Origin of the sequence: Amycolatopsis bullii, from assembly GCF_014654205.1 — a bacterium.
Lineage (GTDB): Bacteria > Actinomycetota > Actinomycetes > Mycobacteriales > Pseudonocardiaceae > Amycolatopsis > Amycolatopsis plumensis.
This window is the reverse complement of sequence record NZ_BNAW01000051.1, coordinates 1-57,671: the sequence shown is the minus strand read 5'-3', so window position 1 is coordinate 57,671 and position 57,671 is coordinate 1. Positions and strand designations below refer to the sequence as shown.

The following is a 57,671-nucleotide window of genomic DNA, read 5'->3' as shown; positions in this document are numbered from 1 at the left end:
AAGGCGGTCACGCTGAGGACGAAGTGGTTGCTCAGCGATGCGACGGTAACGGCAACACTGAACAGCACTGCCCAGGCGGCTGCCAGCCAGCCGTTGGCGTTGCCGAAGCGGTGAGCCCGATCGAGCAGGGGTCCGGCCAGCATCGACCCGATCAATGAGGCGGCACCGACGACCATGCCGACCAGACCCAGTTGCCCGACGGAAAGGCCGAATCGTTGGGTCAGCAGGGCTCCGGCGTAGGTGTAGGTGCCCAGCCTGCCGCCTTGCAGGAGGGCGGTGGCCAGCAGTGCCGACCGGATCGGTCGGGACCGCCAGATGCGGAAGGACCCACCGAGGGAAGCGTGCCCTTCGGGGCGTGGCCCGCTCAGGCGCCACGCGATGATCGGCACGATGAGCACCAAGCCAGCCGCGACGGCGAAGAAGTTCCAGCGCCAGTTCGCTGCGTGAGCCACGGTGGCGCCTACGGGGACACCAAGGACCTGGCCCAGTGCGTAGGAGGCGGCGCCCAAGCCGATGGCCTTTCCCCGATGCGTGGGCCGTGCCGTCTCGGCGAAGTAGGCCCACATCGCCGGGGCGGCGATGGCACCGCCGAGGCCGGTCAGCGCCCGGGCCGCGATCAATAGGCCGATTCCGGGAGCGAGGCCGCACAGCAGGTTGCCGATCAGGAACAAGCCCAGCCCGGCCGTGACGAACACGCGGCGAGGCGCGCGGTCGGATCTCGCGCCGACGAAAGGCCCCACGATGGCATAGGTCAGGACGTAGGCGGTAACCACCGTCGCAGTCGTTTGGGTGCTGGCTCCCAGGTCGGAGGCGATAGTCGGGAGCAGAGGGGAAATGAGGAACGTTTCCACTCCCATCAGGCACAGCACCGCGTACAGCAACGCGAACCGGAGCCACGGCGTGGCGACCCGCACCGCGGGAGCGGCGGCTGCGCGCTCCCGCGGTGCGACATTGCCGGTGTTCATCGGGTCTCGAGCAGTGTGCGCTCAGCGACCGTGCTGTGCCGGGTGCGTGGCAACCCCAGCTGTGTCCACACCAGATCGACAGCGTCGGCGAAGCGGCCGACTTCGTCGGGGTGGTGTACCGGTGAGGGGTTGACCCGCAGCCGTTCAGTTCCCCTTGCGACGCTGGGGAAGTTGATGGGTTGCACGTACATGGCGTGCTCGATCAGCAACGTGTCCGCCAATTGCTTGCAGTGGTGGGGATCGCCCACCAGCACGGGCACGATGTGGCTCTGATCGCAGACCATCGGGATCCCGGCCTGGTGGAACCGCGCCCTGAGCTGCGCGGCACGTGCGTTCAGCTGCCGACGTTCCTCGTTGCAATGCCGCAGATGTCGCACGCTGGTCAAGGCCGCCGCCAGGGAAGGCGGCATGGCCAAGGTGAAGATGAACGCAGGAGCGAAGCTGCGGATGGCATCCAGGACGGCGTCGGCACCGACGATGTAGCCACCGGCGGTGCCGTACCCCTTGGCGAAGGTGCCCATGAGGATGTCGACCTGATCGGCCACGCCCAGCTGCGCCGCCAACCCGGCGCCCTCGGGTTCGTACATCGCCACGGTGTGCGCCTCGTCCACGTACACCAGCGCGTTGTGCTTCTTGACCACGGAGCACAGCTCTACCATGGGTGCCCGGTCGCCGTCCATGGATTTGATCGACTCGAACGCCACTACCTTCGGCCGGTCGCGGTTTACCGATCGAAGGAGGAAGTCGAGGTGGTCCACGTAGTTGTGGCCGAACACGTGCTTTTCCGCTCCGCTCTGCTGCATGCCGATGATCATCTATGCGTGGTTGAACTCATCGGAGAAGACCACGCATCCCGGCAGGCGCCGGCCAGGACGCCCAGCGCGGCCTCGTGGCGGCGTAGCCGGTGATGAAGGTCAGTCCACGCTCCTTCCGGTGCAGTTCGGCAATCTCTGCGCTCGGCGGCTTCTACGGCGCCAACCGGATCCTCGACCGCGACGCGTTCACGGTCAGCACCGTTCCCTGACAGGTCTGCGCCGTGATCCGGGGGTGGCGGCTGGAGCCGCTCTGGTCGCCACTCCCGGCCGCGCACAGTCCCCTCCTACCGTCTTATCACACTGCGTGATCAAGACAACGATGCGGCACTCGGCGCCGACGAAGCGATCGAACGAGCTCATCACTCGGTCGCTGCGTCCACGGACTATGAGCTGTACATCGAATGTGTCCAGGATATTGCGCCGGTCTCGGTGCTCGTTGAGCTTAGTGCCGAGGCTGTCACTGAAGCGGCTGAGGGATACACCTCAGCGGGCACCTACAAGTTGGAATGCCCCAGCGGCCAACTGGCGCTCGGTTCACCCACTGGTCAGGCAATAGCGCTCGAGATCGAGCCCGAAGTGTACGGCGCGATGGTGACCCATCAAGGGCGTACAGCCATGGCAGCACGTCATCGCGAGATATTGCACGGTGCTGACTCTGCGACAGAGTTGCGCGAGAGCGCCAACAGTGCCGCCGAGCTCGAGAAGTACCGCATATCCATCTGGCGTACAGGGCGAGTACTTGATGACGAGTAGGCGCCGTCGTCTTGTGAGACGGCACTGTTTTCATCCTGGGCGGGCAACTGCATCCGGTCCGACGTCGCGGGGATTCATCCGTCCCGGCCCAGTCCACGCACGCTGACCATCACCAGCACACGCCCTGTCCTGGACAGGGCGACCTGACACCGAGAAGATTCTCGTTGAGTACAACCGGACCCCCGCCGCCGCCCCGGAGCACCCCGACACTCCGCGCCGACGACGCGGCCGCCCACGATCGTGCAGGTGTTTCCCGTGATCGCGGTCTTTGGCTTCACCGGCTGGCTCCTGCGCACCGGCTACCCACCGGTGACCGCATTGCTGATCACCGCGGGCGCCGCCGCGATCGTCGGCATCACCGGTGGAGGGCTTCCCCGTCTGCACACCTTCACTGCCAAGATCGTCCGCGCACTCCTGCAGGCCTGACGACGACGACCACCCCGTATCTCCCCGATCTACTCGCCCGCCGACCTCGCCATACGCCCCGCCAGATTGCGCCGAGCACGGGCCTACGCCGCCACCGTGTATCGCGCACGGCGCTCCAGCACGGACTACGACGCGCATGCGAACCCGTGGCGCCCACCGGAAAGCCTGTCCACACTCCGCTCCGCTGATACCGCCCGCCAACCCGACGCTGAGCAGCACGCCCAACAGATCGTCGAGCTGCGCGAACACCTCCGCCAGCTCCCATCCCCCAGGACTCTGGCCCCTAGTGAACATCCCACAACCCAGCGCATCTATACCTATACCGACCCGCCCCGAGCAGAATCTGCGAGTTCGCACCCGTACTGCCGTAGGCGGACGGTTCGGACTTTCCGCCGTGGTGGTTCTGAACGCGGAGCCAGCAGGGCAAGCGCCTAGCGCTACCGTCCTAACGGCGACCAAGCTCCCCGGTTGACAGCTTCGTGACAACGCCAATCCGGCGGTTCCGCCCGCCCGCGACGGATGGTGAGCTCGATGTGTGAAACGTGGAAAACTCGACGAGATCGTGAACGCGACCGTGCCGACGCCCGGCTGGTGGCTGGTCGCCGCAACCGGGCTGGCCGCCGCCGCCGTGGCGCTGGCTTCGTTGTCCATGCTGGTGACCGGGCAGCGGCGCTTGCTGACGCGGCTCAACGTGCTGGGAACGTTCGTGCATGAAGGCGGCCACGCGCTGGTGAACGTCCTGACCGGCGGCGGTGTATACCAGGTCGCGATCTTCACCCCGGACTCCGGGATGACCTGGATCTGGTTCCGCTCACGGTTCTCTTCGATCGCCAGCTCCGCGGCCGGTTACGCGATGCCGCCCCTGGCCGGGCTGGGCGCGGCCGTGCAACTGCACCGCGGGCACGCCGCCGCCGTGCTCGCCCTCACCGTGGTCGCCGCCGCGTTGCTGCTGTTCCTGTCCGCCGACCTGCTCACCTTCGCCGTCGTCGCCGGCATCGGCGCGGTCGCCTTCGCCGCGCTCGCCTGGGCACCGGCGTGGCTGCAGACCACGATCGCCTACCTCGAAGCGTGGCTGCTGCTCACCAGCGAGCTCGCTGGGCTCGCCAACCTGGTCACCATCCGCCTGCACGGCGGCGGCTCCGAGGACAGCGACGACGCCACCAGCCTCGCGACGGAAACCCACATCCCCGGCTTCGTCTGGATCGCCGGCTGGCTCGCGCTGATCATCTGGGCGCTCTACGAGGCCTTTCCCCTGTTGTGGCCGTGACGCGGCGAACCGGACGGCGCGCGATCCGGGGATTTCTGTGGGCGCACACCGGCGAACCGGAACGTGCAAGGACAGCGCGACCGACACCGCCCCGGGCAGGACCCGGCCGAGGGCCGCAAGCCCGGGAGTGCCGAGCACGAGCATCGCCCCGTCCGCTTCAGCCGGCAACGCCTCGGCAAGCCGTTCGGACCGAACCGCGACCTCGACGCCGATGCCGGACGCCACCTTGGCCGCCGCAGTGCGGGCTTCGGTGAGCATGCGTTCGCAGCGCAGCTGGTGAGCCCAGCCAGGATCGGCAGGCTGCAGCTGACCGGTGAGGGCGGGGTGCTGGCGCAGCTAACCAAGCGGCTGGTCGATTCTGCGTTCGAGGGCGAGATCACCGACCACCTCGGCTAGGACAAGCACGACCGGCCAGCCGCGGGACCGGCAACTCCCGCAACGGCACCCGGCGCCAAGACCGTGCTCACCGACGTCGGCCCTCTCCAGGTCGACGTGCCGTGGGACCGGGACGCCAGCTTCGAGCCGAAGATCGTGACCAAGCGAGAGAAACGCTTGGGCGGTGTGGACGAAATGGTGATCTCGCTGGCTAGAATCTCCCCCGCTTCAAGATCGCGTTTCGCGATCCGTGGGGTAATACTGTGTCCGAGACTTGAACCCCCACACGTGGGATATCTCCCGTATTTGGGGAGATCATGCGCTCATGGTAGCGCAGGTCACCTTGTCCGCACCATTGAGCGTCGACACCGCGCCTTTCCACTGACATCGTCGCGATGACCGACGGTGCGCGGTAGGTGGTGACGGTCGGTCAAGTGGTTCGATCACCGGATTCTTCGCGGGCATCGTGCTGCGCTTCCTCGACTCGGTGCGACACCCGGAGCAGCCGGAGCGAGGTGACCAGGCCGATCCCGCCGACGATGTTGCCCAACGACGACCAGGCCAGTGCGAGGGCCCAGTCGCCCCATGAGTAGTGCGCCACGCCACCGAGCAGGCCGGCGAACATGATGATCGAGTCGAGCACCGAGTGGAACAGCTGCGCGCCGACGAGGAGGAAGGACATGGCTACCGCGGCGACAACTTGGACGCCCATGTCGTCGGTCGAGTGCTGCATCCGTGTCATGAGCGTGATCACCGCGCCGGCCAGGACGGCCAGCAGCAACGAGCGCCACGACGTGCCCAGGGTGGCGTAGTGCAGGCCGCTCGCGGCCGCGGTACTCCGGAGGTCGGGAAGTGCCACAACTATCATGCCGGCCATCGCGAATCCGCCGGCCAGGTTTGCGACCAAGGTGACCAGCCACAGCCGCAGCAGCCGTGGCCAGGTGCCCATGCCGGACGCCAGTGCGGTGACCGGCACCAGGAAGTTCTCGGTGAACAGCTCGCTGCGCGCGAGCAGCAGCGCGATGAACCCGATCGTGAACGCGGCGGAGGCCAGCAGCGGTTGCCCGGTCTCGTGCTCGACGACCAGGTAGGCCAAAACTCCCACCGCGACGTCGACACCGCCGAGCAAGCCGGTCGCCACCAGCGGCAGCAACGGACGGCCGAGCCGATCCCGGCCTTCGTCGAGGATCCGGTCGAACGCTTCCTCCAGCTCCGGTTCGTCCCGGCTCCCGGCCAGGGACCGCAGGTTCCCGCTTCGGTCCTCGTCAATCGATCCGCCTCGCATCGCCACTCCCCCGCCGCGTACCGCGTATCACCGCCATCAGCGATCGTGCATGTACCCGGGCGGGCCGGAACTACTCCCCCACCCGGGGATTCGCGGCTGATTTTCGTGCCTCCACGGTCACCGGGCGCGGAGGCAGGCGGTCCAGCAATCACCGTCGGTGTCCTGGGCAGACCGTCACCGAAGGCACCGACTCGATCGTCGCGCTCGCGCCCCTCGACGGCGACGGGCCGACCAGGATTTTCGTCGACCGCCTCGCCCCCGTTACCCTTCTTGGTAGTTCTTGATCAAGGAGCTGTGGTCGCCAGGCCTGGCATGACCCAGGCCCAGTCGAAGGCATGATCCGGGGGGTGTCACCGGTCTGGTGGCATCGAGGGACCGCTGATAGGGACACGGCATCGGCTGGTAAATCCCGTCGTAACGTGGGTGCCGGCCATCGATGCTCGACCGGTGACCACGTAGGACGAGCGAATGGCATGGTGGATGAGCAGCTTCGGGGTGTCCCTCGGCCTTACGTCGGCAAGGACGCTCACCACGCGATCGGGCTCGACCCGGACGGCAAGCGGCTGCATGACGCGCCGTTGCCCAACAGCGAACCGAAGCTGCGAGCGCTGTTCGACAAGCTCGCCGCGCACGGGCAGCTGCTGGTCGTGGTGGACCAGCCAGCCCACGATCGAGGCGTTGCCGGTCGCGGTCCCCGCGCCGCCGGGCACCAGGTGGCTACCTGGCCGGCCTGGCGATGCGTCCCTCCCCCGGAATGCCGCCGGTTCTCGACGGCACTCCGGGGGAGGGACGCCCGCAGCGGAGCGGACGACGACCTGGCCGACGCGGTCATCGCTGTCGCCCGGTCACGGTCGCCGCGGCTGCCCGCCGCCGTGGTGGTCGAGCTGACGGGCCTGTGCGCGGAAGCGATCACGGGCCGCTCGCCGACCGCAAGGGACCGGGTCTACACGGCCCAGGTCGAGAACGAGCAAGCCGAAGCGGTGGGGATCGACCACCTGCCGCCCCACCTCCGGGGTGCCGTACGCGCGGTGCTGGCCGCGCTCAACAACGATCCTTTCGACTCCGCCGTGCAGGCGGAACTCGCGACGTCAGGTGATCCGGCCGAAATCGCCGAAGTGATCTTCCACTGCCTCGGCTGGCTGCTCGAACTCGACGAAGAGCCGCGGTCTCTGCCGCCGTCGTTGCGCTGCTTCACCGACGGACCGGCATCGGGGCGATCCGATGTGGACACTCTGCCCTCGGGGACGGCCCGGTGCCCTGTACTGGCGGTGTTCAGACAGGATGGTGGCCTCAGCCGCCATCCCGCGGCTGCTCCTCGCCACCCGTGTCGCCATTGCGGCACGTTCCGTTCACCGCTTGCCCGCCGGGATACGGGGCAGGGGTCCCACGTCGGAATGCCGGCCCGGCAGCACCGCGGCGTGCCGCTGTCCCGGCCCGGGTCCGGACCGGGCGGCGAGAGCGTCGGCAACGACGCCGGTTACTGCGGCGTAGACGCCCTTGTGCAGCAGGTCGACGACGAGCTCGCCGCGTGGCCAGGTCGGCGGGGGTGCACCGACACCGGTGGCGTTCTCGAGGATCTGGTCGTTGGTCAGCCGGATCACGGCGAATTTCGCCGAAGACCACGGACCACGCAGACCCGCCTGCGCCATCACCGAGCGCAGGACGCCCAGCACCACGCCCTGGCCGAAGTGCATCACCCAGTTCGCCGGCAACGGCCGCCCGGGATCGTCCGGACGTCCCGTCAGCCGGCGCAGGACCCGGGCGGGGACGTGGGAGTCGGGCCGGCCGGTGAGGCGCTGCTCCAGTTTCTCGCCGATCGTCATGGCCGTGACCCCGGCCGCCCCGGCGACCAGGCCTTCCCACAGTGCGCGTCTCATCATTACGGCCGGGTACCCCGCACTTCCCGGGCTACGCCGTTGCCCGCAAGCCGGGCGAAGTGGTCCGTAACGGGGTAGTCGCCGGCTTGGCCACGGGCGACCGGGCAACCCGCACCATGCGACGACCCCGGGCTCTCCTGGACAACAGCCTGCTCGCCCTGGCCGAGGGCTATACCGAACTGTGGGGCGCCCCGCCCGGAGCGTTCCTGGGCCATGACATCGGCGCGTACGAGCTCGTCCCGCAGGGCGGTGGCGATCCCCACACCTGCCCGGGCGAACCGTTCTCGATCGGGATCGTCCGTACGCTGGCCGTGCGATTGGCCGCCCTCGACTACGACGTCCCCGAGCAGGACCTGAGCGTCTCCCTGCAGCGGGTCCCAGGGCGGTCGAAGAGCGGGTTCATCCTGGTGCCGCGGCCGTCGTGACCGGCCACGGCCGGACGGCTCGGCCAACCCCGAGTCCGGCGCCGGGCCGGCCACGACGGAGGCTGCACCGGCGAACTGGTCGATCCGCCGAGCCGTCATGGCAGGGATGGACGCAATCCTCGATCACCTCCGGCCGCGTTCGCCTCCGGGTGTCCTTGCTCGTCGGGGCGCGGTGATCCGGCCACGGCGAGTTTCGCCAGCAGATCCCGGCCCCGCTCGGCGTTGCGGGGCTCGCACAGCACGTCGTACCGCCGGGCGACGAGCTGCGTGGTCGTGGCGAAGTCCCGTCGGCCCCTCACCACGGCATAGCCGACCGCGGCGGACGCCAGGCCCACGAAAACACCGGTCACCAGCCCGGCCGACATCAGCGCCGCCGACAGCCCGTTACCGAACCAGCCGAGCAGCAGGCCCAGCAAAAGACCGAACCAGGCGCCGGAAGCCGCGCCGCCGGCCAGGACCCGTCCCCAGGTCAGGCGGGCGGTGACGCGCTCGACCACCATCGGCTCGACGCCGACGATCGTGACGTCCTGGACAGGGAAGTCGTGGCCGGCCAGATGCTCCACGGCGTGCTGGGCTTCGGCGTAGCTACCGTAAACGCCGATGGGCCACCCGGTGGGCGGCGTCGGCACCGCGGCCGGCTCACGCAAGGGCGAAAAAGTGGTCATCGGCTCTCACCTCCCAGCTGGATCAGGATCGGGTGCTGGTGACGGCGATGCGCCGCCGCCGGGCGAACTCCCGCTTCGGCGCCCGGACGGTCAGCACGCCCTTGGCCAAGACGGCCGAGACGGCGTCGGTGTCCACCTCGTCCGGCAGCGTCACGCGGCAGGCGAACTCCCCGACCCGGCGGGGCCGGCGCCGGAACAGCCCCCGCCGCCCCGCCTCGCCCTTGACGGCCACCTCGCTCCCGGTGACCTCGACCGTGACGTCCCGCCGCTTGAACCCGGGCAGCTGCACCTCGACCAGGTACGCGTCGTCCGTTTCCCGCACGTCGAACTCGCCGAACGGGTCCCAGCGGTCCAGCGCGGAAACCGATCGCACAGCCGTCAGTGTCATCAGTCCCACCTCCAGAAATCCGGACAGGCTACGAGTGGTGCTCTCACCCCTATGACGAACCAGCCTGCACGTATGTTCCCCAAACATGAGCGTGTTCGACTCAACCGACCACCAGCGGTTTTCCTCGGCCAACTAGCATGGCAATACTCCATCAGAGTGATTCTGGAAGTCCGCCTACCTTGGGCTACCCCGACGGTGGCTGGACCGGCCCGATCACGACGTCATGCTGGCGTGGAGCGAACGGCGGGGCTGGTCGCTCGCAGTGGAAACCGAACCGACCGAAGACCCGGTCGTCATCGCACGCCACGGCGGTGACGACCTCGTGCCGAGCCCGGACGCGGTCGCGCGGTTCGTCGCCGACGCCGCCGCCGGCCGCCACACCAGCAAGGAGGGGCCCGTCCCGGCAACCGTGGCGACCCGCAAGTCGCTGGCCGAGCGGTTGCGGCCCTACCTCCACCCTCGGTGACCGGAAACACCGAGGAATCGCGATCCCCAGCGGGCACCTCGGCGTGGGCGGTTCCTCGACCCGAGCAGCCGCCCTACCGGACAGCCGCGGCAGGATCTCGTCACGACCGGCGGATCACCAATCCCGCGGAGCTGACGCTCCGGCGATCCCCTGCTCCGAGCAGGCCGACCTCCGGCGACCCTGTCAAAGTTCCGGCCTCAGACGCCGAGCCGACTGTAGATCCGGCTGGCCATCGTCGCGGCGAGCTGGTGCAGCCTGTCCGCGGGGTCGAGCTGGGCGTACTGCCCCAGCAGTTCGGCCACGGCGTAGGCCTCGGTGGCCGACAACACGGTGATGCAGCGTTCCCGGCGCCCCCGCGCGATCAGCCGGGTGAGGGCGTCGGCGTAGTCCTCGCGGTTGCGCACCGCAGCGAGCTCGAACGGTTCCTGCCCGGCCACCTGGTCACTCATCGCACTGCCCTCTCCCCTGTCCGTGCACCGCGGGCATCGACCCCGGCGCTCACCTGCGCCTCCGCGGAGGTGAGGTACCCCGATCGGGTCGCGCAGTAAATCTATGTCGGTCGAAGTAGACATTCACCGCCGGGCGTGTGTAGAGTCTTTCTCGTACCGAGAGAGACAACGTCAAGCAGGCGCGGGAGAGGACGTAACTACCCGCGAGGTGAGACAAGGCGGTCAGGCAGCACGGGGCCAATCGGTGAACAGGTCTCGGCTGGTGGCCGGAGCAGTGCCCGGGACCGGGTTGTGAAGACGAAGGCAGAAGTAACGGTCCCGGAGAAGTGAAGCAGTGCGGAACGTGGGCGGTGTTCATGCGCCCGCGGAGCAAGGTAGTGAGCATTACTCGGTAGTTGGCAGTATCAGCAGTACCCGTAGTTGGCTAGATCGCAGTATGCAGTGCGAGCCAGGTGGCCGGGGCCGATCAAGGTAAGGGGTTCCGGGCAGTGGCTCGCGGCGTCACGCGTGCTGGGGCCGATCAGTGGAAGGGTTCCAGCCGGTGATGACCGCAGAAGCAGTACGCAGCAACAAGAAGGAAACACAGGAAAGAAGGGAAAGGGCACATCATTGGATCGCCCGCAGCGGCCGGGCAGTAAAGCCGCGCGGGTACCGTAGTCCCATCGGATTGGCAGGTGGTTCTCGGTTACGAGTAAGCGATCCTCGCCTCGTCCGCCTCTCGGCCGGGCGACGCGAGTACAGGAAGCCGGCGGTCGCGCCGGTTGACAATGGTGAAACCCAAACCCCTGGGACCCCGGGTGCCGTGCATGGCACCCGGGGTCCCTTGTGATGCGGAGGTGGAATGATCCCTGACCAACACGCCCCGGCCACGCCCGCGGCCGACAAGTTCGACGACGAGCACTACCCCGGCTACACCATGGGCCGGGCCGCGGAAATGCTGGGCACCTCGCAGAACTTCTTGCGCAGCCTCGACGAAGCCGGCTTGATCACCCCGCAGCGCTCCGCCGGCGGCCACCGGCGCTACTCCCGCCACCAGCTGCGCATCGCCGCACGAGTACGGCACCTCGTCGACGAGGGCACGGCCATCGACGCCGCCTGCCGCATCATCTCCCTGGAAGACCAGCTCCACGAAGCTCAACGACGCAACGCCAGTCCCCAACCCTCCGACTGAACCCGCGAGGTGTACCCCGGCGCCCGCGAGGGGTACACCTCGATCGGACCGCCGAGGTCCGTCCTGTACGTCGTGCCGGACGGGTGCTGACGGTCAATCCGGTTCCGGCGGAGCGGTCAAGCTCCGCACGCCCGAACTGAAGACCGCCACCAGCGGCACAGCGAGCAAGGCCCCGATGACGCCGGCGACGACGAGCCCGGCCGCGAGAGCGAGGACGACCGCCAGCGGATGCAGCCGGACCGCTCGCCCGAGCAGCAGTGGTTGCAAGACATGGCTTTCGACCTGCATCACGCCCACGACGACGGCGAGCACGATGACAGCGGACCAAGCGCCGTTGGTCACCAGGGCCACAAGGACGGCGACCGCGCCGGCGATCACCGAGCCGATGACCGGGACGAACGCGCCCAGGAAGACCAGCGTGCTCAACGGAGCCGCCAGCGGGACCCCGATGATCACCAGCCCGAGGCCGATGCCGGCGGCGTCGACGAACGCGACGGCCGCCGTGCCGCGGATGTAGTGCGCCAGCGTGGTGAACCCGCTTCGCCCGGCAAGGTCTACGCGATCGCGGAGCCGTGCCGGCACGGCCCGCAGCACGAACATCCAGATTGCCCGCCCCTGGGCGAGGAAGAAGATCGGGCAGAACACCACCAGCACGAACTCGGCAAGCAGCTCGCCCACGGTCACCGCCGTGGTGAGCGCCCCGGAGGCGATGACCGACTTGTTCCGGCCGAGCATGGCGGTCAGGTTGCCGAGCATCTCGTCGAGCTGGCCCTGGCTCAGGTGCAACGGCCCGGTACGCAGCCAGGTGTGCAGGTCCGTCACGCTCACGGTGACCTGATCGATAAGCCCGGGCATGCCCGCCGTGACGGCGATGACCACGAACGTGACAACGCCGCCGGCCAGTGCGATGCCGACGACGAGCACGATCGCGGTGGCGAGCCCGCGTGGGACCTTCTTGCGCGTCAACAAGGAAACCGCAGGCGAGAACAGACCGGCCAGCAACAGGGCCACGGCTACAGGGACCACCACGGAGGCCAGCTTGACGGCCAGGAACCCCACGACGGTCAGGGCACCCGCGACGACCAGCGCGCGCCAGGAGACGGCGGCCGCGACCCGGAGTCCGTAGGGAACCGCGGACACGACCTCCCCCGAGGATTCCTTCTCCCGGCTCACCCGCTGATCGGCTGTCATGTGCGTCGGCCTTCCCGTGATGTCGCTGCTCGTCCCCGCAAGGACGCCTGCTCCAGGCTGCCCGGGATGTCAGCCGCCTGGCGGGGATTCCCGGCAGGCGGCCCGGCTAACCGGTCCTCGGCCGGCGCCGGTCTCTTCGCTGTTCCGCGGGGCGTGGTGATCACGTAGTGTGCTATCGCCAAGCACGCCTCGTTGAACGGGAGACGCCATGCAGTTTGCCAGCGAAGAACGACAGGGGCCGCGGCAAGTCAAGGTCCTCGACCGTGACGATATCGGCTTGGTCGTCGACGAAGGCAAAAGCTTTGGCTCCGGCAACGCCCACGTTTATTGTGTCGGCATCCATTTCCCGGCCACCGGGGAAGTGAAGTTCTACGACAAGAGCAAGGTCACGACGGTCTGACGCCGCGACACAAAGCGCCGCGGCTACCCCACAAAACGGTGTACCGACCAGCGAGCCGGCTCGACAGACGGCTGAGCTCGCCGGTGTCGACCATGACGGCTTCGGCCGCGCGGATCTGGCGCCGGCCAGGAGCGTGTCGTCCGGCACCCCCGGTCCCGGACATGTAAGCTCACCGGCACAACGCCCGGTTGATCGACATCGCCCGCGCATCCTCGCCGACATACTTTCCCGTCGTCCTGGCCAGCGTAGTCACGCCCCGAACCGCTGAACTTCGGCGGTGAACCAGACCGGCCTTCGAAGGGAACACCGCGTGCAAATCCAGATCAGCACGGACAAAAACGTCCACGGCAGCAAGGAATTGATCCAGCGGCTCGAGGCCGAACTCCAGTCGACGCTGTCGCGGTTCAGCGACCACATCACCCGCCTGGAAGTCCACCTGAGTGACGAAGTATCGACGGGTGCGGCGAGCGTGGACCGGCGGTGCGTGATCGAGGCGCGCCCGGAAGGCAGGCCGACGGTCGCGGTCACCCACCACGCGGGCTCGGTGGACGAGGCGTGCCACGGCGCCATCCGCAAGCTCGAAAGCGTGCTCGACACCCAGTCCGGACGGGCGGACCACCGCAAGGGCGGGGAATCCATCCGGCACATGACGGAAGACGGCCCGAGATGAGGCGCACCGGTTCCGGCTGGCAGTGAGAAGTCAGGGGTCGATTCCTTTGAGCTCTGCATCGCCGCGCGCAGTACTCGGCGAGGCGTCGGACACGACGATGGCGCACCTGCTCACCATCCCATTGGTCTGACGTAAAGGTCGAGCCCTTGTAGGGCCTGCCCTCAAAGCCAGATGAGCAGGGAGGCCAGGTCGATCAGGCCTCGGTAGGAGGTGGCGGTCTTGCCGAAGCAGGTGGCGATGGCGCTCGGCTCTAGGCCGCATTCTCACGCAGCTGCTTAGCCGTCTTCTTGTCCACCAACGGGGTTTCGGCGAACTCCAGCTTCGTGTCAAGGAAACGTGCTTCGGCGTTGAGGCGCAGCAGCCCGATCTGCGACAAGGTAAACAACTTCTCGACCGTCCACGGTCGCCCAGCCACGACCAGGACCACTGACGACGGCGCCTAACTCGCGTTCCGGTGCCGCCGCACGCACCCTTGGCCCGCAGCTGTTCGAGGGATTCCAGCTCCGCGCGAAGCGACCAGGAGGCACTGACGGCCTGAACGAACAGGTGACTGGCCGCGGTGGCCTGGGAGAGCCATTTGACGTGGATCAGCTTGGTCGACCGGGGCCGAGCAAGTCGCCGAGTTCCAGCCTTCGATTGAATCGGGTTTTCGCCATGTCCCGGTCGAGGCACTCGAATCCGGCCTGTTCGGCGACCAGTTCGCAGTAGCGGTGCTCGTCGTCCTGCTTGCCGGTCAGCACCCAGGTCGGGAGGTCGAGGTCGGGGCGATGGGTCAAGAGCTCGGCGACCTGGGTGCGGATCTGCTCGACGAACTGCTCGCCGATGCGGAACCACTCGCCCTGGCGGCAGCAGTATGTGCTGTGGTCGACCTCGGTCTCGAACGAGATCCACTGATCCACTTGCCAAGCGATCTGGTTGCGGAGCTGGCGTATCAACGATACAGCGTTTCTGTTTCCGGTGATGCTATCTGTGATATCTTTGTGTGCGTATCACTGGAAACGGCAGCGTGGGAGTTCGCGACATGTCCGAGAAACTGCACATCATCGGCCTCGAGGAACACGTGGTCCTCCCGGTCCTGCTCGACGCGTGGGCTATGGCGGGAGTCCAGCCACACGGCTACGGCGACGACCACCCGGTCACACAACGGCTGCGTGACGTCGGCGATCGACGCCTCGCCGACATGGACGACCAGGGCATCGACGTCGCGGTGCTGTCACTGGCCACGCCTGGGGTGCAGAACCTCCCGGCGGCCGACGCCGTGCGCGTCGCGCGCGAGGCCAACGACGCGCTTGCCGACATCGTCGACGCCAACCCCTTGCGGTTCCAGGCATTCGCCGCCATCCCGACTTCCGCGCCCGAAGCCGCCGCGGCGGAGTTGGAGCGGGTAGTCACCCGACTCGGCTTCCGCGGCGCGATGCTGTACGGCCGCACCGGCGACACACTCGCCGACGCGCCGGAGTTCGACGACCTCTACGCCACCGCCGAACGGCTGCGCGTCCCGCTGCACTTCCACCCACAGGCCCCAGTGCAGGCCGTCCAGCAGGCTTACTACTCCGGCCTGCCGCACGGAGTGGGGCCGGCGCTGGCGACCGCCGGGCTCGGTTGGTACTACGACCTCGGCGTGCAGTACCTGCGGATGATCTTCTCCGGGGTGTTCGACCGTCATCCCGAACTGCAGGTGATCGCCGGGCACTGGGGTGAGGTCATCTTGTTCTACCTCGACCACATCGGCGTCCTGCAGGGCATGGCCGACTTGCGCCGGCCGCTCGCCGACTACTTCCGCCAGAACTTCTGGGTGGCCGGCAGCGGCACCGTCAGCGAGCGCTACCTGCGCTGGACGGCCGAGGTCGTCGGGACCGACCGGATGCTCTACTCGACCGACTACCCCTACACCTTCGGCACCCGGCCGGGCGGCTTCCCGTACCTGGACACCAGCGGTGGCACCGCCCGATCCTTCCTCGAACACGCACCGTTTACCGACGAAGAGAAAGCCGCGATCGGGTCCGGCAACTGGCAGCGCCTTACCGGCCACCTCACAGCCGCCCACGAGCGTCGCCAACCAGCCTGACGGTCAGCCGTGATGGCGCCGTGCCGCAGCAGGTTCCGGGTGGTCGGCTGTGCGCGGTGACGATCCGTAGAGCGCGTGGTCGACCAGGCGCGTGGCGATCGATTCGTCGAAGGGCACCTTGAGTACGAGTAGCCGGTGGTAGCAGGCGCCCCACAGCTGGTCCACGATGATGTCGAGGTCGGCGTCCTCGCGCAGCTGCCCCTGTCGCTGCGCGACGCGCAGGCGCTCACGCGCGAGCTCGCGGCGCGGCTGTGCGTAGGTCTCCGACCAGGCTCGAGCGAGTTCGGGGTCCATCTGGGCCGCGCCGACGAGCTCCGACATGGGCCGCTCGGCGCCTTCGTCCTTCAGCCAGCGGACGAACGCGCCGAGCTGGCTGATCAGATCGGCGCGGATGTCGCCGGTGTCGGGGAACTCCAGCACGCGCAGGCTCCTTGCGAAGTACGCCTCGGCCGCGAGCGCGCCCGGTGACGGCCACCACCGGTACAAGGTTGTCTTGCTCGCTCCCGCCTCTGTCGCCACCCGGTCGAACGTGACCGCTCGCATGCCGTCTCGCAGCAGGATGCGCCCCGCGGCCGCGAGCACGGCGGCACGCACCTCGGCGGCCGGTCGCCGGCCTCGGCCCGGCCGGCTGGGAATGTTCTCGGACATTGACCATCCCACATGTAGACGGATTGTTCATTTCGGGCGTAACTTGTATGTGAACGAGTTGTTCACATCCTAACTGGAGGTACGGTCATGAACAACAAGACATGGCTGATCACCGGCGCCTCGCGCGGCTTCGGCCGGGAGTTCGCCAAGGCCGCGCTCGATCGCGGTGACCGTGTCGCCGCGACCGCCCGCGACATCTCGTCCCTGCGGGATCTCCGTGACGAACACCCCGGGCTGCTCGCACTCTCACTCGACGTCACCGACGCCGACGCGGTCCGCGACCGGGTCGCGGAAGCGGAGGAACACTTCGGCCGGCTCGACGTCGTGGTCAACAACGCCGGCTACGGGCACATCGCCGCCGTGGAGGAGGTGACCGACGCCGAACTGCGCGACCAGCTGGAGACGAACGTCCTCGGCGCCCATCGCGTCGTCCGGGCCGTCCTTCCCGGGATGCGCGAACGTGGCAGCGGGCACATCGTCCAGGTTTCCTCGATCGGCGGCGTGCTGGCGTTCCCCAGCGTGGGCGCCTACCACGCCTCGAAGTGGGCGCTCGAGGCGCTCAGCGAGTCCCTTGCCGCGGAGGTCGCCAGGTTCGGCGTGCACGTCACCCTCGTGGAGCCGGGCGGGTATGCCACTGACTTCTCCGGATCCTCGGCGCGGCACAGCAACCCGTTGCCGGCCTACGACACGATGCGCGAGGAGCTGGCAGCCCGCCGCCGTGCGAGTGTGCCCGGGGACCCGGCCGCCGCCGCGCGAGCGTTGCTCGAGGTCGTCGACGCCGAGCAGCCACCACTGCGGGTGCTGTTCGGGGCGCTGTTCGGCGTGCCCACACCCGAGCTCGTACGCGGCAGCTACGACCGGCGCCTGAAGGAGTGGGCCGCGTGGGAGCACCTGACGACCCGCGCATACGGGGATCCCGGTGACAACGCCGGCCGTCCAGCCGGCGGGAGAAGCCGATGACAGACGACTCAGCACCCCAGGAAACCACGCATACACGACGTGCCGTCCTGAAGTCCGCGGCCGGCACCGTCGCGGCCGCCCAGCTCGCGTCCGTCGCCCAGGCCACGGCCGAACCCGCGCGCCCGGTCGCCGGCGGCGCGTCGAGCCGAGGGTCACGCTGCTCGACGCGCTGCGCGAGCGGCTCGGACTGACCGTCACGAAGAAGGGCTGCGACCGGGGCGAGTGCGGTGCGTGCACCGTCCTGGCCGACGGGCAGCGGATCAAGTCCTGCCTGACCCTGGCCGTGATGCGGCAGGACGACGAGATCACCACCGTGGAAGGGCTGGCGCGTGGTGAGCAGCTGCACCCGGTGCAGGAAGCGTTCATCCGGCATGACGCGTTCCAGTGCGGCGGCTGCACGCCCGGTCAGATCATGTCCGCGGTGGCGTGTATCGACGAGGGTCACGCGGGTTCCGCGGCGGAGATCCGGGAGTGGATGAGCGGAAACGGGTCAGCGTCACGGCAGTGGCTGCGGCCGTGTCGCGGGCCAAGGCGCGGCTGCGCTCGGACTTCCGCATGCTGCACCTGGCGCTGCGGGGGCGGGACTGCCCCGACCTGCCGCCCGAAGTTCGTGACTGGCAGTGCGACGCCCCGTTCCGGCCCAGGTGATGACCGCCATCGCCCAGCACCATGAAACCTGTCCGCGCTGCCAGAGGTTCCTGGAGACAGTGCCAGCACATCAGCCACTGGTGAACCTTCACGACGGGCGCCTGATCGGCTGCGAGTCGTGACTCGAACGGCGGCAGACCTGTGACGACCGCTTGCGTCGACTAAACCCGTTCTGCCTCCCGCAAGTGTTCTGTCGAGGCGTCGCCTTGGACCACTACGATGACGGGGAGAGAACCATGAGGAAGATGCTCTACATCAGCGCGACCGCTGCGATGGTGTTGGCTTTGTCGGCCACGGGGGCGAGCGCCTCGCCGGGCCGGCAGGCAGCCGACAGAGCGCTAGCCGCGGTGACGGCTACCGAATCCTCGTCAGCCACAGTGAATCATGTATGTCCATCCCGGGTGGCTCCACGACTGACGGCGTACAAGCGACGCAGTTCGACTGCGAACCGAACGGACCAGCGAAGCGCTTCTACCCAGAGCCGCAGGGGATGGACTCGTGGGGCAATCCCATAGTGACCCTCCGAAATGAAGCAAGTCGCCTGTGTGTGGGTGACTTTGAGCCCGGCAATCCAGCAGCAGGCGACCCGGTACGACAGTCCACTTGCTCGTCGTTGTGGTCCTGGGACAAGGCCGGTCGACTGGTCCTGTTTGCGAGTACCTATCCCGGTGGTCAACATCTATGTCTCGCTGTTCCGCATGCGTGGAAAGCCAACGGCATCGGCCTCATCGTGTGGCCCTGCAACTCGGGTCGCGAGCAGGTGTGGACGAAGTACTGACTCGGACATGCACCTGGTGGCCTGTCGGCCTCGTGCACTGGCCGCGTGTGCGCAAGCTGCGTGTCGTGTCGCCGTCGATCGACGTGCTGACCGTTCAGCTGCCTCTCGGTGTTTCCCACCGCAAGTTCCTCGCTTCCGTCGACGAGCTGGCCCCGGCGCTCAACGCCGAACAGCTCCAGGTCGCGAAGGTCAAGACCGAGCCGCGTCAGGTCCGCTTGGTGATCTTCCGGAACAACCCGTTCGAGGCGCCCTCGAGGACGCCTTCGGCATGCACGCGATGCTGGAGGAGCTGGATGAGACCGTGACGGCGGAGCTGGACGAGCTGCTCCAGACGGCCGCGACCGCCAGCTGCAGCAGCTTGGCCTTGTTGTTGTAGCCGCTGCGCGGGTTGTTCCAGACGCGCAGGCGCACGTAGTTCACGCCGGCACCCTTGAGGATGTCGAGCGGATCTCCCGCAATTCCGTTCGCGTCGGAGTACTTCGCACCGGAATCGAGCGCTCGTTGGGCGGTCGAGACGTCTGCGCCCAGTACGGTGAGCGTGTTCGCCGCCGAAGCGGCGGGTGCGGGGAGCACCACGGAAAGGATGACCGCCGCCAGGAACACGGCGGACTTCGCGGTGCGGCCGGTGCGGTACGCGGTCATTCGATCTCCCCTGATCGACGACGTGACAATGCGGGAACGATACGCGATGAATGCAAACAATCGGCTACATAGGGTCGGGGTGAATGATTGGAACCGCACCGGTGGGAAATTTTCAAGGCTGTTCGACAATTTCCCGTGAACGTCCACAGTCAGGCAAGATCCACGCCTAGTCCTGTGGAGACGGGCCGGCGGCCGACGGCCAGGCGGTGGCGCGCAACCCGCTCAGCCACGGCGCGGGCGTGGCACGCCTCGACGCGCCTGGCCGCGGACGGCCTCGAGGCCGTGCTGGACAAGGCAACGGCTCCCGGCTCACCACCCGATGTGGCGTCCCGTGTGTCCCTCCCAGCGCACCGAACGCCACATCGGGTGGGTTCACCGCCGGCGGAACGGCGGCGTGCGGCGACCCGGCTAGCCCTGCACCAGGCTGAAGTCGTCGACGTTCACCCAGTTGCCCGCGTTCGCGTCGGAGGACACGCCCACCTGGATCGACCCGTTGGTCACCGTGATGCCGGAGATCGTCACCTTCGTCCAACTACCGATCGACCGGTTGATCGACGAGCTCAGCTCACTGCCTCCGAAGTTCTTCGCGAAGATGGTCGCCTTCTTCTGCCCGCCACTGCTCTTCACCCACGCCGACAGCGTGTACGTCCCGTTCGGCAGCGAGATGTTCTGGTACCTGCTGGCGTTGTACGCCGACGACGAACTCTGCGCGAACGCCCAGCGCCCGGTGTGCCCGCCCTGCTTGTTACTGTTCACCGCACCGCCGGTGGTGGTCCAGCCGGCGAGGTCGTTCTGGGCCACCCGGTCGGCCTCCGCACTCGGGTTCAGCACGTAGTTGTTGCCGCTGCCGACCGACCACGTGCCCGCGGCCGCGTCGACGTTCCACTGGCTGAGCGAGTGGAACACCGGCGTCGAGCCGTTGAACGTCACCGGCACCCAGTCGTTGTAGCCGATGCCGTTGCCGGCGAAGTCGCTCCAGCGGTCCCCGCCGAACATCACGAACGACCCCTGCGAGCCGGTCACCGTGAACGCCAGGCCGGTCTGCGTCACGTGCGAGAAGTCGGCGTCCGTGCCCTGCATCACGAACTCCGGGCCGTATCCGCTCGACACCTTCTTCGACGTGTTGCAGTACGTGTGGGACGCGTTCCAGCCGTGCAGGTCCGAGGAACAGAAGTAGTAGGTGCCGTTGTACTTGAACATGATGTTGCCTTCACGCCCGCCCGCGGAGCTGTTGTAGATGTTCGCGGCGGGTTCGACCTGCAGGTAGTCCGACGGCCGCAGCGCCGCGACGTACAGGTGCGACCGGCCGCTCTTGTTGCTGAAGGCCAGGTAGGCCTTTCCGTCGTCGTCGACGAAGACCGACTGGTCACCGGACATGCCGGTGGTGACGTTGGCGATGTTCGACTGGGTGGCCGCCCGGGTGAAGTGGCCGTTCGGCGTGCTGCTCGTGGCGAACACCAGCTCGCTGTTGAGCTGGGAGATCAGCACGTACTTGCCCGTGTTGGGGTTGCGCGCGACCCCGATCCGGCCGACCCAGCCCGCTCCCCCGAGGTCCGAGGCGGTCATCGCGTTGCCTTCGAACTTCCAGTTGGCCAGATCGGTGGACGAATAGATCGTGATCGCGCTCAAGGAAGTGTTGCCGTTTTTCCCGGCGGAGGGGTTGTTGTAGTACGTGACCGCGCCGTTGTACTTCGCCCCGTACCAGTAGTACGTGTCGCCGACCTTCAGCACACCTCCGCCCTGGGAATAGATCGGGTTCCCGGCGGTGTCCTTCCAGAACACGTCGTTCTGGATCGTGGCCGCCGCGGCCACCTGCGGCGCCGGAGTCGCCGCGGTGGCACTGGCGGAGCCGCCGACCGGCGTCAGCGCCAGTACCAGCGGAACCAGCGCCGAGACGATCATTCGCTGGGAAATTTTGATCACCATTTCGTATCCTTCGTTTGGGACGGACAATCGGCGATTCATCCGGCCTTCCGCGCTCCCGGTGTACCGGTTCAGGATTCGAAGGCACCCAGGTCCGGCGCCTTCCCGTTGTACGGCAATCCGACGTCGGTGCCCTTGTCGATCAGGCTGCTGCTCGCGGCGAGCCGGAGGCCGGGCCGCACGGGCAGGCTGCCGTCGGCTTGGCGTGCCGACTCCCAGCCGGTCGTCGACACGCTCTGGAACTGCGCGTCCGACAGGGCGATGCCGAGGTTCCAGGAGTTGTTCGCGGCGTTCGTGCCGTTCATGTTGGACGTGAGGGTGCCCGTGTAGGCGATGTTGTTGCGCAGGTTGCCCCGTCCGACGGCCGCGCCGCTGGTGCTGACACCGAGCATGTTGAAGTCGGGATTGTTGCCGTAACCGGTGTTGTTGAAGTAGTCGTTGGCGAGAGGGTGGTGGTTGGCGTAGAAGCCCGCCGCCTTATTGAGGAACGCCACCGAGTTGCGGACGGTGTGCTTGACGGCTCCGGAGTCGTAGTTGCCGCCGTAGCCGCCCGCCTTGAAGCCGTTTCCGTTGCCCGCGGCCGTGGTGGTCCCCGGCACGTACCCGTTGCGCCACGCCCAGGAGTTCTCGATGGTCACCGGCGAGTAGGCGCTGATCAGGTCGAACCCGTCGTCGGAGTTCCACCACGCCCGGCATCCGCGGAACACGTTGCCGGGGTTGCCGGCGGAGATGTGCGCGCCGAATCCGTCACCGCTCTCCCCTGCGCCGTTGGAGGTGCGGAGGTCGTAGTTGTCGTGCGAGTCGGAGTTGAGGACGAGGTTGTGGCCGCCGTTCTGGATGAACAGACCGGCCCCCATGTGGTGGTGGCTTTCGATCAACTCGAAGGTGTTGTTGCTGCCCGAGATCCAGATGCCCCACGACTCGTGGTTGCGGTTGTTGTTCTGGGGCACGCCCTTGGCTTCCAGGCCCTTGAGGTGGATCCAGCTGCCGGTGACGTCGAAACCCTCGATCCGGCAGTCGTCCTTCATCCGGGAGAAGTCGAACACCGGCTTCTCCCCCGGATAGGCCCAGTACCGGATCGGGCTGCCCGAGCTGCCGCTCTTGTTCAGGGTGATCGCGTCCACCCGGTCGGTCTGACTGGCACAGCTCTTGTTCGCGCGCGAGTACACGTAGGTGCCACCCCGGAGGTAGACCGTGTCGCCCGGCTTCGCGACGGCCTGGGCGTGGGCCATCGATGCCCACGGGGCGGCCTGCGTCCCGGCGGCGCTGTCGCTGCCCGACGGCGCGACGTAGTAGGTGGTCGCGGCCGCGGGCCCAGCGGCGGCCACCGGAGTGCCGGCGATCGCGGCAGCGGCCACCACAGCCACCGAAAACACGAGGGTCCGGCCCAGGACAACGGGTTTCATTCGTTCACTCCAGAATTTTCGTTCAGCGGAGGTAGGCGACGAGAGAAAGGTTCTTTTCGCGGATGCCCTCCAAGACCAGGTTCGCCATCTGCGTCGCGCCGTACACCGAGAAGTGCGTGTTGTCCTTGACGCCGTCCGTGGCCTGGGTCAGGTAGAGTTTCTGCGACGCGGACGGGTCGAGCGACTCCACGAGGGCCTTGCTCTTGGCCGTCAGGTCGATCACCGGCACGTTCGCACTGCTGCCCAGCGCCCGGATCACCGCGGGCAGGTCCACACCCTTGCCGTTGACGTGCAACGCGGTCGGAGTCAGCTTGGTCCCGCTGAACTGCCGTCGCACCGGCGGCGTCACCAGCACCGGCACCCCACCACGTTCCCGCACCCCGTTGACCAGCTTGGTCAGGTTGTCCCGGAACGCCGTCGCCGTCGTCTGCTTGTCGTTGTGCCCGAACTGGATGAACACCAGATCCTTGCTCTTGATCAACGGTTTCATCCGCGGGAACAACGCACTGTTGGACAGGAAGCTCCCCGAGCTCTCGCCGGAGTCCGAGTAGTTCGCGACCACGGCACCGTTGCGGACATTCGCCGGCAACTCCTGCCCCCACCCCGTCCACGGCGCGAGCATCTGGTCACACACCGTCGAGTCGCCCGCGATGTACGCGACCAGCGGTGACGTGGCCGCGGTCACCGTCAACGAGGTGATCGCGGGCGCGCTGCCGGCGAAGGTGATGTCCAGGCCTGGCGTCCCGGTGCCGCCCTGGCCGGTGGGCTGTCCCTCGGGGTTGCGCACGTTGACCGTCACCGTGGTCGGGACCACCTCGCCCGCGCTCGTCGAGACGGCGTTCAGGATCTGCCGGCGTGCCTCGACCGACATCGACGTGTTCGCCGACTTCGCGGAGCTGCCGAGCCCGACGGTGACGTCGTAGTTGCCCGGCGAGACGTCGAAGTGGCACTTGATCGGCGCCGTCCCCGAACACTGCGCTGGCAACGCCGACGGCGCTGCCACCGCCGACGGAACCGGCGCCAGGGCGACTACCGCCATCCCGGCCAGAACGACGGCTTGGCGTTTGAGAGACATGGATTCTCCTGTCGGGTTTGCTGTATGTGGATAGCGGCTGCCCGCTCTACGACCGGCGAGCAGGCGACTTGCCGAGCACAGGTGCTTCACCGGACGGACTCCCGCTCGGCGGTGCGGCGGCAGACCGGCGAGGCTGCCTCATCGTTCCGGAGCCAACAGAAAGCGCTTTCTTAAGCCGACCGCCAATACCCGGTCTGATGCATTCGGTCATTCGATCTCCCTTGACCGACGGCGTGGCGAGCTGCAGAAAGGGAGGAGTCGATCGTGAACGTTCACCACCAACTACCGACTTCACTTGTGAAGATGGAACCTCATCACCAGGATTTTTTCAAGACTGTCAACGTCGTCATCCGGCAACTGCACAGGCAGCGACGAAATTTCGGTCACGAAATACGGGGAGCGAACCGGTCACACGATCATGCGATCATTCGATCGGCCTGGACACTGCCCCGGAACACTGATTCGAATCTTTTCGACGAAGGCCTTGAAGTAACACCATCGGCCGCCGAGTGAATGACTACTGCAGGCACGTGCAACCAGCCGAGCGGCATGGGTGATCTCCCCCGGCCGCCGGGCCTTCCGAGCACGTCGGCCTTCTCACAGAGTCAATGGGGGACACGACCGGCTTGATGCTGCCGCCGGCGTCGAAGAAGAAGAGGCGGTCGATTGCCGACTTTCCGGCGCTGCCCGTCTCCGCCCGGGTTTTTGAACCGGTGGCAGGCGATGGACCACTCGTCGGCCCCGGGCCGCCGGAAGGCACAGCTGCTGCCAGTGGCGAGGATGCCCGCCGACGGGTTCCGCTTGACCACGGGGTTCCCGGTGGCCTTGGCTGGCGTCCCCGGACCAAATCAGGGAGTAGACGCCGTTGCGGGTGGGCTGCCGCTCAAGAACAGCATCTCCGGCCCGAGCCGGACGACGAAGCAGGTTCCGTTGCCGAAGTACAGGTCCGGGCTGCCGTTCGCGTCGGCGAACACCGAGGGATCGATCGGAGAGGAATGGACCGACGTCCCCGCCAAGCCCGGGCGCCGTCCGTGGCCGGAGAGAGGGAGTACCGATCACCGAAGCGCGTCACCCACGGGTCGGCGTGGTGCCCGGCGATCACCCGATGTCGCGTTGCCGCGCCGGCGGTGCCGGACGACAGCGCCGCCGAACCGGCGGCGGCGATCACCGCACCCGCACCGACCGGCAGCGTCCGGCGTGGCCACCCCACCGCGGAACGGTCTCCCGGCACGCTCATCGGACCTCCTCGGCCACGGCGTCACCCCTCGTCGGTCCGGTTTTCGGCCGGTGGAAGGGTTTCGAGCGCGAACGTGGTGGCGTCCGGGCAGGTCGCGGACACGGCTGAGCGAGGTGACGGGCGCCGCTCACGGGGGCCCGGGCAGTGGCGGGCACGAACGTCCGGCGGGGCTGGGCCGGCGATCCCCGAAGCCTCATCGCTTCCTCCGTCGCAGTGATGCCTGTCACCTTCGGTCTGCGTCGCGGCGGGAGTCAACCACTTGCGTCCAAATCGATCACAAACGGTCACAAACGAAAGACGCCGCACAGCTTTGGCGGCACGCGGCCGCCGCGGCCGAGCCGGTGCCCGGCGATCGAATTCTTCGAATGGTCACCGGCAGGTGGAAGCCCCGCGGGCACTGGGCCGGTTGATCGAAAGTTCGACGACGGCCGTGCCGAATCGGAGCATCGACGAGACGACCTCTTGTGCTCGACGATTGAAAGCGCTTTCCTAGAAGCGCCACCGCGCCCACCCGGCACCATCTCCGGCGCCCGGCCCAGCCCCGTCCAGCGCTCCCGCGTGGCGTCGAGCCGGACGGCCGGGACCGCCGACCCGGCCAGCCGTGCTCCACCGGATCGTGGTGACCGGCCGGTACCGGCACCCCACATCGATCGGAGACCCGACTGTGCACCGCCGACCCGCTTCAGCTCCGCCGGACCGCGGATCCGCCCGAGTCCCGGCGGCTCTCGTCCGCCTTCCCCGCGCGGTGCTGTGTGCGTCGGCGCTCTTCGTGGCGGCCGTCATCGCCGGGCCGGTGATCGACACGCCGGTGAGCGCGGCCGAGGCAGGCACCGGGATCGTACTCGACGGGAACGACATCAAGGCCGGGAACGTCAACGGCCTCACCTTCAAGGGTTCGGCATGCTCAGCGCGAACAGCACGAGCGAGCTGCTGATGGACTACAAGGCCCAGCATCCGGGCAATTACGCAGAGCTCCTCCGGATCTTGTTCGGCGGACCGAGTCCGGTACTGACGAACGTGAAGATCGAGATGGGCAACGACCGGAACAATTCCACCGGGCCGGATCCGGCCACCATGCGGACGGAAGGCGAGAAGCCGAACGTCAAGCGGGATCAGGGGTTCCAGCTGGCGGCGGACGCGAAGAAGGTGAACCCCGCGCTCAAGGTGAGCCTGCTGCGCTGGAACGCACCCGCATGGGTGACCGACAACGACAAGGTCTACACCTGGTACAAGAAGACGATCCTCGAGGCGTACCGCACCTACGGATTCATGGTCGACTACGTCAACCCGGGGCTCAACGAACACCCACCCGACCTGACCTGGAGCGAGCGGTACGCCAGTCTGGTCAGGACGGACGCAGCCGGCTTCGCCAACGGCGCCGAACGGGCACAGTACAACCGCATTCAGGTGGTGATCTCGGACGAGGCCGGGCTGGGCAGCTTCGGCGGGGCGATGGTGGACGACGCCGCGCTGCGCAACGCCGTCGCGGTGGCCGGGTACCACTACAACCCGGACGACGACAGCGCGGGAAACTTCAAGCGACTGGCGCAGGTGTTCGACAAGGAGGTCTGGAACAGCGAAGCGCAGGCCACCTTCGGCAACTCGGCCTTCCGGCCGAACAACAACACGAAGGATCCGACCGTCGCGGGCACCGGCATCGGCGGGAAGAACAGCGCGCTGGAGATGGGCAACACCATCATCAAGGGGTTCACCAACTCCAACCGGACGAATTTCATCTACCAGCCGGCCGTCGGTTCCTTCTACGAAGGCGGGCAGTACGGCTTCAAGGAACTCGTCAGCGCGCGAGACCCGTGGTCGGGCTGGCTGCACTACGACGTGGGCATCGACATCTTGCGGCACTTCAGCTGGTTCGCGAAGACCGGCTGGGAGAACCCCGGCAACACCGCGGGAGTCTGGCGAGCCGTCCCTCAGGCGAGCCACACCGGGGCGGCGGGCACGAACCCCGTCAACGGGCGCAACGGCACCCCCAGCTACCTGACGCTGGCCGCTCCGGACAAGCGGAACTTCTCGACGGTCTTCATGAACGACAGCGAGTACCCGCAGGCCTACCGCATCAGCACCGTCAACATGGCCTGCGCCGGGACGCCGGCCCTGGAAACGTGGGAGACGCGGGCGGCGGATCCCGGTCAGGCCTTCAACGTCAACTACCTGAAGTACCTCGGCCACGTCACCCCCGGCTCCGACGGCGGGTACACCGTCACGGTCAAGCCGTACTCGGTGGTCACCGTGACGACATTGGCGCGGCACACGAACCCGGCGTACCGGGCACCGCTGCCGGTGGAGGGCGCGCGAACCGTGCTGGACACCGACACTTCCGGTTCGGGTGACCACCCCGGGGACGACACCTTGTACGCGGACGGCTTCGACTACACCGGCAAGCGAACTCCGGTGCTCGGGACCGGCGGCGCGATCGTGGGAAGCGAGGACTTCGTCGCGGCCCGCGGCGGATCCGAGAGCGCAATACCGCGGTACACCAGCGATCGCAACGGTGCCTTCGAGGCCTATCGGCCGGAGCGGTCGAGCAACTACGTCCTCCGCCAGCAGCTCGACAAGTCGGTCGACGGGCTCGGCGACGCTTGGAACGGCGGCGATCCGGTCACCCGGATCGGTGACGGCCGGTGGCTGAACTACGAGGCCGCCATCGACGTCTCGTTCGAAAAGGATGCTCTCCAGGACGGCGCGAACTACGCGGTCCTCGGGGTCCGGCAGCAGCACGGCGACGTCGGCGCGCCCTACAAGCTGAAGTTCACGTTCGACGGCGGCTGGCAGCTGATCGTCGACAACAAGCCGGCAGCCGGCGGCAACGTGGTCAGTGGCTCCGGCGGCGTCGGGATTGCCGGCTTCGACACCACCTACAACGCCTGGCACAAGCTCGCCCTCAAAGCCGCCGGCAGTGAGGTGACCGCATCCCTGGACGGTGTCACCCTCGCCAGGTACACCGATCCGGCTCCCCGGCTCCCCGGCCGCGTCGAGCTCGGCAGCGGCTACTACCACACCAGGTTCGACAACCTCCGAGTCCGCACCCTCGCCGGCTTCACGCCGTACTACAGCGAACTGCTCGACAACCTGGAGACGACCGACCTGAACTCCCCGCCCGCCACCAAGCTCGTCTACAGCGGGCAGTGGGCTCACGAAAGCGGCAAGAGCATGTACACCTACCAGCGGACGCTGTCCACCAGCCAGGGATCCGGCTCGACGCTGAGCTACACCTTCACGGGAACCGGACTCGACATCACCGGCCCCAACGACGGCTCGGCCGTGCTCGAGACGACCGTCGACGGGCGCATCGCCGACAGCTCGGCCCGCACGACGGCGTCGGCCGAGTTCTCCCAGACCTTCAGCCTTCGCGGGCTCACGTATGGCAGACACACCATTCAAATCAAGGTACGCAGCGGCGCCCTGGTCGTCGACGCGGTCGCCGTCGCCGGCTAGCCATTCCACACCCAAGGAGTGATCATGACCATGCAACGACGGAAGTTCCTCAGCCTGACCGCCGTCGGCGCGGCGGGCGCGGGCCTGGCCCTGCTCGGCGCCGGACCGGCACTGGCCACCCTCGGACCGCTGGGCACCGCACCCACCACCCCCTTCGCCGTCGGCGTACGCAAGTACGACTGGAAACGCGGCAGCCGCCCCTGCACCACCTACGTCTACTACCCCGCCACCGGCACCGCCGGCGGCAACCCGGTGACCAACGCCCCCACCGCCAACGGCGTCTTCCCCGTCTACAACTTCACCCACGGCTACGGCAGCAGCCCACAGAACTCCCTGTTCATCATCCGAGCCCTCGCCGCAGCAGGCTTCATCGTCCCCGCCCCCCACTTCAACCACAACTTCACCGACGTCAACAACGGCAACACCTCCAAAGACGTCTCCCAGATCCTCACCAACACCCTCGCCCTCAACACCACCGGACCACTCGCCGGACACATCAACACCAGCATCGGCGTCGGCGTCTCCGGCCACTCCCTCGGCGGCATGGTCACCCACGGCCTGCTCACCTCCTGGCCCGACAGCCGGATCATCTCCGCCAACCCCCAATCCTGCGTCGACATGGGCAACCCCGCCGCCTCCGTCACCGCCAAGGTCCTGTTCGTCCACGGCGACAAAGACCCCACCTGCGCCTACTCCTCAGCCCGCCAGGCCTACAACGAAATCAAATGGCCCAAGGCCTTCCTCACCTTCATCGGCGGCACCCACACCAGCTTCTGGAGCGACAAACGCTTCCCCACCACCGTCGTCGACTGGGCCCGCTGGACCATGTACGGCGACACCACCGCACGGGACCGCCTCCCCGCCGACGCATCCGGCACCAAGACCAAATGGGAAACCCAGCTGGGCTGACCCGTCCGTGGCGGGGCCCGCCGACGCCCTGGTGGCCCACCGCGTCCGACCACGCAACCACATTGGACGGGTTCCATGACACAGCCTTCCCGCGATCCGGTCCCACCGAGACGTCCGCGCCGGCACCGCACCGTAATCGCTCTCGTCGGCGCACTGCTCGCCGCGCTGACCGCCGGACCGCCGGCCGGCGCGGCACCGGCCCCGAAATACGCCGGCTACCTGTTCACCTACTTCACCGGCGAGAACACCTCCACCGGCGAACAGGTCTACTTCGCGCTCAGCCAGGGCAACGACCCGACCCGGTGGCGGCAGCTCAACGGCGGCAACCCGGTGCTGACCTCGACCGTGGGAACCCGCGGCGTGCGCGACCCGTTCGTCATCCGGTCACCCCAGGGCGACAAGTTCTACCAGATCGCCACCGACCTGCGGATGTACGGCAACGGCAACTGGGACCAGGCCCAGCGGACGGGCAGCAAGTCCATCGTGGTCCGGGAGTCGGCCGACCTGGTGAACTGGAGCCCGCCGCGCCTGGCCCGCGTCGCGCCGGACACGGCAGGCAACACGTGGGCACCCGAGGCCTACTACGACGAGGGACTCGGCCAGTACGTCGTGTTCTGGGCGTCGAAGCTCTACTCCACCAGCGACCCGAACCACACCGGCACCACCTACAACCGGATGATGTACGCCACGACATCCGACTTCCGGACCTTCAGTCCCGCGCAGGTCTGGGTCGACACGGGCTACTCGACGATCGACTCGACGCTCATCAAGCACAACGGCACCTATTACCGCTTCACCAAGGACGAGCGGAGCCCGTCGCAAACCCCGTGCGGCAAGCTGGTCCTCGCAGAGAAGTCGACAACCGTCCTCAACCGGAACTACTCGTTCGTCGCCGACTGCCTCGGGAAGAACGCGATCAGCCAAGGCGAGGGCCCGCTGGTCTTCAAATCGAACACCGACGAACGCTGGTACCTGTTCATCGACGAATACGGCGGCCGGGGCTACGTCCCGTTCACCACCACCGACCTGAACACCCGGCAATGGTCACCCGTCTCCGGCTACACCATGCCCGGCAAGCCGCGCCACGGCACCGTCCTGCCGATCACCCAGGCCGAGTACGACCGGCTCCTGCAACGCTGGGGCTGAGCCGCCCTCGCCGTTCGAGTTCGTTCGCCGACGAAGGAGCGCTCGTGACCACACTGCACGAACACAGCACTACGAGCCGTCACCGCACGCTTCGCTTGCTGGCCGTGGCCACCTCGGCGGTTCTCGTCACGGCGAGCGCGACCGTCACCGCGGTCGCGGCGCCGGCAGCCACGACCACGGTGGGCAGCTGGGGACCCGGCGTCAACGCCGGGGGCCCCGGATTCACCAACCAGACCATCCGGCAAGTAGTGCACGTATCAGCCGGCGGAACAGCCCCCCGGCTACGACTGTCCAACCTGCACGGCACCACCCCACTCACCATCGGCCACGTCGACCTCGCCACACAGGCCACCGCAGGCACCGCAACGACCGGCACCCACCACCAGGTCACCTTCGCCGGCTCCACCTCAGCGACCATCCAACCCGGCCGCGAACAGCTCAGCGACCCCGTATCCATGACCGTGAACACCAACCAGAACCTGCTGGTGAGCGTCTACGTCCCAGGAACGACCGGCGCATCGACCTGGCACCCCAGCTCGGCCGACACGACCTACGTTTCCACCACCGGAGACCACGCCACAGACGACAGCACCAGCCGCTATCCCTCGACAAAGAACTCCTGGCACTTCCTCTCCGGCCTCGAGGTGACCAGCACCACCGCAACAGGCACACTGGTCGCCTTCGGCGACTCCATCACCGACGGACTGAAGTCGTCAAAGGGGACCAACCGGCGCTACCCGGACTACCTGGCCCGCCGCCTCGCCACCGTGATCGGCGGCCCACAACTCGGCGTCGTCAACGCCGGGATCAGTGGCAACCGGGTACTCACCGACGCCGGAAGCACCAACGGGAACAGCGCGCTCCACCGCTTCGCGCACGACGCGCTCGCCCAACCGAACGTCAAAGACGTCATCCTCCTCGAAGGAATCAACGACATCACCACCAACAGCACACTCACGGCCAAGCAACTCACCGACGCCTACCAGACACTCATCACCCAGGCCCACCAAGCCGGAGTGGCCGTCTACGGCGGCACCATCACCCCGTTCGGCCACTTCAGCGGCTACACCACAGGACGCGAAAACATCCGCCAAGCCGTCAACAAGTGGATCAGGACCAGCGGCACCTTCGACGGCGTAGCCGACTTCGACGCAGCAATCCGCGACCCCGCCGAGACCACCCGCATCCTGCCCACCTACGACAGCGGCGACCACCTGCACCCAGGCGACCGCGGCTACCAGGCCATGGCGAACGCCGTCAACCTGGCCGCCCTGCGCTACTGAAGTGCCGGCCGATTACCGCAGGAGAAATTCATGATCACACGCAGGACGATGCTGTCCGGAACCGCGGCCGCGGTCGCGGCGGCGGCAGTGGGCGCGGGCGCGGGCGTCGCGCACGCGGACCAGACCATCACCGTCGACCCGCGCACCGGCTACGGGATCTGGGAAGGCTGGGGCACCTCGCTCGCCTGGTGGGCCAACGTCTTCGGCGACCGCGACGACTTCGCCGATCTGTGGTTCACCACCAAGACCGTAACCTACAACGGGAAAGCGCTTCCCGGCCTCGGGCTGACCATCGCCCGCTACAACCTCGGCGCGTCCACCTGGAACTCCGTCGACGGCCAGACCATGGTCGCCTCCCCGAACATCCCCCGCTTCAAGCAAATCGAGGCCTACTGGCAAGACTGGCGCAACAGCGACCCGGCCTCGGCGGCGTGGAAATGGACCGCCGACGCCAAGCAACGAGCGGCGGTGGTCAAGGCCACCGCGCGCGGCGCCACCACCGAATTGTTCGCCAACTCGCCAGTGTGGTGGATGTGCGCCAACCACAACCCCTCCGGCGCAGCCAACGCAGCCAACGACAACCTGAAAGCCGAGCACTACCGCGACCACGGCATCCACCTGGCCGAAGTCGCCCGCCAGTTCCGCGACCGCTTCGGCGTCACCTTCCGCACCGTCGAACCCTTCAACGAACCCTCGTCCCCCTACTGGCCGGCCACCGGGAAACAAGAGGGCTGCCACATCGGCGCCTCCTCCCAGCGGGCCATCCTGCGCTACCTGCGGGAAGAACTCGACCGCCGCGGCCTGTCCGGCACGCGCATCGCCGCCTCCGACGAGACCAGCTACGACCTCGCCCACAGCACGTGGAACTCCTTCGACGCCACCACCAAGTCCCTCGTGAACCAGATCAACGTCCACGGCTACCAAGGCTCCGGCGGCCGCCGGGACCTCGTCTACGCCGACGCCCGCGCAGCAGGCAAGGTCCTGTGGAACTCCGAATACGGCGACCGCGAAGCCACCGGACTCTCGATGGCCGGCAACCTCTGCCTCGACCTGCACTCACTGCACCCCACAGCCTGGTGCTACTGGCAGGTCATGGACCCCACCCCGGCATGGGCACTCATCAGCTACAACCCCGACACCCTGCAAGCCGGCGCCGTGCAGAATAAGCTCTACGTCCTGGCCCAGTTCACCCGCCACATCCGGCCGGGCATGCAAATCCTCGGTACCTCGACCGGCAACGCAGCCGTCGCCTACGACCCCGCAACCGGCCGCCTGGTTCTCGTCGCGGTCAACACCGCCACCTCCGCCCAGACGATGACCTTCGACCTGTCCCGCTTCACCACCCTGCCCATCGGCCTCATCACCCGCTGGTCCACCTCGACAAGCAGCGGCAGCGACCGATACGCCCAACGCACCGACACCCGCCTCAACGGCAAAACGCTCCGAGCCCCCTTCGCAGCCGGCCAAGTACAGACATTCCAACTCGACGAAGTCACCGCCTGACGCGGCGGCGTTCAGGCGGTGGCAAACCCGCACGTCCCCGGCCCCCGAAGGATTGCCGCACCGCCGGGGACGCCCGCCTGCCGGTTCCCAGAGTTGTGGACGTGCACCGGGCGCCCGTCCTGGTGCCGGTGCCGGTGCGGGTACCGGACTGACCGAGACAGAGGTCAGGCCGGCCGTCGCCCACGATGCCGAGCCGCGCAGTCACGGTGGCTGCCGCGATCGCGGCCGGCGCCTTTGGCGCCATAAAGGACGACGGTAGTGCCCGGAATCAACTGTTCGCGTTAACATCATGAAGGAGTTGTCATGGCTGCCAAGAAGGCGTTTTCTCGCATGCTGGGCGTGCTGGCGGCCGCGGCGCTGCCGCTGCTGCCCGCCGCGCCCGCCGAGGCGGCCGTGTCCGTCGTCAAGATCGCCGACACCCAGCTCGACGCCAAGGCGCTGTACTTCGTCTCCTACGACGGGCTGGTGAACAACGACTCCTTCCAGCAGAGCGGCATCTTCACCTACGCGGGCTACCAGTACGCGGCCTGGTACACCGCCGACCGCAGCGCCGTGGTCGCCCGGCGGGCCGCGGGCGCGGGTGCGTGGCAGACCGTCGCGCTGCCGCACAAGCTGACCGTGGATGACTCCCACAACGTCATCTCGATGGGTGTCTCGCCGGAGGACGGCCGGCTGCACGTGGCCATGGACACCCACGGCAACCAGGTCTACTACGCCGAGTCGGTGGCCGGGCTGCTGTCCGCGCCCGCGGCGCACGCCTGGACGTCGTCGGCGTTCGGGCCGGTGCAGCGGACGTTGAACGGCGTCGACCTCGGGGCGATCACCTACCCGCAGTTCGTCGTCACTCCGGAGCGCAAGCTGCAGCTCAGCTACCGGACCGGCGCCTCGGGCAACGGCACCAACGAGCTCGCGGAGTTCAGCGGGGGCAGCTGGCGCAAGCTGGGGAAGTGGTCGTCGGCGACCGGCGCGTGGACGTCGGGCAACAGCGTCACCAGCACCACGCGCAACATGTACCTGCACGGCATCACCTACGGACCCGGCGGGCGGCTGCACGCCACCTTCACCTGGCGCGAAGGCAACTCCGGCGTGCTGTGCCACTCCGGCGGGCTGGCCAACCACGAGACCGGCTACGTCTACAGCGACGACCGGGGCCGGACCTGGCGCACCAACGCCGGCGCGGTCGTCGCGACGACGGGTGGCACGCCGGTGTCCGTGTCGTCGCCGGGAACGGTGGTCGACCCGCTCGGCGTCGACCACGCGCTGATGAACCAGGAGAGCCAGGCCGTCGACTCCGCCGGGCAGCCGCACGCGGTGATCAGCTACGTCCCCGGCCGGTTCACCCAGTGCGTCACGAACTACTCCGCGCAGCGCAAGCAGTACGGCCGGACCTTCTTCCTCAGCCGGGCGGCCGACGGCAGCTGGACCAAGCGCGAGGTGCCGGTCGCGCCCGAATCCACCCAGCGGACCAAGCTGGTCTTCGACCGCGGCGACAACGCCTACCTCGTCATGCCGTACGGGCGGATCGTCGCGGCCACCAAGGCGAGCGGCTGGACGGACTGGAAGACGGTGTACAGCCCGGACCTGAACGCGTTCGGCGAGGTCGACGTCGACGACTCGCGGCTGGCCACCGACGGCGTGATCTCCGTGCTGTACCAGCAGAACTCGAGCGGGACGACACCCTCGCCGATCCGGGTGGCCGACTTCCGGCTCGGCTGAGGCGCTACTCGACCGTGACGGACTTGACCAGATCGACGCCGAAAGCTCAAGTCCCACGCCGGAGCGTCGCGCGAATTCCTCGTACCATTGGCCGCCCGGGCCGACAGCGCGACCGCGGAGTCCACCAGTGCAAGAAGTTGCCCAACTTCCCCCGCCACACCGGGTCGTCCTGCTCGATGTCGGCGGCGAAGTGCTGCTATCGGCGCTCTACTGGACGACCTACCCCGAGGCGATCCGTCGGCAGGCCAAGACGCTCGCCGGGCACAACCTCGATCCCGCCTCGGGAGGCTGGCCGGCTTCGCGAGCGACCAACGACGCCTGCCACGTCGACACGGTGCGCCGCCACTGGGTGGACCGATCGGTGTAGGCGCGGCACGGCTCGGATGGTCGACACTGCCCACGACCTCGGCCAGCCGCAGCAGACTGGCCTGACGCTATTTAGGAGCGTGTCGCTGAAGACGAGCGATCGCCGACCTAGACGGCCATGCCTCGCCTGCCGACACGGCTCAGCGTGCGCTGACGCGGACCCTGGCGACCGCTCGAAGCGGTGCCTGCCGGGGGCCGCGGAGGTAGAGGTAGAAGGTGTTCGGCGCCCAAGGGGCGTGTGCCTCCGGCTCGCACAGCACGGCCGACCTGCTGGCCGAACATCACCGCGACGACACTCTCCCGATACCACCTTTGTAATCGCTTTCTCAACCCCCTGGCATTGACCGCACCGGGTCCACGCGCACGCGCAGCGGTCCGAACCGGATCTGCACCGCGAACCCGTCCGGCCACCCGATCTCGGCTCCTTCTTCGGTGACCGAGGCAACCGGGTCGCGCGGCTCGGCACCCAACGCGGCCAGCGCGACGACGACCGCCGTGCCGTGGACGTCCCCGGTGAGCCGTGGGAGTGACACCCACGGGAGGAAGGCCGTGCCGTGCGGAGCGCGGACTTCGTCCCGGCCTGTCCAGCCGGACAGCGGCCGGAGCACGGACTCACCGGGCGCGGTCGCCCAGCCCGTCTGCTCGACGCGGGCGCCGGGAGGGGCGCCGAGGACGCGGTGTACCCGCAGCTCGTCCGATCCGCGGACGACGGTGACGCTCTCGACGCGCAGGCCGGGTACCGTCGCCGGGCCGCGGCCGAACACCGGACGGTGCCAGGACGCCGCCCAGCCCCAGCCTCCGGCCTGGCCCACCCCGAGCGGGTGGACCCGCCGCCGGACGCTGCGCACGCCGGCGACGACGACCGCGAAGTGGTTGTCCGCCGGGTTGCCCCGCGCGGTCGGCCCGGTCCGGGTCGAGTAGGCGAACCGGCCGTAGTGCGGGTTGTCCTCGGCCGCCGACTCGGCTTCGTGCGGCCGGACGTGGTCGCTGCCGTGGTTGTGCAGCCGGACGACGCCGTCCCTGCGGGTCGACTGCAGCAGCAGGCCCGGCGCCGGCAGGGCGAGCACCGCGTCGGCGGTCTCGCTCGGCGCCGGTTCCTCGGTCGCCGTCCACAGTGGATGATCCGGGGGTGCGAGCAGGCACACGAACGCCTTCGACGCCCAGTAGGGCGAGCCCGGTCCGGAGTAGTACTGCACCGTGTGCGCGTGCGGTCCGTGCCAGCCGAGGCTCAGCAGTCCGTGCTCGTCGACGGCGCCGCGGTCGAGGAAGTAGCGCAGCGCCCCGCTGATCAGCCGTCGTGACACGCCCGGCCGTAACGGCGTGTTCCCGGTGACGGCGCCGAGGCCGACCGCCGACGCGGCCGCGAAGCGGTAGGTCAACGATCGTCCGAAGTGGAGCGGCGCGCCGTCGCCGCCGAACCACAGCCCGAAGCTGTCCAGGTGCTCCCTCAGCCGGGGGCCGAACCGGGTCTCCTCGCCGGCGAGGTGGGCGTCCAGCACCGGGTACAGGTGCAACGCCCAGCCGTTGTAGTGGTCGAAGGCGCGGCCGTCGCCGTCGGCGTACCAGCCGTCCCCGCGGTACCAGCTCTCCAGCAGCTCCAGCGCCCGGTCGCGGGCTCGAGCCGTCTCGGTCTCGCCGCGCCCCACCGAGGCGAGGAACCCGGCCACGGTGAAGGGGAACAGGTACCAGTTGTTCGGCGCTGGGACGTGGCGCAGCGCGCCGCGCAGCCACGCCTCGATCCGGTCCTGCACGGCGGGCGCGAGGTTGTCCCACAGCCAGGGCCGGGTCAGCCGGAGCCCGAGGGCGACCGACGCCGACTCGACCATCGGCTGGCCGGCGACGTGGTGGTCGCCGATGACCGGCCACGACTCGGCGTCGTCGCGGCCCGGCGTGCGGGTGCCCGCGTCGAGTCCCCCGGCGTACCGCTCGAGCCAGCCGTGCGGGTCCTTCCCGTCCTCCCCGGTGACGCGGAAGGCGGCGGCGAGGAAGGTCCGGGCGAAGCCTTCCAGGCCGTCCGAGCGGACGCCGCTGCCCGACGGCGGCCCCGGCAGGTCGAGCCGGGCACCACCCGGGGTGGCCCAGTGCCACGCCGCCGTCAGGAGGCCGTCCGCCACGGCGACCCAGTGGTCGCGCGTGTACCCGGTGTACGGGCTCAGCGTGCGGTCTTCGCCGGGCAGCTTCACGCGATCATCCCCAGGCGTTCGCGGTGGACGGGGTGGGCGAAGGCCTGCCCAGCCGCCCAGCGGGTGACCTCGGCGACGGCCAGCTCGGCGAGCCGCCGCAGCTCGTTGCCCTGCGAGCCGGCCAGGTGCGGGGTGATCAGCACGTTGTCGTCCGTCCACAGGGGATGTCCCGGTGGCAGTACTTCCGGGTCGGTGACGTCGAGGATCGCCCGGATCCGGCCGGTCCCGGTCGCCTCGGCCAGCGCGTCCTGGTCGAGGACGGCCCCGCGGGCGGTGTTGATCAGCACGGCGTCCGGCCGCATCGAAGCGATCAGCTCGCGCCCGACCAGCCCGCGGGTTTCGGGCAGCAGTGGGGTGTGCACGCTGACGACGTCGCTGCGGGCGAACAGCTCGGCCAGGCTCACCGCTTCCGCGCCGAGCTCAGCCGCCTCCGCGGCGTTCAGGTGGGGATCGTGCACGAGGACGCGGAAGTCGTGCGGGTGCAGCAGGCCGATCACCCGCCGTCCGATCATCGACGCCGACAGGATTCCGACGGTCCGGCCGTGGTTGCCCAGGTGCCGCGGCACGGCCAGGGGGTCGTCGCGGCGGCGGGCCGCCCGGTAGTCGCGCGCCCGCTCCAGGACGCGTTTGCCGGAGAGCAGGATCATCGCCACGGCGTACTCGGCCACCGGCACCGCGTTGGCCGCCGCGGCGGACGTCACCGCGATCCCCCGCTCCCAGCACGCTTCGGTGACGTGCCCGCGGACCGAGCCGGCGGTGTGCACGACGGCCCGCAGCCGCGGCGCGCGAGCGAGCACGGCCGGGCCCAGCGGCGGACAGCCCCAGCCGGTGACCAGCAGCTCGACGTCGTGTAAGACGGCGGGGGCCGAGGGGCTCGCGAAGTCGTCGAGCACTCCGTCGGCGAGGTCGCAGACGCGGCGCAACGCCGTCATCGCGCCGTCGTCGAGCACTGCCGCCGCGGTCCGGGGAGCCATCGCGATCGCGGCGCGGGCACGGCTCACTTGACCGCCCCCGCCGTCAGCCCCGAGCGCCAGAACCGCTGCAGCAGCGCGAACGCCAGCACCAGCGGCAGGACCGCCAGCAGCGAGCCCATGATCACCACCGGGTAGTACTCGGGCGACGTCGTGGCCGCGCTGTTCCAGCTGTAGAGGCCGAGGCTGACGGGGTACAGCTTCTGGGTGGAGAGCATCACCATGGGCAGGAAGAAGTTGTTCCAGATGGCGGTGAGCTGGAACAGGAACACGGTGACCACGCCGGGGCCGAGCATCCGCAGCGAGACCTTGAAGTAGGTCGCCAGCTCCCCCGCGCCGTCAATCCGCGCCGCCTCCAGAACCTCGCCGGGCACGTAGCCCTGGCTGAACACGCGGCTGAGGTAGACGCCGAAGGGGTTGAACAGCACCGGGACGAGCACCGCCCACACCGTGTCGACGACGCCGGTGCGGGAGGCGAGCAGGTACAGCGGGAGCGCGAGCACGGTCTGCGGCACCATGACCGCGGCGAGGACCAGCCCGAACAGCTTTTCCTTGTGCCGGAAGTGGTACTTGTCGAACGCGTAGCCGCAGGCGATGCTCGCCAGCGCGCCGACCGCGGCGCCGCCGACCGCGTAGAGCAGGCTGTTGAGGTACCAGCGGCCGTAGATCCCCTTGTCCATGGCGAACAGGTCCTGCAGGTTCTTCAGCGGCGAGAATCCCTGCAGCGAAAGGATGTTACTGCCGAACAACGCGTCCCGGTCCTTTGCCGCGGCGAGCACCAGCCACAACGCCGGCAGCAGGGTGTAGAGCACGGAGATCGCGACGACGGTGTTGACGGCCGCGCGGCCGAGGAGCTTCGGCGGGTTCACGCGGCCACCTTCCGGGTGCGGTTGGCCCAGCGCGTGACGCCGTAGGACAGCGCAATCGTGCAGGCCAGCAGGATCACCGACGCGGCCGCGGCGAGCCCGTAGTTGTTGCGGGTGAACGCGGCGTCGTAGATGTACATGCTCGGCGAGAACCGCGCGGTGATCATCGGCGTGGCCTGTGAGAGCAGCATCGGCTCGGTGAACAGCTGCAGTGACCAGATCAGCGTGAACAGCACGACCATCACGATCGACGCGCGGATCATCGGCGTCTTGATCCACAGCGCGCTGCGGACACCGCCGGCGCCGTCCACCACCGCCGCCTCGATCACCTCGCGCGGCACGGCCTGCAAAGCGGCGTAGAAGACGACGACGTTGTAGCCGAGATTGCTCCACAACGCGATGTTCACCATCGACGGGATGACCGTGTGGACGCCGAGGAAGTCGATCGTGATCCCGGCCCGGCCGAACAGGTCCACCACCGGGCTCAGGCCCGGGATGTAGAGGTAGAGCCAGATGATCGCGGCGATGATACCGGGCACCGCGTGCGGCAGGAACAGCGCGAGCCGCGCCCACGCCCGCAGCCGCGCGGCTCCCGAGTCGAGCAGCAGCGCCAGGCCGAGGGAGGCGACGACCAGCAGCGGCAGGTACAGCAGGCAGTACAGCGCGACGACCCACAGTCCATTGAGGAACGTCGGATCGGCCAGCACGGCGACGTAGCTGCGCAAGCCCACGAAGATCGTGTGCTCCGGGCCGAACCCGAGACCCGGTTCGTCGGCGCCGAAGAAGCTCAGCCACAGCGCCGTCCCGGCCGGGACCAGGAAGACCACCACCAGCAGCACGAAGAAGGGGGCCATCAACACAGCACAGGCGGCGCCCTGCCGGTTTCTCTTCCGGACACGCGGCGCGGGCGTCCGGGAAGCGCTTTCCGGACGCGCGAGTGTCGTCGTCATCGGTCTCCTTCGTCAGCTGCTGTGCTCGGTGGTCGCCAGCCCCAGGGCGATCAGGTCCGGCATGGTGGCGCGCTGGGCGTCGCGGACGGCTTCCAGGAGGGTGCCCTGGCCGGCGCTCGCCCGGGCGAACCCGTCCTGCAGGACTCGCTGGGTCGCGCTCATCCGCGGTCCCCACGTCCAGCCGTCCCGGATCTTCGCGGCCTCGGCCTCGAACAGCCGGTAGACGTCCTGGCCGCCGTAGTAGCGGCGGTCGAACGCCTTCCGACCGACCTCGACCAGGTCCGGCGCGGCGGGGTACTGGCTGCTGGTGCCGCTGGAGAGCCGGGCGCGCAACGCGTCGGGGTGCGACACCTGCCATTCGATGAACTCCATCGCGGCTTCCGGATGCGCGCTGTCGCGGGTGACGGCGAAGGTCGAGCCGCCGTGCGTCCCGACCGCCGGGTCCGCGGGATCCCACTGGGGCAGCGGCGCGATCGCCCACTGGCCCTTCTGGCCCGGCCGGGCCTTCATCTGCGCGCCCGCGTCCCAGGCGCCGCTGAGCCGGGCCAGCACCAGCCCCTGCCCGATCTGCGCGTCCCCTTGCCTGCCCTGCACGCCGTTCGCGAACACGAGACCTTCGTCGATCAAGCCTTGCCAGTACCCGGCCACGCGGCGGGTCGCGGCGTCGGCGAGCGAGACGTTCCAAGCACCGCCCGCGGTGTCGAACCACTGCGCGCCCGCCTGCCAGGAGACCGCCGCGAACTGGGTCGCCCCGTCGGTCGCGAAGGCCACCAGCCGGCGCCGGTCGTCGCGGACCTTGCGGGCCACCGCCGTGAACTCGTCCCACGTGCGCGGCGGGCCCGAACCGTGCCGGGCGAACAGATCGGTGCGGTAGTGCAGCACCATCGGCTCGACGTCCAGCGGCACGGTGAACACGCGCCCGGCGAACGTCGTCAGGCGCAGTGCCTGCGGGAGGAGCTTCGCACGCAGGCGCTCGGAGACGAGATCGGTGATGTCCCTGGCCACGCCGTCGATGGCGAACCCGGGCACCTGCGGGTATTCGATGGTGGCGATGTCCGGGGCGTTGCCCGCGCGGACCGCATTGCTCAGCTTCGCGTACCCGCCCTGGTCTCCGGACGGGATCTGCTGGAACACGACGTGGATCCGGTTCTGCGAGCGGTTGAACGCGTCCACGACCTGCTGGCTGCCCCGCAGCGCCGACCAGAAGGTGATCCGGGTGGCACCACGCGGAGCGTCCCCGCCGGCGCTCGAGCACGCGGCAGCCAGCGGCCAGGCGAGACCCGCGGCGAGCACGGTCCGGCGGCTGGGTCGGACAGGCATCGATGCCTCCTGCGGGTCGCGAACTCCCCGCAGTTTGGGCGCCTGAACGAATTCCGGTCAATAGCCCCGACCAACTCGGTCAATCGATCAGCGGCCGCGTCGACCCACGCACCTTCAGCTCAGGCAGCACGGCGATCCGCCGCGGCGGCCGTCCCGCCGGTCCGCGCAGCCGCTCCAGCAGCAGCCCCGCGGCCAGCCTGCCGACCTCGGCCTTGGGCGGCGCGATCGCGGTCAACGGCGTGCTGCCCAACGCGGCCACGACGTCGTCGTAGGCCACCACCGAACAGTCGTCGGGCACCATGATCCCCGCGTCCGCCAGCTGCTGGACGAGCATCAGGGCATCGACGTCGCCGTGCATGATCACGCCCGTCGCGGCGTGCTCGCGCAGCACATCGGCGAGCGGCTCGAGGTCTCGCACCGGCTCCTGACCGGCGCCCGGCGCGCTGAGCACCACGGTCCAGTCCTCGATTTCGGGCCGTCCGGTGCAGATGCCGGTGAACGCCGCGCGCAGCGCCCGCGCGGTCGGGCTGTCGTCGCGCGCGGCCAGGACGATCCTCCGGTGGCCCAGCGCAAGCAGGTGCGTCACGGCGAGGTGGACGCCGTACCAGTGGTCAGTGCAGACGGAATCCCGGGCGTGCAACGCACTTCCCGGCCGCGGCCGCCGTTCCATCAGGACGACCGGGACGTCGGCGGCGGCCAGCCAGCCGTCGTCCGCCTCCTCGGTGCCCACGCTGCGCCAGCGCGGCGCGATGAGCACACCCCCGGCGTCGTCGGCGAGCAGCCGCTCGACGATCAGCCGCTCGGCGCCGGGAACCTGCGGCGCCGGGTGCAGCACGACCCGGACGTCAGCCTCCTCCAGCGCGCCACGGGCCCCGTGCAGGACCTCGGTGAGGTAAGCGTGGCGCTCGGGAACGACCAGCACCACCGGCCCGCCACCGGCCGCCGCGGGCGCCGGCTCCGGCCGCCGCGGAACCAGCGAGCGGACGACGCCGTGGCCCCGCCGCAGCCGCCCGGCCCTGGCCAGCTCCTCGACGTCCCGGCGCACGGTGATCACCGAGACCGCCAGCTCCGTGGCGAGTTCGGTGACCCGCGCCTGGCCGCGCGCCTCCACCACGGCCAGGATCCGCCTTCGCCGGTCCGCACCCGACTCCCGCATCTCGGCCTTCGTCCGTCGGCTGTTCGTTCGATCGTTCTCCGAGCATAACGATCAGCCGACGCACTGGTCGAGCCGGCGCTGCCGAGTGGTGGAGCGGCCACGGGTGTGCGTGCGATTTCACCCGTCGAGACGGCGGAGCACGCCGGCCGTGGCTTGCCGCTCCACATAGGTACCGACTGGGCGTTGGCACCGTGCTCGGTGATGACCGGCTCATCGCGGTCGTACGTCGGGATCGAGGCCTCGACCACTTGTGGAACCAGCCCGCACCGGACTTCGCTTCAGTTCCGTCGAATGGCTGGGTTTGCCGGCCGCGCGCCGGGCGCGGGATGGCTAGATAACGCTTCGTACATGGCTAGCGTGCCCATTTGTCGGCAGGTGTCATGCTTCCGGGTATGGTTGTCGCCTTTTTCTGCGACCAGTGATGATCAAGGCTGGTTGACGGCATCGCATGGTGGATGCACGATCGGCTCGCGGTGATTCGCCCTTCGTAATCGGGTGTTGAACGCACCGTTTCCGGGTGCTGATCGGGAGCTTGTCACCCGGCTCGTTCACTATGCCAAGAAAGGTGCGACGTGGCCACTCTGCTTGAAACAACGCAGCAGGCCGTCAGCATTGACGCAGCATCGCCTGCATGGCGGCTTCCGGGTGGACGATGAGCACGTCGTGGAGAGGGTCGGCGACCAGCAGCAGCCGGCTGTCCGCCAGGGCTCCGCAGCTGCGGCGTACCGGAGCCGGGAGCGTGACGTAGGGTTTGCGGGGCATGACGAACACCCCGTCCGGACGCCGCCGGATCACCACCGAGGTCCGGACGAGGGTGGTCAGCAAGCGATCACCTGCACTCCAGCCGAGGGCCGCGACTGCGCCGCGATCCTGCAGCCGCCCTCCCCCCTCCATCAACGCGATCGACAGCCGCGGACCATCCGCCGCACCGAGATCACGCAACGGCGGCAAGCCCATCGGCACAGGCAACGAAGCCACGCGTCCCAGGTCAGGCGCCGTGATCCGGTTGGGCAGGGCCAAGGAGGGGATGCCTGTCATGCGACACCTCCCCGACGTGCTGCGCGAGGGGAGGGCGCGGTCAAGATCAGCGTAGCCGAGATCGGCGGGAGCTGAACGCGAGAAAGACCCGCCGTGGCGGGCCAGTTACTCTGTGGTTTGGGAGATCTCCCACGTATTTGTGTCCGAGGGGGGACTCGAACACATGTGCGTGGCATCCCTGCGCGGGATGCGTGTTCATGCACCAGACCATACCGCCGGACAGCGGCCAGATACCAGCCGGGTTCTTGCCGAGGCATGGGAGGTCACGGTGCGGCAAGTGTCACGATGCCCTACAGCAGCGGGATTCGGATGGTCACGCGCTACAGGCAACGCGGTTCATGCTTCGGACGACTACATCCGGCTGGCAGTCGAGGTACTGGGCATCCCCTTGCCTCAACGGCCGACAGCGTGTCTGGAACGCGCGGTCCGGGTGATTCTGCGCCGAACGGACACGAGGGCCTGCCGAGCTCATGAGACCGTGTGACCACTTCCACCTTTGGATCCTCACTGCATCGCTCGAGGCGAACATCGACCCCAATCCGACGGCCCAGACGGGCCTCAAGCTTGATCGAACGCAACCGCTGGTGGCCGTCGAGCTTCGTCAATAGGACAGCCACCAGCGCAAGCCCACCAAACAACACCGTGCCCGACGCAAGCAGGAGCCATAAACCGATCACGCCGATCCCTACTGGCCATCCGCTTGCGCGTTTAGGTAGATGAAGGTGCCGTCTGAGTGCCGCACCAGCAGGTGGTCATGCGCGACGAAGTCACCTGCTTCCCGGCCCCATGCACGAGCGCAGTGCCGGGCGATCGAACTCGGGTCCCGGCACCCATCCCACAGTCCCCAGTCGTACGCTTCCTGCGGAGTCAGCCGACGAAGATGCGACTCGATCGTGACGACGCGAACAGGTTCTGGGAAATCGCAGATTACCGGCCAGACGCGTGTCGAGCGGTACGCCTTGGACGAACTACCCTTGCGGTCTTGAAGCCGCCCCAATACCGCACGCGGATCCACTTTTCCCCAGCGTCGATGACCACAGCGGGTCTCCAAGCCTCTTCCCACACCCACACCGGGTCGTTCGCCCGATAGTCTGATACACCCTGGTAGGCGCCGACATGGGATACGCCATAGACCTTTCGCGGGAAGCCCGGTGCTCCGGCGATGAACGCATACTCGTCCGGAACCAGGAAAGGTTCGGCGACATACGGATCCCAGTCAGGGTCACGCTCGACCAACCGAACACAGTCAAGCGGAAACTCCCAAGTAACCGGCGTACCAACGGGAACGAGACGAACACTGGAGCCGATCCAGAACTCTTCCGGAGCACTGACCGCAGTCCGTACCGCGATCCCGTCCACGAGCCAGCGAGACTGAACAACGCCGAGAACACGGCCAGAGATCCATTCGCCGCTCCACGGCCAACGAACTCACACCATGTCGCCCCGCACGAAAGGCACTTCATCGACTTCTGACATGGAGGCAGACTAATGGACACTTAACACTAGCACGTACTATCAGCTTATGTACTGAACACCGATACAGCGTGTCACTTCCGGGTCCGCCGGAACCCGGGGAAGCCGTTCATTGCCGGGCAGCCCGGCGACGTCGGTGCCGGCGTGCGCGCCCTGCCACCGCGCCACCAGGCCGGGGCTCTCGGCGCGCCCGGCTCCTGTCCCTGCCGCCCCACAGCTCGGCGGGCAGCCTCGGTAGCCGGGCAAGCGGGACTGAGATGACGCGGCGCTCGCCTGCCCAAGCCGCCGTTCCGCGCGATGGCCAAGAGCGGCCGGCACCTCCATTTAGGCGCCTTCCCCGGGCTTGTCGCGAGTTCGACCTCCTCAGCCGGTGTCCGATCGGCTCCCGTCGGCTGAGCGGTACCGGCTCGCGGCGCCGTCCGGTAAGCGGGGAACGTGCCCTCGCAGACGGATGGAAGCTCGCCGGACTGTGCTCGGCTTCGGCGGGGCAGCCTCGGGCGCCGGTGTCTCGGCCGGTGTACGTACGTATGCAGCCGCCATCAGCCAGCACACGACGAGCAGTTGTCCGCCGAGCAGGATGTCCAGTCGGGTCAGTCCTGAGACGTCCGTGGGCACGAAGACTTGGCGCAAGGCGATGAGCGCGAGCAGCGCGGCGGCAAGTTCCATGGCCGCGGACGTGTCCTCCCCGGTCGAGCCGCGTCGCCGACGTGTCCGTACGGCAAAGCTCAGGCCGATGACTCCTGGCATGAGGCTGATCGCGTAGACGAACGCCCAGTACGGCCAGCCACGGGCGAACTTGACAGCGATCAGCGGCAGTCCGTACTTCGACTTTCCCTGGGAGACGACCCGATCGGTATCGATCGTCCAGTGCCCGAGCTGATCTGCGGCAGCGACGCCGAACACGAACGGGACAGGTGCCACACCACGCCACTGCTTTACAGCGGATATGCCTTCGGGCAAAAAGACGAACATGCCGAGGTCGAGGGAGTACGTCTCGTTCGGGAAGTCGGCCGGGTCGACGATCGCGGGAACGGAGAACCCGACTTCGACGGTATCCGGCACACCGCGCGGATCCACGACCTTGGCCAGCGGGTACAAGACCTCGACGTCTTCGACCCAAAGGTTCGTGATCCGGATCCTCAGCTTCGAGTCGGCGAACTCCGGGCGTAGCTTGCCTGTCGTGGCATCGACCACCGGCTGCGAATTCCTGTCGACGAACTCCGGGCGGTTCTCAAGCGGAGTGGGGACGATGGACAAAGTGGCCTTCAGCTTTCGCTCAACCGGATCAAGGCTGTTCGCCGTCACCAGGAACCGCAGTGAAGGGCCCGGGATGCCAACGTCGGGACGTTGAACCTCGAGGCCGACCGACGTCTTCGAATGGTCGATGTCTTCGACCTGGAACAGGTACGCGAAGCCGGAGCCCACCGCGACGATCGCCAGCGAAGCCGCGATAACCTGCACGGCCGCTGACCCGGGCGTCCGCCTCCTCGCTCTGAAGATCGACTGGCTCACTCCCGGTGAGTCGCGCGGGTCGGGGTCGTCGTTACGATCAAGCCCGGGCGCGCAGCTTCGGCAGCACGTCCTCGGAGAACTGGGTCAGGAAGCGCTCCTGGTCGTGGCCCGGGCCGTGGAAGACCAGGTGGTTCAGCCCCGCGTCCAGGTACGGCTTGATCTGCGCGACGGCCTCGTCCGGGTGGCTCAACTCTGCCGGTGAAAGATCGTGCAAACGCGCCGTTCAGTTACGCAGCACCTTCCCTCGGACCCGCGCCGGGACGCGGCCCACACTCGAATCCGGGGAGGCGGCCTAATAACGCTGCGCGTACCAGGTCGGTGGCTCGCCGAACATGCTCTTGAAGTCGCGGATGAAGTGGCCCTGGTCGACGTAGCCGAGGTCCGCCGCCAGCGCGGCCCAATCGATCACCCCGCCGGCGGCCATGCGTGCGGTCACCTCGTGCAGGCGGTAGCGGCGGATCACCCACTTGGGCCCGATGCCGACGTACTCCGCGAACAGCCGTTGCAGCCCCCGCACGCTCAGCCCCAGCTCGCCGGCGAGACGTTCGACCCTGGTCACGGCCTTGTCCCCGGCGATCAGCTCGACCGCGGCCACCGCCTGCCGCACCCGGGGGTCGTCGTCCGGCAGGTGTTCCAGCAGGAACGCCTCCACGGCCGGCACGTCGAGCGTCGTCGGCAGGTCCGGGCCGAACACCTCGGCCGCCGGGACGACGCGGTCGGTGATCGTCGAGACGGAGGCACCGAGGAACGGGCGGAAACAGCCCGGCCGGAACGCGACGCCGAACACGCGATCGCGTCCTTCGAGGACCCTGAGCTGGTAGCCGCTGCGGACGCCGTTGACGTCCGCGCGGCCGCCGCCGAACACCAGGTGCACGTTCGGGTACGGCACGATCTTCTGCCGGTAGGGCTCGACGTAATCCCAGCGAGCCTCCCAATACCGCTCCACCCACGGCGCGAGCGCCGGCGACGGCTCGTGGAACGCGTGGTGCTGATACTTGGTCCACGCACTCCGCAGCTCACGAACGTCCCGCCCCACAGCGCAGAGTGTACGTCGTCTTTGTCCAATACCCTCCGGCCCGCGCCACCTAGCGTTGCCGTCATGTCACACCTGTCCACCACGGCCGAGGCCGTGGCCGCAGTCGCCCGCACCATCACCGACGACCAGCTCGCCAACAAGACTCCGTGCACGGAGTACGACGTCCGCTCACTGGTCAACCACCTCCTGTTCTGGGGACCGTCGCTCGCCGGCGCCGGCCGCAAGGAGCCCGTCCCCCAGCCGGCGGCCACCGAGTCCGATGTGGACCTGACGGCCGGCGACTGGCGCGGCCGCCTGCTCGCCCTGCTCGACGACATCACGTCGTCCTGGGCACCGCCGAGCGCCTGGGAGGGCGAGACGAGCATGGGCACGCCGCACATGCTGCCCGCGCCGGTCATGGGCGACATGATCATCGGCGAGCTGGCCGTGCACGGCTGGGACCTGGCGGTCGCCACCGGCCAGCGGCTGGAACTGCCCGCCGACCTGCTGGCGCACCTGCACGACACGGTGTTCGCCGGCGTCGAGCAGGGTCGGGCGATGGGCATGTACGGACCGGAGGTCGCGGTGCCGGCCGACGCACCTACCTTGGCCCGCATCATCGGCCTGACCGGCCGCGATCCCGCCTGGACGTAGTCTCCGACCAGTGATGCCGGCCATCTCCCCCGCGATGGCCGGCAAGAACACCTCGGCCGGCCCGGCGTGACGCCCAAGGAGGTCGGCGCAATGGGCGAGTCATCGGGCAGGTCGCCGGGCGAGCCGCTGACGCGCTGTATTCGGCGAGGCCAACCCGATCGTCGACGGCTGGGCGCTCGACGCGATCTCGGGCATCGCGAACGGGCTGAGCCGGCTCGCCGGCGAGCCGGACGGCCTCGAGGCGCGATCGGACCTGCTCCGAGGCGCGTGGCTGGCCGGAATGTGCCTGGCCTCGGCGGTGATGGGCCTGCACCAAGCTCTGCCACGTGCTCGGGGGCAGCTTCGGACTGCCGCACGCGAGCACGCACACCGTGGTACCCCCGCCCGCCTGCTGCTGCGAAGTCAGAACTCGATCACCAAGCGCGCCGGGACGCGGTTGGCCAGCACCTCCTCGAAGGCGTCATTGACGTCCTCCAGCTTCCGCGCCTCGGCCGTCACGGTTGTCCGGCCGGCGGCGTGCAGCGCGAACACCTCCGCCAGGTCCTTGCGCGTGCCGACGATCGAGCCGATCACCGAGATGCCCTTGATCACGGTCTCGAAGATCGGGACCGGCAGGACCCCGCCCGCAGGGATGCCGACGCACACCAGCCGGCCGCCGCGACGCAAGGAGCGCAGAGCCTGTTCGAACGCACTCGGCGCCGCGGCCAGCACGATCGCCACGTCCGCTCCACCCTGCGCCTGAATGGCTTCGGCCGGGTCGCCCGCGCTCGCGTCGACGACCCGGTCCGCACCGAGCTCGCGGGCGAGGTCGAGCTTTCCGGGCTCGATGTCGACCGCCGTGACGAAGCCACCCGCGATGCGCGCGTACTGGATGGCGAGGTGACCGAGGCCGCCGACGCCGAAGATCGCGACCCGGTCCGCCGGGCGGACGTCCCCGACCTTGACGGCCTTGTAGGTCGTCACGCCTGCGCACGTCAGCGGGGACGCCTCGATCGGCGGGACACCTTCGGGCACGAGGACCGCGTAGTGGGCGTTCGCGACGGCGTACTCGGCGTAGCCGCCGTCGATCGAATAGCCGGTGTTCTGCTGAGCCTCGCACAGCGTCTCCCAGCCGGAGACGCAGAAGCCGCACTCACCACAGGCCGAACCGAGCCACGGCAGCGCCACCCGCTGCCCGATCCGGCTCTCCGGCACGCCGGCACCGACGCGTTCGATGATGCCGACGCCCTCCGAGAACGAGATGAGGCCTCAGCGTGAAGCCTTGGAGAACCAGATCGCCGACCTGCAGCGGGAACACCCGGGCCGCGACGAGGAGTACCGCCACAAGATGGCGGAAATAGATCAACGAGACGCCCAGAAACTGACGAAGGTCGTCACCTTCGGCTCCCTCGACACGCTGGCCGAACGCTGCCTCGGTGAAGGCTTGCAGAGCCGGATCACCAACTCGAAGATGCTGAAGGACAACCTCCTTCAGGAGTTCGAGCGTTCCGGCCCGGATTCGTTCGTCCCACCCGTCCGGGCGAAGTCCTGAACCTGATCAGCGCTCGGCGGGGTGGTCTCCGATGCGTCTCGGGATCGACGCTGACGCCGAATCCGGCCTGGCGAACCGGCTCAGTACGCCACAGCCTTCGAGAGCCCGAAGACGAGGACTGACGAGGTGTGACTGCATGTCGACGGACGCGATCGACCTCGCGGCGATGATCCGGCGAGCTGATGAGGCAAGGGACGCTCACGCGCGCACCGGACGGTGGCAGGATGCCGACGACGCTGTCCACCGGTGGGCGGCGATCGTGGCGATCGAAGGTGCGGCGGACTACCACGACGAACTCGGCAACGCGCTGATGGACCGGTACGACAGCGGCGGCGAGGCCTCCGATCTGCGCCGCGCCCGGACCGCCTACGAAACCGCCGTCAACCTGGACCGGCATCCCGCGTTGCTGAACAACCTCGGCAACTACCTGCGTCAGTGCCATCACGACCTGCGCGAACCGGATGCTCTCGACGCCGCGTTCGGGGTGCTGACCGAGGCCGCCGCGAAGATGCCGGACGCGGACGACGACCTGTTGCTATACGGCGGTTCGCGGCTGCTATGGCCCACTTCGGCCGGACGGCACGTGCCGTCCGGCCACGCGACACCGGCCGGCACTTCCCGCGGGCCGGCGGAGTTCCTACCGTTCGGGGAAAACCCTTACTCGCCAGAGAGATTCCCATGCTGACCCGACTGGGCGCCTGGTGCGGCGTGCTCACCGGCCTCGCCATCGCGGTGCCCGGCCTGATCGAGGCGTTCACCGGCGAAACCGCCCCGACGAGCTTCGTGCTCGGCCTGTCCCCGGCGTTCGCGGTCCCGCTCCTGACCGTCCTCCACCTGCAGCAGGCCACGGCGGCCGGCACGTTCGGCGCGGTCGCCTACACGGTGAACGCGGTCGGCCTCGGCCTGTTCGGCGGCGCGGCCTTCACCCTGAACCTGGCCCTGTTCTCCCTCGACGACGCGGTGGCCGGGAACCTGCTGCGCGGCCCGACGAGGGTGGCCCTGCTGGGCAGCGCGCTGGTCTTCGCCACCGGCGCGGTGTTGTTCGGCGCGTCCCTCCTCCGAGCCGGGATCCACCCCCGCATCCCGGCGGCGTACCTCGTGGCGCTGCCCGCACCGGCGCTCGCGGCACGGCTGCCGGACACCCCGCTCACCAGCATCGTGCACGTCGTCGCCGGCGGAGCGCTGGTGTGGCTGGCCCGCAGCGTCTCGGCCACCGGCGCATCGGCCGACGTGACCGCCGCGCGGCCGAGCACGCGGTGATCGCCGCCCCTGCCACCCGGATCGGGACCGGCCGGGACGCTGACACCGCCGGACCGGCGTCCTCCACGCCGAACGCCCCAGCCCCCAGCAGACTCCGGTTCGCGACCGAGGCGCACGCGCCTCACGGGGACACCACCCGCAAACCGGCGCGAGAAGTTCCGTGGCCCGCCTCGGCCATCAACCGCTCGGCCAGCGCGTCCGCCGCGGCGACGGGTGTCGTGGCTTGCTCCTTCGCGAGCTCGAGGATCGATCCGGTGGTGCGGCGGATCTCCTGGACCCGCGCCGCGGCGCGGGTGAAGTCGAACCCGCCGAGTTCCTCCGCCACCTGGATCAAGCCTCCCGCGTTGACCACGTAGTCCGGGGCGTACAGGATGCCGGCCTCGTCGAGCAGCCCGGCCACCTCCGGCTCGGCGAGCTGGTTGTTCGCCGCTCCGCAGACGATCTTCGCCGTGAGGGTCTCCGCCAGCCGGGCGGTGAGCACGCCGCCGAGGGCGCACGGGCAGTAGACGTCGAGGTCCGCGGCGGCCAGCTCGTCGCGGCCGGCCGCGATCTCCACGGCCGGTGGCAGCGCCGCCAGTGCCGTTTCGTCCACATCGGACGCGATCACGACGGCTCCGGCCGCGAGGAGCTGCGCCACGACCCGGCGGCCGACCTTGCCGACGCCTTCGACACCGATCCGCCGTCCGGCCAGCTCGGCCGTGCCCCAGCGGTGCCGGGCCGCGGCGGCCAGTCCTTCGAGCACGCCGGCCGCGGTCAGGATCGCGGAGTCGCCCGCGCCGCCGCCGGCCGCGGAACGGCCGGTGACGAATGCGCACTCCGCGGCCACCACGTCCATGTCCTCCGGGAACGTGCCGACGTCGCAGGCGGTGATGTAGCGGCCGCCGTGCTCGCCGACGAACCGGCCGTAGGCGCGGAGCAGCTGCTCCGACTTGTCCGTCCGCGGGTCGCCGATGATCACCGCCTTGCCGCCGCCGAGCGGCAGGCCGGCGAGTGCGCTCTTGTACGCCATCCCTTCGGCCAGCCGCAGCACGTCGGCCAGCGCGTCCCGCTCGCTCGGGTACGGGTGGAACCGGGTGCCGCCCAGTGCCGGGCCGAGCGCGGTGGAGTGCACCACGATGATCGCCTTCAGCCCGCTTTCCGCGTCCTCGCGGAACGACACCTGCTCCGGTTCGGGCCGGTCGCCCGGAATCGTCGGCAGCACCGGGATCCTCTTCCTGGTGCGGTTCACGCCGCACCGAACTCTCGGTCGATGAGGTCGAACAGCTCGTCGTCGGACGCCGCGGTGAGGTCCGCCTCGGCCTCGGCGGCGAAGCTCCGCGCGTCGGCGAGGATCCGCTCGAGGCGCACGACGAGCCGGCTCCGGTCCGGATCCCCGGCCGGGAGCTCCGCGAGCAGGTCCGCCACCCGGTTCAGGGCCGCGAAGCCGCTCTCGCCACCGGGTTCGGTGACCAGCTCGGCAGCGAGGTGCGCCGCCAGCGCGGCCGCCGTCGGGTGGTCGAAGACGACAGTGGTGGGCAGCCGGAGGCCGGTCGCGGCGGTCAGCCGGTTGCGGAGCTCGACGCCGGACACCGAGTCGAAGCCGAGTTCGCGGAACGCGCGCTGCTCGTCGACCTCCTCCGGAGACGGGTGCCCCAGCACCACGGCGGCCTGGGTGCGCACCAGCCCGACGAGTTCCCGGACGGCCGCGACGCGGTCGAGCCCCGCCAGCCCGGCCACGACCGGGGCCGGGCCGGTGGGTGCCACGGCGGTGGCCGCCCGTTCGGCGACCTCCGGCATGTCCCGGATGAACGGGCTCGGCCGGACGGCGGTGAAGGCGGGGGTGAAGCGGTCCCAGCGGATGTCGGCCACGGTCACCGTCGTCTCGTCGGCGTCGAGGACCCCTTGGAGCGCGGCGAGGGCGACCGAGGGCGGCATCTCCGGGACGCCGTGGCGCTCCAGCAGGTCGCCGACATCGCCCGCGGCCAGCCCGCCGTCCGCCCAGGCACCCCAGGCGATCGAAGTCGCGGGCTGCCCTTCGGCACGCCGCTGCTCGGCGAACGCGTCCAGGAAGGCGTTGCCCGGGGCGTAGTTGCCCTGTCCGGGAATGCCGAAGACGGCCGAGATCGAGGAGAACAGGACGAACGCGGAGAGGTCGTGCGTCAGCTCGCCGAGGTGGACCGCGGAAACCGCCTTGGCTCGCAGGGCCCGGCCCGCCTGCGCCGGGGTGAGCGACTCGACGACGGCGTCGTCGAGGTCCGCGGCGGTGTGGAACACCGCGGTGACCGGATGCGCGGCCAGCAGCCCGGCCAGCGCCTCCCGGTCGGCGACGTCGCACGCGGCCACCGTCACCTCGGCGCCGAGGGCGCGCACCTCCGCTTCCAGCCCGGCCGCTCCCGGTGCCGCCGGGCCGCGCCTGCTGACCAGCAGCAGGTGCTCGGCGCCGTTCGCCGCGAGCCAGCGCGCGAGGTGGCCGCCGAGCGCGCCCGTTCCCCCGGTGACCAGGACCGTGCCCTCCGGACGCCACGAGCGCACGGCTCGCGCGCCCGGCGCCCGGCGCAGCCGCCGGGCGTACACCGCCGAGCCGCGAAGGGCGACTTGGTCCTCCCCGGCGAGCCCGCTGAGCACCGCGGCCAGCCCGCCGGCCTCGGCCGCGCCGGGTCCAGCGGGCAGGTCGATCAGGCCGCCCCAGCGTTCGGGGTGCTCCAGGGCGACCACCCGGCCGAGTCCCCAGGTCAGCGCCTGCGTGGGCACCGGCGGGCGGTCGCCGGCGCCGGTCCGGACCGCGCCCCGGGTCAGGCACCACAACGGCGCCTCGATCCCGGCCCGGCCGAGTTCCTGGACCGCGGCGAGGGTCGCGGCGTACCCCGCGGGCACGGCCGGCTCGCCGGGCAGCGGTTCGTCGTCGAGGGCCAGCAGGGACAGCACGCCCGCCACCGGACCGTGCGCGGCCCCGTCGTCGGCCAGCCGGTCGAGGGCGGTCTCGACGAGGTCGGCGCCACGGTCGGCCAGCGCGGCCACGAGTTCCTTGTCCAGCTCGGCGCCGAGCACGAGCCAGCGTCCCGGCCGGGCCGCCCCGGCCGGCGCCGGCAGCCGGCGCCACGCCACGGAGTAGCGCCGGCTCCCGGCGGCCGTGGTGTCACGCCGTTCGGCACGCCACCGGCGCAACCCGGTGAGGGCCCTGCCGAGGTCGTCGGCGGGCAGCTCCAGCGCCCGGCCGAGCACGTCCAGGTCGCCGTCTTCGACCGCCGACCAGAACGCGTCTCCGGTCGCTTCCGTCCGCTTCGCCACCGACGGGACGTACCAGTAGTGGGCGCGCTGGAACGGGTAGGTGGGCAGTTCGACGGCGCGCCCGGCACGCGGCCCCAGGACCGCCGTCCAGTCCGGGGAGAGCCCGTGCACGTGGGCGAGACCGAACGCGGCGAGCAGGGTGGCCGGCCCGTCCTGGTTCCGGCGCAGGGTGCCCAGGACCACGCCGCCGGGACCGTGCTCGGCCAGCACGTCCCCGACTCCGGCGGTGAGCACCGGGTGCGGGCTGACCTCGACGAAGAACCGGTGCCCGGTCTCCGCGAGCGAGGCCACCGCGGGCGCGAACGCGACGGGTTCGCGGAGGTTGCGGTACCAGTACCCGGCGTCGAGCTCGAACGGGTCGATCAGGGTCCCGGTGACGGTCGACATCATCGGCACCTCGGCCGGGCGGGGCCGCACGGCCGCCAGTTTCGCCGTCAGCTCGTCGCGGATCGCCTCGACCTGCGCGGAGTGCGACGCGTAGTCGACCGCGATCCGGCGGACCCGGACCCCGGTCGCGGCCTGCTCGGCGATCCACCCCTCGAGGACGTCCACCGCGCCGGAGACGACGACCGACCGCGGGCCGTTCACCGCGGCGACGCCGAGCCTGCCGATTCCGGCCACGCTCTCGCGCACGTCCTCCGCCGGGGCTTCGACGGCGACCATCCCGCCGAGCCCGGCCAGTGCCCGCAGCGCCGCGCTCCGCACCGCGACGATCCCGGCCGCGTCGGCCAGTGAAAGCGCGCCGGCCACGCAGGCGGCCGCGATCTCGCCCTGGCTGTGCCCGATCACCACGTCCGGGTGCACCCCGTGCGCGCGCCAGACCGCGGCCAGCGAAACCATCACCGCGAACAACGCCGGCTGCACGACGTCCACCCGCTCCAGCGAGGGAGCCCCGGGCACGCCGCGGATGACGTCCCAGAGGCTCCAGCCGACGTGCGGGGCGAGCGCGTCCGCGCAGTCGGCCATGCTGCGGGCGAACACCTCCGACCGCTCCGCGAGGTCGGCGGCCATGCCCAGCCACTGGGAGCCCTGGCCGGGGAAGACGAAGACGGTGCCGCCCTCGCCGGCGACGCCGCGGAGGAGGCCCGCGGTGTCGGTCCCCTCGGCGAGCGCGGTCAAGCCGCGGTGGAAGTCCGGCAGGTCCGCGGCGAGCACGACGGCCCGGTGGTCGAACGTGGTCCTGGTGGTGGCCAGCGCGACGGCGACGTCCGCCGGGCTCACCTCGGGGCCGGCGTCCAGCGCCGCGCGGAGGCGGCCGGCCTGCTCGGCCAGTGCTTCCGGCGTCCGCGCCGACAGCACCCAGGGCACGGTCTCCCGCACGTCCCCGGCACGCGGCGGTTCCTGAGGCTCTTCGGCAGCTTCCAGGATGAGGTGTGCGTTGGTCCCGCTGACCCCGAACGAGGAAACGCCCGCGCGCCGGGGGTGGTCGTGAGCGGGCCACGGCCGCTCGGCCGTCAGCAGCGCCACCGCCCCCGCGGACCAATCCACGTGGGACGTCGGCTCGGTGGCGCGGGGTGGCCGCGGCAACCGGCCGGCCCGCATGGCCAGCACGGTCTTGATGACCCCGGCGACCCCCGCGGCGGCCTGGGCGTGCCCGATGTTGGCCTTGACCGACCCGAGCAGCACCGGGTCGTGCGCCGGCCGGTCCCGGCCATAGGTCGCGAGGAGCGCCTGCGCCTCGATCGGGTCGCCGAGCGGCGTGCCGGTACCGTGGGCCTCCACCACCTCGACGTCCGATGTGGACATTCCGGCATCGGCCAGCGCCCGCCGGATCACCCGCTGCTGGGACGGCCCGTTCGGCGCCGTGAGGCCGTTGGACGCGCCGTCCTGGTTGACCGCCGAGCCGCGGATCACCGCGAGCACGCGGTGGCCGTTGCGCCGCGCGTCGGACAGCCGCTCCAGCAGCAGCATGCCCGCCCCTTCACCGAGGCCGAAGCCGTCGGCATCGGCGGCGAACGGCTTGCAGCGGCCGTCCGGGGCGAGGCCGCGCTTGCGGCTGAACTCGATGAAGATGCCCGGATTGGCCATCACCGTGACACCTCCGGCGAGGGCGAGCTCGCAGTCGCCGGCCCGCAGCGCCCGCACCGCCAGGTGGATGGCCACCAGCGACGAGGAACAGGCCGTGTCGACGGTGACCGCGGGGCCTTCCAAGCCCAGCGTGTAGGCGATCCGCCCGGAGACGACACTGCCGGTCGTGCCGGTCAGCAGGTACCCCTCCAGCTCTTCCGGTGCCTCGTGCTGGCGTGGGCCGTAGTCCTGGGTCATGGCGCCGGCGAACACCCCGGTCCGGCTGCCCCGCACCGACGACGGCACGATCCCGGCCCGTTCCCACGTTTCCCAAGCCACCTCGAGCAGCACCCGCTGCTGCGGGTCCATCGCCAGCGCCTCACGCGGGGCGATCCCGAAGAACGCCGGATCGGCGGCGCCCGCGTCGGCCAGGAAGCCGCCCTCGCGCTGGTAGAACCGGCCCGGTGTGCCGGGCTCCGGGTCGTACAGGCCGTCGACGTCCCAGCCGCGGTCCTCCGGGAACGCCGAGATCGCGTCCCCGCCCGCCGCGACGAGGTCCCACAGGTCTTCGGGCGTCCGCACGCCTCCCGGGAACCGGCACGCCATGGCGACGATCGCGATCGGTTCGTCCGGAGCGGTGGCCGGGTCCGCCGGTTCGGCCTCGCCCGCGCCGCCGTCGAGCCGGTCGGCGAGCAGCCCGGCCAGTTCGGCGGGGGTGGGGTGATCGAAGACCGCCGTGGCGGGCAGCGTGACACCGGTCTCGGCGACCAGGCGGTTGCGCAGCTCGACCGCGGTGAGCGAATCGAATCCGAGTTCGTGGAACGGCTGTCCGGGGCGCACCGCGGTGAGCGAGCCGTGTCCGAGCACCGACGCGGCGACCCCGCGAACCAGGTGCACCAGCCGGCGCCGGAGATCCTGCCCGGTCACGCCGGCCATCCGTTCCGCGAGGGGTGAAGCCGCCGCGACCGGAGGATCCACCGGGGTGAACCGGTCCGGGTCCGGGGAGGCGGCGACGAGCGTGTGCTCGCCCAGCGCCGCGGGCAGCAGGCCGGGCACGGCTTCGGCCGGTGCCGAAAGCACGGCCGCCACGCGTCCCCGAGCGCGCGCGCCCGCGGCCAC

Annotated in this window: 48 protein-coding genes and 7 pseudogenes (1 of these 55 running past the window's edge); 26 read left to right on the top strand and 29 right to left on the bottom strand. The window is 69.3% G+C overall.

Annotated features, from left to right (window positions below; genetic code table 11):
* Nucleotides 1-965, bottom strand: the 5' portion of a protein-coding gene (locus IE317_RS36875; protein ID WP_191315985.1) for an MFS transporter. The gene continues 271 nt to the left of window position 1, outside the view; only the first 965 of its 1,236 coding nucleotides appear in the window; the start codon lies at nucleotides 963-965; its stop codon lies beyond the left edge, outside the window.
* Nucleotides 962-1,780, bottom strand: coding sequence for an aminotransferase class I/II-fold pyridoxal phosphate-dependent enzyme (locus IE317_RS36870; protein WP_191315984.1), 819 nt, complete (start codon nucleotides 1,778-1,780; stop codon nucleotides 962-964). Before IE317_RS36870 ends, IE317_RS36875 begins: the two co-directional genes overlap by 4 nt.
* Before the next feature lie 999 nt (nucleotides 1,781-2,779).
* On the opposite strand from IE317_RS36870, the gene IE317_RS36865 reads away from it, so the two are divergent.
* The 3 genes and pseudogenes from IE317_RS36865 to IE317_RS45615 form a co-directional block, all read left to right on the top strand.
* Entirely contained in the window at nucleotides 2,780-2,959 is a 180-nt protein-coding gene (locus IE317_RS36865) for a hypothetical protein (RefSeq protein ID WP_191315983.1), read from the top strand.
* Between the two features lie 535 nt (nucleotides 2,960-3,494).
* A complete protein-coding gene (locus IE317_RS36860) occupies nucleotides 3,495-4,226 on the top strand; it encodes a M50 family metallopeptidase (protein WP_229903104.1) in 732 nt (243 codons plus the stop codon).
* A 264-nt stretch (nucleotides 4,227-4,490) separates the two neighbouring features.
* Nucleotides 4,491-4,814: pseudogene (locus tag IE317_RS45615) on the top strand (transposase); the annotation flags it as partial.
* A 217-nt stretch (nucleotides 4,815-5,031) separates the two neighbouring features.
* Here the strand turns inward: IE317_RS45615 and IE317_RS36850 are convergent.
* Nucleotides 5,032-5,886: a formate/nitrite transporter family protein gene (locus IE317_RS36850; protein WP_191315982.1), complete on the bottom strand. Its 855-nt coding sequence runs from the start codon at nucleotides 5,884-5,886 to the stop codon at nucleotides 5,032-5,034.
* Nucleotides 5,887-6,221: 335 nt separating this feature from the next.
* Between IE317_RS36850 and IE317_RS45525 the strand changes: the two are divergent.
* A pseudogene (locus IE317_RS45525) lies at nucleotides 6,222-6,557 on the top strand (IS110 family transposase); the annotation flags it as partial.
* A 678-nt stretch (nucleotides 6,558-7,235) separates the two neighbouring features.
* Here IE317_RS45525 and IE317_RS36840 read toward each other — a convergent pair.
* On the bottom strand, nucleotides 7,236-7,766 hold the full coding sequence (locus tag IE317_RS36840) for a hypothetical protein (RefSeq protein ID WP_191315981.1): 531 nt from the start codon (nucleotides 7,764-7,766) through the stop codon (nucleotides 7,236-7,238).
* 113 nt (nucleotides 7,767-7,879) lie between these two features.
* Between IE317_RS36840 and IE317_RS36835 the strand changes: the two genes are divergently transcribed.
* A complete protein-coding gene (locus IE317_RS36835; protein WP_191315980.1) occupies nucleotides 7,880-8,188 on the top strand; it encodes a hypothetical protein in 309 nt (102 codons plus the stop codon).
* Nucleotides 8,189-8,283: 95 nt separating this feature from the next.
* Here IE317_RS36835 and IE317_RS36830 read toward each other — a convergent pair whose 3' ends face one another.
* Both IE317_RS36830 and IE317_RS36825 read right to left on the bottom strand, forming a co-directional pair.
* Nucleotides 8,284-8,853 (bottom strand): general stress protein, encoded by a 570-nt coding sequence (locus tag IE317_RS36830; protein WP_229903102.1) that lies wholly within the window; start codon nucleotides 8,851-8,853, stop codon nucleotides 8,284-8,286.
* A gap of 22 nt (nucleotides 8,854-8,875) precedes the next feature.
* Entirely contained in the window at nucleotides 8,876-9,241 is a 366-nt protein-coding gene (locus IE317_RS36825) for an Hsp20/alpha crystallin family protein (RefSeq protein ID WP_191315979.1), read from the bottom strand.
* Nucleotides 9,242-9,422: 181 nt separating this feature from the next.
* Between IE317_RS36825 and IE317_RS36820 the strand changes: the two are divergent.
* Nucleotides 9,423-9,707, top strand: a pseudogene (locus IE317_RS36820) (DUF6292 family protein); the annotation flags it as partial.
* 197 nt (nucleotides 9,708-9,904) lie between these two features.
* On the opposite strand, the gene IE317_RS36815 reads toward IE317_RS36820, so the two are convergent.
* Nucleotides 9,905-10,156, bottom strand: coding sequence for a hypothetical protein (locus IE317_RS36815; protein ID WP_191315978.1), 252 nt, complete (start codon nucleotides 10,154-10,156; stop codon nucleotides 9,905-9,907).
* 841 nt (nucleotides 10,157-10,997) lie between these two features.
* Here IE317_RS36815 and IE317_RS36810 point away from each other — a divergent pair.
* A complete protein-coding gene (locus tag IE317_RS36810; protein WP_191315977.1) occupies nucleotides 10,998-11,327 on the top strand; it encodes a helix-turn-helix domain-containing protein in 330 nt (109 codons plus the stop codon).
* A gap of 93 nt (nucleotides 11,328-11,420) precedes the next feature.
* Here IE317_RS36810 and IE317_RS36805 read toward each other — a convergent pair whose 3' ends face one another.
* Entirely contained in the window at nucleotides 11,421-12,386 is a 966-nt protein-coding gene (locus tag IE317_RS36805; RefSeq protein WP_229903100.1) for an AI-2E family transporter, read from the bottom strand.
* Between the two features lie 340 nt (nucleotides 12,387-12,726).
* On the opposite strand from IE317_RS36805, the gene IE317_RS36800 reads away from it, so the two are divergent.
* Nucleotides 12,727-12,918, top strand: a complete 192-nt coding sequence (locus tag IE317_RS36800) for a hypothetical protein (protein WP_191315975.1) — start codon at nucleotides 12,727-12,729, stop codon at nucleotides 12,916-12,918.
* A 277-nt stretch (nucleotides 12,919-13,195) separates the two neighbouring features.
* On the top strand, nucleotides 13,196-13,588 hold the full coding sequence (locus IE317_RS36795; RefSeq protein WP_229903099.1) for an HPF/RaiA family ribosome-associated protein: 393 nt from the start codon (nucleotides 13,196-13,198) through the stop codon (nucleotides 13,586-13,588).
* A 250-nt stretch (nucleotides 13,589-13,838) separates the two neighbouring features.
* Here IE317_RS36795 and IE317_RS36790 read toward each other — a convergent pair whose 3' ends face one another.
* On the bottom strand, nucleotides 13,839-14,003 hold the full coding sequence (locus IE317_RS36790) for a hypothetical protein (protein ID WP_191315974.1): 165 nt from the start codon (nucleotides 14,001-14,003) through the stop codon (nucleotides 13,839-13,841).
* Between the two features lie 172 nt (nucleotides 14,004-14,175).
* Nucleotides 14,176-14,523 carry a TIGR04141 family sporadically distributed protein gene (locus tag IE317_RS36785; protein WP_308443418.1) on the bottom strand — a complete coding sequence of 116 codons (348 nt, stop codon included), beginning with the start codon at nucleotides 14,521-14,523 and terminating at the stop codon, nucleotides 14,176-14,178.
* 86 nt (nucleotides 14,524-14,609) lie between these two features.
* On the opposite strand from IE317_RS36785, the gene IE317_RS36780 reads away from it, so the two are divergent.
* The gene (locus IE317_RS36780; protein WP_191315972.1) at nucleotides 14,610-15,656 is read left to right on the top strand and encodes an amidohydrolase family protein; all 1,047 of its coding nucleotides are present in this window, start codon (nucleotides 14,610-14,612) and stop codon (nucleotides 15,654-15,656) included.
* A gap of 3 nt (nucleotides 15,657-15,659) precedes the next feature.
* On the opposite strand, the gene IE317_RS36775 is transcribed toward IE317_RS36780, so the two are convergent.
* The gene (locus IE317_RS36775) at nucleotides 15,660-16,238 is read right to left on the bottom strand and encodes a TetR/AcrR family transcriptional regulator (protein ID WP_229903098.1); all 579 of its coding nucleotides are present in this window, start codon (nucleotides 16,236-16,238) and stop codon (nucleotides 15,660-15,662) included.
* A 153-nt stretch (nucleotides 16,239-16,391) separates the two neighbouring features.
* Between IE317_RS36775 and IE317_RS36770 the strand changes: the two genes are divergently transcribed.
* The 4 genes and pseudogenes from IE317_RS36770 (at nucleotide 16,392) to IE317_RS36760 (ending at nucleotide 17,912) form a co-directional block, all read left to right on the top strand.
* Nucleotides 16,392-17,264, top strand: a complete 873-nt coding sequence (locus IE317_RS36770) for an oxidoreductase (protein WP_191315970.1) — start codon at nucleotides 16,392-16,394, stop codon at nucleotides 17,262-17,264.
* On the top strand, nucleotides 17,261-17,455 hold the full coding sequence (locus IE317_RS44845) for a hypothetical protein (protein ID WP_229903110.1): 195 nt from the start codon (nucleotides 17,261-17,263) through the stop codon (nucleotides 17,453-17,455). The genes IE317_RS36770 and IE317_RS44845 overlap by 4 nt, the downstream gene beginning before the upstream one ends.
* Nucleotides 17,422-17,691 (top strand): annotated as a pseudogene (locus tag IE317_RS36765) ((2Fe-2S)-binding protein); the annotation flags it as partial. The gene IE317_RS44845 and the pseudogene IE317_RS36765, both read left to right, overlap by 34 nt.
* Before the next feature lie 77 nt (nucleotides 17,692-17,768).
* Nucleotides 17,769-17,912: a hypothetical protein gene (locus tag IE317_RS36760; RefSeq protein WP_191316007.1), complete on the top strand. Its 144-nt coding sequence runs from the start codon at nucleotides 17,769-17,771 to the stop codon at nucleotides 17,910-17,912.
* A gap of 967 nt (nucleotides 17,913-18,879) precedes the next feature.
* Here IE317_RS36760 and IE317_RS36750 read toward each other — a convergent pair.
* The 5 genes from IE317_RS36750 to IE317_RS45210 all read right to left on the bottom strand — a co-directional run bounded on the left by IE317_RS36750 (nucleotide 18,880) and on the right by IE317_RS45210 (nucleotide 24,710).
* Nucleotides 18,880-19,332 carry a glycosyl hydrolase 53 family protein gene (locus IE317_RS36750; RefSeq protein ID WP_191315969.1) on the bottom strand — a complete coding sequence of 151 codons (453 nt, stop codon included), beginning with the start codon at nucleotides 19,330-19,332 and terminating at the stop codon, nucleotides 18,880-18,882.
* Between the two features lie 408 nt (nucleotides 19,333-19,740).
* Nucleotides 19,741-21,258 carry a family 43 glycosylhydrolase gene (locus IE317_RS36745; RefSeq protein ID WP_191315968.1) on the bottom strand — a complete coding sequence of 506 codons (1,518 nt, stop codon included), beginning with the start codon at nucleotides 21,256-21,258 and terminating at the stop codon, nucleotides 19,741-19,743.
* Nucleotides 21,259-21,326: 68 nt separating this feature from the next.
* Nucleotides 21,327-22,661, bottom strand: coding sequence for a right-handed parallel beta-helix repeat-containing protein (locus tag IE317_RS36740; RefSeq protein WP_191315967.1), 1,335 nt, complete (start codon nucleotides 22,659-22,661; stop codon nucleotides 21,327-21,329).
* Between the two features lie 22 nt (nucleotides 22,662-22,683).
* Nucleotides 22,684-23,736: a rhamnogalacturonan acetylesterase gene (locus tag IE317_RS36735; RefSeq protein ID WP_191315966.1), complete on the bottom strand. Its 1,053-nt coding sequence runs from the start codon at nucleotides 23,734-23,736 to the stop codon at nucleotides 22,684-22,686.
* Between the two features lie 848 nt (nucleotides 23,737-24,584).
* Nucleotides 24,585-24,710 carry a hypothetical protein gene (locus tag IE317_RS45210; RefSeq protein ID WP_268246948.1) on the bottom strand — a complete coding sequence of 42 codons (126 nt, stop codon included), beginning with the start codon at nucleotides 24,708-24,710 and terminating at the stop codon, nucleotides 24,585-24,587.
* A gap of 1,163 nt (nucleotides 24,711-25,873) precedes the next feature.
* Here IE317_RS45210 and IE317_RS36730 point away from each other — a divergent pair.
* The 7 genes from IE317_RS36730 to IE317_RS36700 all read left to right on the top strand — a co-directional run bounded on the left by IE317_RS36730 (nucleotide 25,874) and on the right by IE317_RS36700 (nucleotide 35,350).
* The gene (locus IE317_RS36730; RefSeq protein WP_191315965.1) at nucleotides 25,874-28,426 is read left to right on the top strand and encodes a sugar-binding protein; all 2,553 of its coding nucleotides are present in this window, start codon (nucleotides 25,874-25,876) and stop codon (nucleotides 28,424-28,426) included.
* 24 nt (nucleotides 28,427-28,450) lie between these two features.
* Nucleotides 28,451-29,335 carry an alpha/beta hydrolase family protein gene (locus IE317_RS36725; protein ID WP_191315964.1) on the top strand — a complete coding sequence of 295 codons (885 nt, stop codon included), beginning with the start codon at nucleotides 28,451-28,453 and terminating at the stop codon, nucleotides 29,333-29,335.
* Nucleotides 29,336-29,410: 75 nt separating this feature from the next.
* A complete protein-coding gene (locus IE317_RS36720) occupies nucleotides 29,411-30,481 on the top strand; it encodes a glycoside hydrolase family 43 protein (RefSeq protein WP_191315963.1) in 1,071 nt (356 codons plus the stop codon).
* Nucleotides 30,482-30,525: 44 nt separating this feature from the next.
* Nucleotides 30,526-31,764, top strand: coding sequence for an SGNH/GDSL hydrolase family protein (locus IE317_RS36715; RefSeq protein ID WP_229903097.1), 1,239 nt, complete (start codon nucleotides 30,526-30,528; stop codon nucleotides 31,762-31,764).
* A 48-nt stretch (nucleotides 31,765-31,812) separates the two neighbouring features.
* Complete coding sequence (locus tag IE317_RS36710; RefSeq protein ID WP_229903096.1) at nucleotides 31,813-33,267, top strand: glycoside hydrolase; 1,455 nt, start codon at nucleotides 31,813-31,815, stop codon at nucleotides 33,265-33,267.
* Between the two features lie 303 nt (nucleotides 33,268-33,570).
* Nucleotides 33,571-34,983 (top strand): BNR repeat-containing protein, encoded by a 1,413-nt coding sequence (locus IE317_RS36705; protein ID WP_191315960.1) that lies wholly within the window; start codon nucleotides 33,571-33,573, stop codon nucleotides 34,981-34,983.
* Between the two features lie 127 nt (nucleotides 34,984-35,110).
* Nucleotides 35,111-35,350 (top strand): hypothetical protein, encoded by a 240-nt coding sequence (locus IE317_RS36700; protein ID WP_191315959.1) that lies wholly within the window; start codon nucleotides 35,111-35,113, stop codon nucleotides 35,348-35,350.
* 325 nt (nucleotides 35,351-35,675) lie between these two features.
* Here the strand turns inward: IE317_RS36700 and IE317_RS36695 are convergent, their stop codons facing one another.
* From IE317_RS36695 to IE317_RS36650, 10 genes and pseudogenes are all read right to left on the bottom strand, one after another.
* Nucleotides 35,676-37,532: a DUF2264 domain-containing protein gene (locus IE317_RS36695; protein WP_191315958.1), complete on the bottom strand. Its 1,857-nt coding sequence runs from the start codon at nucleotides 37,530-37,532 to the stop codon at nucleotides 35,676-35,678.
* Nucleotides 37,529-38,533 carry a hydroxyacid dehydrogenase gene (locus IE317_RS36690; RefSeq protein ID WP_229903095.1) on the bottom strand — a complete coding sequence of 335 codons (1,005 nt, stop codon included), beginning with the start codon at nucleotides 38,531-38,533 and terminating at the stop codon, nucleotides 37,529-37,531. Before IE317_RS36690 ends, IE317_RS36695 begins: the two co-directional genes overlap by 4 nt.
* Nucleotides 38,530-39,372, bottom strand: coding sequence for a carbohydrate ABC transporter permease (locus IE317_RS36685; RefSeq protein ID WP_191315957.1), 843 nt, complete (start codon nucleotides 39,370-39,372; stop codon nucleotides 38,530-38,532). The genes IE317_RS36690 and IE317_RS36685 overlap by 4 nt, the downstream gene beginning before the upstream one ends.
* Nucleotides 39,369-40,223, bottom strand: a complete 855-nt coding sequence (locus IE317_RS36680) for a carbohydrate ABC transporter permease (RefSeq protein WP_229903094.1) — start codon at nucleotides 40,221-40,223, stop codon at nucleotides 39,369-39,371. The genes IE317_RS36685 and IE317_RS36680 overlap by 4 nt, the downstream gene beginning before the upstream one ends.
* 108 nt (nucleotides 40,224-40,331) lie before the next feature.
* Complete coding sequence (locus IE317_RS36675) at nucleotides 40,332-41,639, bottom strand: ABC transporter substrate-binding protein (RefSeq protein WP_191315955.1); 1,308 nt, start codon at nucleotides 41,637-41,639, stop codon at nucleotides 40,332-40,334.
* A 79-nt stretch (nucleotides 41,640-41,718) separates the two neighbouring features.
* A complete protein-coding gene (locus IE317_RS36670; RefSeq protein WP_191315954.1) occupies nucleotides 41,719-42,795 on the bottom strand; it encodes a substrate-binding domain-containing protein in 1,077 nt (358 codons plus the stop codon).
* 606 nt (nucleotides 42,796-43,401) lie between these two features.
* Nucleotides 43,402-43,833, bottom strand: coding sequence for a hypothetical protein (locus IE317_RS36665; protein ID WP_229903093.1), 432 nt, complete (start codon nucleotides 43,831-43,833; stop codon nucleotides 43,402-43,404).
* Nucleotides 43,834-45,669: 1,836 nt separating this feature from the next.
* Nucleotides 45,670-46,767: a hypothetical protein gene (locus IE317_RS36660; protein ID WP_191315953.1), complete on the bottom strand. Its 1,098-nt coding sequence runs from the start codon at nucleotides 46,765-46,767 to the stop codon at nucleotides 45,670-45,672.
* 88 nt (nucleotides 46,768-46,855) lie between these two features.
* A pseudogene (locus tag IE317_RS36655) lies at nucleotides 46,856-47,005 on the bottom strand (F420-dependent glucose-6-phosphate dehydrogenase); the annotation flags it as partial.
* A gap of 105 nt (nucleotides 47,006-47,110) precedes the next feature.
* Nucleotides 47,111-47,854, bottom strand: a complete 744-nt coding sequence (locus IE317_RS36650; RefSeq protein WP_229903092.1) for a helix-turn-helix domain-containing protein — start codon at nucleotides 47,852-47,854, stop codon at nucleotides 47,111-47,113.
* A 63-nt stretch (nucleotides 47,855-47,917) separates the two neighbouring features.
* Here IE317_RS36650 and IE317_RS36645 point away from each other — a divergent pair, with 63 nt between their 5' ends.
* A complete protein-coding gene (locus IE317_RS36645) occupies nucleotides 47,918-48,487 on the top strand; it encodes a TIGR03086 family metal-binding protein (protein ID WP_191315952.1) in 570 nt (189 codons plus the stop codon).
* 157 nt (nucleotides 48,488-48,644) lie between these two features.
* Nucleotides 48,645-48,749: pseudogene (locus IE317_RS45345) on the top strand (hypothetical protein); the annotation flags it as partial.
* 140 nt (nucleotides 48,750-48,889) lie between these two features.
* Here the strand turns inward: IE317_RS45345 and IE317_RS36635 are convergent.
* Complete coding sequence (locus IE317_RS36635; protein WP_191315998.1) at nucleotides 48,890-49,729, bottom strand: alcohol dehydrogenase catalytic domain-containing protein; 840 nt, start codon at nucleotides 49,727-49,729, stop codon at nucleotides 48,890-48,892.
* A 19-nt stretch (nucleotides 49,730-49,748) separates the two neighbouring features.
* On the opposite strand from IE317_RS36635, the gene IE317_RS36630 reads away from it, so the two are divergent.
* From IE317_RS36630 to IE317_RS36620, 3 genes are read left to right on the top strand one after another with little or no spacing between them, the layout of a single operon-like run.
* Nucleotides 49,749-50,018 carry a hypothetical protein gene (locus IE317_RS36630; protein WP_191315951.1) on the top strand — a complete coding sequence of 90 codons (270 nt, stop codon included), beginning with the start codon at nucleotides 49,749-49,751 and terminating at the stop codon, nucleotides 50,016-50,018.
* Between the two features lie 31 nt (nucleotides 50,019-50,049).
* On the top strand, nucleotides 50,050-50,703 hold the full coding sequence (locus tag IE317_RS36625; RefSeq protein ID WP_191315950.1) for a hypothetical protein: 654 nt from the start codon (nucleotides 50,050-50,052) through the stop codon (nucleotides 50,701-50,703).
* Complete coding sequence (locus IE317_RS36620; protein ID WP_191315949.1) at nucleotides 50,697-51,278, top strand: hypothetical protein; 582 nt, start codon at nucleotides 50,697-50,699, stop codon at nucleotides 51,276-51,278. Before IE317_RS36625 ends, IE317_RS36620 begins: the two co-directional genes overlap by 7 nt.
* 121 nt (nucleotides 51,279-51,399) lie before the next feature.
* Here the strand turns inward: IE317_RS36620 and IE317_RS36615 are convergent, their stop codons facing one another.
* Both IE317_RS36615 and IE317_RS44835 read right to left on the bottom strand, forming a co-directional pair.
* Nucleotides 51,400-52,479 carry a Glu/Leu/Phe/Val family dehydrogenase gene (locus IE317_RS36615; protein ID WP_229903090.1) on the bottom strand — a complete coding sequence of 360 codons (1,080 nt, stop codon included), beginning with the start codon at nucleotides 52,477-52,479 and terminating at the stop codon, nucleotides 51,400-51,402.
* A gap of 23 nt (nucleotides 52,480-52,502) precedes the next feature.
* Nucleotides 52,503-57,452: pseudogene (locus tag IE317_RS44835) on the bottom strand (type I polyketide synthase); the annotation flags it as partial.
* Between the last annotated feature and the right edge of the window lie 219 nt (nucleotides 57,453-57,671).

Bases quoted from the DNA above. Each gene is read 5' to 3' on its own strand.
- IE317_RS36870 (WP_191315984.1), bottom strand. From the start codon at position 1,780: ATGATCATCGGCATGCAGCAGAGCGGAGCGGAAAAGCACGTGTTCGGC.
- IE317_RS36850 (WP_191315982.1), bottom strand. From the start codon at position 5,886: ATGCGAGGCGGATCGATTGACGAGGACCGAAGCGGGAACCTGCGGTCC.
- IE317_RS36840 (WP_191315981.1), bottom strand. From the start codon at position 7,766: ATGATGAGACGCGCACTGTGGGAAGGCCTGGTCGCCGGGGCGGCCGGG.
- IE317_RS36835 (WP_191315980.1), top strand. From the start codon at position 7,880: ATGCGACGACCCCGGGCTCTCCTGGACAACAGCCTGCTCGCCCTGGCC.
- IE317_RS36830 (WP_229903102.1), bottom strand. From the start codon at position 8,853: ATGACCACTTTTTCGCCCTTGCGTGAGCCGGCCGCGGTGCCGACGCCG.
- IE317_RS36825 (WP_191315979.1), bottom strand. From the start codon at position 9,241: ATGACACTGACGGCTGTGCGATCGGTTTCCGCGCTGGACCGCTGGGAC.
- IE317_RS36815 (WP_191315978.1), bottom strand. From the start codon at position 10,156: ATGAGTGACCAGGTGGCCGGGCAGGAACCGTTCGAGCTCGCTGCGGTG.
- IE317_RS36810 (WP_191315977.1), top strand. From the start codon at position 10,998: ATGATCCCTGACCAACACGCCCCGGCCACGCCCGCGGCCGACAAGTTC.
- IE317_RS36800 (WP_191315975.1), top strand. From the start codon at position 12,727: ATGCAGTTTGCCAGCGAAGAACGACAGGGGCCGCGGCAAGTCAAGGTC.
- IE317_RS36780 (WP_191315972.1), top strand. From the start codon at position 14,610: ATGTCCGAGAAACTGCACATCATCGGCCTCGAGGAACACGTGGTCCTC.
- IE317_RS36770 (WP_191315970.1), top strand. From the start codon at position 16,392: ATGAACAACAAGACATGGCTGATCACCGGCGCCTCGCGCGGCTTCGGC.
- IE317_RS44845 (WP_229903110.1), top strand. From the start codon at position 17,261: ATGACAGACGACTCAGCACCCCAGGAAACCACGCATACACGACGTGCC.
- IE317_RS36750 (WP_191315969.1), bottom strand. From the start codon at position 19,332: ATGACCGCGTACCGCACCGGCCGCACCGCGAAGTCCGCCGTGTTCCTG.
- IE317_RS36745 (WP_191315968.1), bottom strand. From the start codon at position 21,258: ATGGTGATCAAAATTTCCCAGCGAATGATCGTCTCGGCGCTGGTTCCG.
- IE317_RS36740 (WP_191315967.1), bottom strand. From the start codon at position 22,661: ATGAAACCCGTTGTCCTGGGCCGGACCCTCGTGTTTTCGGTGGCTGTG.
- IE317_RS36735 (WP_191315966.1), bottom strand. From the start codon at position 23,736: ATGTCTCTCAAACGCCAAGCCGTCGTTCTGGCCGGGATGGCGGTAGTC.
- IE317_RS36730 (WP_191315965.1), top strand. From the start codon at position 25,874: ATGCTCAGCGCGAACAGCACGAGCGAGCTGCTGATGGACTACAAGGCC.
- IE317_RS36725 (WP_191315964.1), top strand. From the start codon at position 28,451: ATGACCATGCAACGACGGAAGTTCCTCAGCCTGACCGCCGTCGGCGCG.
- IE317_RS36720 (WP_191315963.1), top strand. From the start codon at position 29,411: ATGACACAGCCTTCCCGCGATCCGGTCCCACCGAGACGTCCGCGCCGG.
- IE317_RS36710 (WP_229903096.1), top strand. From the start codon at position 31,813: ATGCTGTCCGGAACCGCGGCCGCGGTCGCGGCGGCGGCAGTGGGCGCG.
- IE317_RS36705 (WP_191315960.1), top strand. From the start codon at position 33,571: ATGGCTGCCAAGAAGGCGTTTTCTCGCATGCTGGGCGTGCTGGCGGCC.
- IE317_RS36680 (WP_229903094.1), bottom strand. From the start codon at position 40,223: ATGGCCCCCTTCTTCGTGCTGCTGGTGGTGGTCTTCCTGGTCCCGGCC.
- IE317_RS36675 (WP_191315955.1), bottom strand. From the start codon at position 41,639: ATGCCTGTCCGACCCAGCCGCCGGACCGTGCTCGCCGCGGGTCTCGCC.
- IE317_RS36670 (WP_191315954.1), bottom strand. From the start codon at position 42,795: ATGCGGGAGTCGGGTGCGGACCGGCGAAGGCGGATCCTGGCCGTGGTG.
- IE317_RS36665 (WP_229903093.1), bottom strand. From the start codon at position 43,833: ATGACAGGCATCCCCTCCTTGGCCCTGCCCAACCGGATCACGGCGCCT.
- IE317_RS36645 (WP_191315952.1), top strand. From the start codon at position 47,918: ATGTCACACCTGTCCACCACGGCCGAGGCCGTGGCCGCAGTCGCCCGC.
- IE317_RS36625 (WP_191315950.1), top strand. From the start codon at position 50,050: ATGCGTCTCGGGATCGACGCTGACGCCGAATCCGGCCTGGCGAACCGG.
- IE317_RS36620 (WP_191315949.1), top strand. From the start codon at position 50,697: ATGCTGACCCGACTGGGCGCCTGGTGCGGCGTGCTCACCGGCCTCGCC.